This is a genomic window from Neptunomonas sp. (genome assembly GCF_016744175.1).
In the GTDB taxonomy this organism is placed as follows: Bacteria; Pseudomonadota; Gammaproteobacteria; order Pseudomonadales; family Balneatricaceae; genus Neptunomonas.
Map to the genome: position 1 here is coordinate 57,672 of NZ_JADGEV010000012.1, position 44,481 is coordinate 102,152.

At 47.7% G+C, this 44,481-nt stretch carries 51 protein-coding genes and 1 other RNA gene (1 of these 52 cut by a window edge); 4 read left to right on the forward strand and 48 right to left on the reverse strand.

The features are described 5' to 3' along the window. The 28 genes from QZZ55_RS07675 to QZZ55_RS07810 form a co-directional block, all read right to left on the reverse strand. On the reverse strand, positions 1-25 hold the 5' end (the start) of the coding sequence (locus QZZ55_RS07675) for a hypothetical protein (RefSeq protein ID WP_293266736.1). The gene continues 1,697 nt to the left of window position 1, outside the view; the window shows 25 of its 1,722 coding nt (coding positions 1-25); the start codon lies at positions 23-25; its stop codon lies off the left edge, out of view. Continuing rightward, a complete protein-coding gene (locus tag QZZ55_RS07680; protein ID WP_293266737.1) occupies positions 25-516 on the reverse strand; it encodes a hypothetical protein in 492 nt (163 codons plus the stop codon). The genes QZZ55_RS07675 and QZZ55_RS07680 overlap by 1 nt, the downstream gene beginning before the upstream one ends. Further along, a complete protein-coding gene (locus QZZ55_RS07685; RefSeq protein ID WP_293266738.1) occupies positions 516-1,373 on the reverse strand; it encodes a hypothetical protein in 858 nt (285 codons plus the stop codon). The genes QZZ55_RS07680 and QZZ55_RS07685 overlap by 1 nt, the downstream gene beginning before the upstream one ends. Continuing rightward, a complete protein-coding gene (locus tag QZZ55_RS07690; protein WP_293266739.1) occupies positions 1,373-3,013 on the reverse strand; it encodes a hypothetical protein in 1,641 nt (546 codons plus the stop codon). The genes QZZ55_RS07685 and QZZ55_RS07690 overlap by 1 nt, the downstream gene beginning before the upstream one ends. A gap of 30 nt (positions 3,014-3,043) precedes the next feature. Beyond that, entirely contained in the window at positions 3,044-5,269 is a 2,226-nt protein-coding gene (locus QZZ55_RS07695) for a hypothetical protein (RefSeq protein WP_293266740.1), read from the reverse strand. 3 nt (positions 5,270-5,272) lie between these two features. Next, positions 5,273-5,632, reverse strand: a complete 360-nt coding sequence (locus QZZ55_RS07700; RefSeq protein WP_293266741.1) for a hypothetical protein — start codon at positions 5,630-5,632, stop codon at positions 5,273-5,275. Continuing rightward, positions 5,629-8,115: a tape measure protein gene (locus QZZ55_RS07705; RefSeq protein ID WP_293266742.1), complete on the reverse strand. Its 2,487-nt coding sequence runs from the start codon at positions 8,113-8,115 to the stop codon at positions 5,629-5,631. Before QZZ55_RS07705 ends, QZZ55_RS07700 begins: the two co-directional genes overlap by 4 nt. Positions 8,116-8,121: 6 nt before the next feature. Continuing rightward, positions 8,122-8,868 carry a hypothetical protein gene (locus QZZ55_RS07710; RefSeq protein ID WP_293266743.1) on the reverse strand — a complete coding sequence of 249 codons (747 nt, stop codon included), beginning with the start codon at positions 8,866-8,868 and terminating at the stop codon, positions 8,122-8,124. A gap of 24 nt (positions 8,869-8,892) precedes the next feature. Then, entirely contained in the window at positions 8,893-9,303 is a 411-nt protein-coding gene (locus tag QZZ55_RS07715) for a hypothetical protein (protein ID WP_293266744.1), read from the reverse strand. After that, positions 9,303-9,725 carry a phage protein Gp36 family protein gene (locus tag QZZ55_RS07720; RefSeq protein WP_293266745.1) on the reverse strand — a complete coding sequence of 141 codons (423 nt, stop codon included), beginning with the start codon at positions 9,723-9,725 and terminating at the stop codon, positions 9,303-9,305. Before QZZ55_RS07720 ends, QZZ55_RS07715 begins: the two co-directional genes overlap by 1 nt. A gap of 2 nt (positions 9,726-9,727) precedes the next feature. Further along, the gene (locus tag QZZ55_RS07725) at positions 9,728-10,111 is read right to left on the reverse strand and encodes an HI1506-related protein (RefSeq protein WP_293266746.1); all 384 of its coding nucleotides are present in this window, start codon (positions 10,109-10,111) and stop codon (positions 9,728-9,730) included. 64 nt (positions 10,112-10,175) lie between these two features. After that, positions 10,176-11,069 (reverse strand): Mu-like prophage major head subunit gpT family protein, encoded by an 894-nt coding sequence (locus QZZ55_RS07730; RefSeq protein WP_293266747.1) that lies wholly within the window; start codon positions 11,067-11,069, stop codon positions 10,176-10,178. Between the two features lie 41 nt (positions 11,070-11,110). Continuing rightward, positions 11,111-11,506, reverse strand: a complete 396-nt coding sequence (locus QZZ55_RS07735; RefSeq protein WP_293266748.1) for a hypothetical protein — start codon at positions 11,504-11,506, stop codon at positions 11,111-11,113. Beyond that, positions 11,506-12,627 (reverse strand): phage protease, encoded by a 1,122-nt coding sequence (locus tag QZZ55_RS07740; protein ID WP_293266749.1) that lies wholly within the window; start codon positions 12,625-12,627, stop codon positions 11,506-11,508. Before QZZ55_RS07740 ends, QZZ55_RS07735 begins: the two co-directional genes overlap by 1 nt. Positions 12,628-12,681: 54 nt before the next feature. Beyond that, complete coding sequence (locus QZZ55_RS07745) at positions 12,682-13,473, reverse strand: hypothetical protein (protein WP_293266750.1); 792 nt, start codon at positions 13,471-13,473, stop codon at positions 12,682-12,684. 14 nt (positions 13,474-13,487) lie between these two features. After that, on the reverse strand, positions 13,488-13,949 hold the full coding sequence (locus tag QZZ55_RS07750) for a DUF488 domain-containing protein (RefSeq protein ID WP_293266751.1): 462 nt from the start codon (positions 13,947-13,949) through the stop codon (positions 13,488-13,490). Positions 13,950-14,100: 151 nt separating this feature from the next. Continuing rightward, entirely contained in the window at positions 14,101-14,568 is a 468-nt protein-coding gene (locus tag QZZ55_RS07755; protein ID WP_293266752.1) for a phage virion morphogenesis protein, read from the reverse strand. Then, positions 14,568-15,794, reverse strand: a complete 1,227-nt coding sequence (locus QZZ55_RS07760; protein WP_293266753.1) for a PBECR2 nuclease fold domain-containing protein — start codon at positions 15,792-15,794, stop codon at positions 14,568-14,570. Before QZZ55_RS07760 ends, QZZ55_RS07755 begins: the two co-directional genes overlap by 1 nt. Beyond that, positions 15,794-17,386 (reverse strand): DUF935 domain-containing protein, encoded by a 1,593-nt coding sequence (locus QZZ55_RS07765; protein WP_293266754.1) that lies wholly within the window; start codon positions 17,384-17,386, stop codon positions 15,794-15,796. The genes QZZ55_RS07760 and QZZ55_RS07765 overlap by 1 nt, the downstream gene beginning before the upstream one ends. Further along, positions 17,386-18,981 carry a hypothetical protein gene (locus QZZ55_RS07770; protein WP_293266755.1) on the reverse strand — a complete coding sequence of 532 codons (1,596 nt, stop codon included), beginning with the start codon at positions 18,979-18,981 and terminating at the stop codon, positions 17,386-17,388. The genes QZZ55_RS07765 and QZZ55_RS07770 overlap by 1 nt, the downstream gene beginning before the upstream one ends. Before the next feature lie 84 nt (positions 18,982-19,065). Then, positions 19,066-19,638 carry a DUF3486 family protein gene (locus QZZ55_RS07775; RefSeq protein WP_293266756.1) on the reverse strand — a complete coding sequence of 191 codons (573 nt, stop codon included), beginning with the start codon at positions 19,636-19,638 and terminating at the stop codon, positions 19,066-19,068. 1 nt (position 19,639) lies between these two features. Beyond that, the gene (locus QZZ55_RS07780; protein WP_293266757.1) at positions 19,640-19,927 is read right to left on the reverse strand and encodes an ArsR family transcriptional regulator; all 288 of its coding nucleotides are present in this window, start codon (positions 19,925-19,927) and stop codon (positions 19,640-19,642) included. Then, a complete protein-coding gene (locus QZZ55_RS07785; protein WP_293266758.1) occupies positions 19,924-20,232 on the reverse strand; it encodes a DUF2730 family protein in 309 nt (102 codons plus the stop codon). Before QZZ55_RS07785 ends, QZZ55_RS07780 begins: the two co-directional genes overlap by 4 nt. Beyond that, positions 20,207-20,428, reverse strand: coding sequence for a TraR/DksA C4-type zinc finger protein (locus QZZ55_RS07790; RefSeq protein WP_293266759.1), 222 nt, complete (start codon positions 20,426-20,428; stop codon positions 20,207-20,209). Before QZZ55_RS07790 ends, QZZ55_RS07785 begins: the two co-directional genes overlap by 26 nt. Then, positions 20,397-20,963, reverse strand: coding sequence for a demethoxyubiquinone hydroxylase family protein (locus QZZ55_RS07795; protein ID WP_293266760.1), 567 nt, complete (start codon positions 20,961-20,963; stop codon positions 20,397-20,399). Before QZZ55_RS07795 ends, QZZ55_RS07790 begins: the two co-directional genes overlap by 32 nt. Next, positions 20,956-21,588, reverse strand: coding sequence for a transglycosylase SLT domain-containing protein (locus tag QZZ55_RS07800; RefSeq protein ID WP_366512300.1), 633 nt, complete (start codon positions 21,586-21,588; stop codon positions 20,956-20,958). Before QZZ55_RS07800 ends, QZZ55_RS07795 begins: the two co-directional genes overlap by 8 nt. 1 nt (position 21,589) lies before the next feature. Then, the gene (locus QZZ55_RS07805) at positions 21,590-21,865 is read right to left on the reverse strand and encodes a putative holin (protein WP_293266761.1); all 276 of its coding nucleotides are present in this window, start codon (positions 21,863-21,865) and stop codon (positions 21,590-21,592) included. A 115-nt stretch (positions 21,866-21,980) separates the two neighbouring features. After that, positions 21,981-22,424: a Mor transcription activator family protein gene (locus QZZ55_RS07810; RefSeq protein ID WP_293266762.1), complete on the reverse strand. Its 444-nt coding sequence runs from the start codon at positions 22,422-22,424 to the stop codon at positions 21,981-21,983. 369 nt (positions 22,425-22,793) lie between these two features. On the opposite strand from QZZ55_RS07810, the gene QZZ55_RS07815 reads away from it, so the two are divergent. Next, a complete protein-coding gene (locus QZZ55_RS07815) occupies positions 22,794-26,174 on the forward strand; it encodes an autotransporter domain-containing protein (RefSeq protein ID WP_293266763.1) in 3,381 nt (1,126 codons plus the stop codon). Between the two features lie 153 nt (positions 26,175-26,327). Here the strand turns inward: QZZ55_RS07815 and QZZ55_RS07820 are convergent, their stop codons facing one another. From QZZ55_RS07820 to QZZ55_RS07890, 15 genes are all read right to left on the reverse strand, one after another. Beyond that, the gene (locus tag QZZ55_RS07820; RefSeq protein ID WP_293266764.1) at positions 26,328-26,759 is read right to left on the reverse strand and encodes a regulatory protein GemA; all 432 of its coding nucleotides are present in this window, start codon (positions 26,757-26,759) and stop codon (positions 26,328-26,330) included. 125 nt (positions 26,760-26,884) lie between these two features. Then, on the reverse strand, positions 26,885-27,313 hold the full coding sequence (locus tag QZZ55_RS07825) for a hypothetical protein (RefSeq protein ID WP_293266765.1): 429 nt from the start codon (positions 27,311-27,313) through the stop codon (positions 26,885-26,887). Positions 27,314-27,383: 70 nt separating this feature from the next. Continuing rightward, positions 27,384-27,674: an HU family DNA-binding protein gene (locus QZZ55_RS07830; RefSeq protein ID WP_293266766.1), complete on the reverse strand. Its 291-nt coding sequence runs from the start codon at positions 27,672-27,674 to the stop codon at positions 27,384-27,386. Between the two features lie 18 nt (positions 27,675-27,692). Beyond that, positions 27,693-27,767: hammerhead ribozyme type II (locus tag QZZ55_RS07835), an RNA gene on the reverse strand. Then, positions 27,766-27,936 (reverse strand): hypothetical protein, encoded by a 171-nt coding sequence (locus QZZ55_RS07840; protein WP_293266767.1) that lies wholly within the window; start codon positions 27,934-27,936, stop codon positions 27,766-27,768. The genes QZZ55_RS07835 and QZZ55_RS07840 overlap by 2 nt, the downstream gene beginning before the upstream one ends. Beyond that, positions 27,920-28,162 (reverse strand): HU family DNA-binding protein, encoded by a 243-nt coding sequence (locus QZZ55_RS07845; protein ID WP_293266768.1) that lies wholly within the window; start codon positions 28,160-28,162, stop codon positions 27,920-27,922. Before QZZ55_RS07845 ends, QZZ55_RS07840 begins: the two co-directional genes overlap by 17 nt. Positions 28,163-28,170: 8 nt before the next feature. Next, entirely contained in the window at positions 28,171-28,791 is a 621-nt protein-coding gene (locus QZZ55_RS07850; protein WP_293266769.1) for a DUF3164 family protein, read from the reverse strand. Continuing rightward, entirely contained in the window at positions 28,788-29,078 is a 291-nt protein-coding gene (locus tag QZZ55_RS07855; protein ID WP_293266770.1) for a hypothetical protein, read from the reverse strand. Before QZZ55_RS07855 ends, QZZ55_RS07850 begins: the two co-directional genes overlap by 4 nt. Next, complete coding sequence (locus QZZ55_RS07860) at positions 29,075-29,338, reverse strand: hypothetical protein (RefSeq protein ID WP_293266771.1); 264 nt, start codon at positions 29,336-29,338, stop codon at positions 29,075-29,077. The genes QZZ55_RS07855 and QZZ55_RS07860 overlap by 4 nt, the downstream gene beginning before the upstream one ends. Continuing rightward, positions 29,335-29,688 carry a helix-turn-helix transcriptional regulator gene (locus QZZ55_RS07865; protein ID WP_293266772.1) on the reverse strand — a complete coding sequence of 118 codons (354 nt, stop codon included), beginning with the start codon at positions 29,686-29,688 and terminating at the stop codon, positions 29,335-29,337. Before QZZ55_RS07865 ends, QZZ55_RS07860 begins: the two co-directional genes overlap by 4 nt. After that, complete coding sequence (locus QZZ55_RS07870; RefSeq protein WP_293266773.1) at positions 29,685-30,383, reverse strand: hypothetical protein; 699 nt, start codon at positions 30,381-30,383, stop codon at positions 29,685-29,687. Before QZZ55_RS07870 ends, QZZ55_RS07865 begins: the two co-directional genes overlap by 4 nt. Next, positions 30,343-31,077, reverse strand: a complete 735-nt coding sequence (locus QZZ55_RS07875) for an ATP-binding protein (protein WP_293266774.1) — start codon at positions 31,075-31,077, stop codon at positions 30,343-30,345. Before QZZ55_RS07875 ends, QZZ55_RS07870 begins: the two co-directional genes overlap by 41 nt. A gap of 70 nt (positions 31,078-31,147) precedes the next feature. Continuing rightward, positions 31,148-33,178, reverse strand: coding sequence for a Mu transposase C-terminal domain-containing protein (locus tag QZZ55_RS07880; protein ID WP_293266775.1), 2,031 nt, complete (start codon positions 33,176-33,178; stop codon positions 31,148-31,150). Beyond that, positions 33,178-33,654, reverse strand: a complete 477-nt coding sequence (locus QZZ55_RS07885) for a hypothetical protein (protein ID WP_293266776.1) — start codon at positions 33,652-33,654, stop codon at positions 33,178-33,180. Before QZZ55_RS07885 ends, QZZ55_RS07880 begins: the two co-directional genes overlap by 1 nt. Before the next feature lie 114 nt (positions 33,655-33,768). Further along, positions 33,769-34,056, reverse strand: a complete 288-nt coding sequence (locus QZZ55_RS07890; RefSeq protein WP_293266777.1) for a helix-turn-helix domain-containing protein — start codon at positions 34,054-34,056, stop codon at positions 33,769-33,771. 158 nt (positions 34,057-34,214) lie between these two features. On the opposite strand from QZZ55_RS07890, the gene QZZ55_RS07895 reads away from it, so the two are divergent. Then, positions 34,215-34,940, forward strand: a complete 726-nt coding sequence (locus tag QZZ55_RS07895) for a S24 family peptidase (protein ID WP_293266778.1) — start codon at positions 34,215-34,217, stop codon at positions 34,938-34,940. 259 nt (positions 34,941-35,199) lie between these two features. Here the strand turns inward: QZZ55_RS07895 and QZZ55_RS07900 are convergent, their stop codons facing one another. After that, positions 35,200-38,391 (reverse strand): bifunctional diguanylate cyclase/phosphodiesterase, encoded by a 3,192-nt coding sequence (locus QZZ55_RS07900; protein ID WP_293266779.1) that lies wholly within the window; start codon positions 38,389-38,391, stop codon positions 35,200-35,202. A gap of 289 nt (positions 38,392-38,680) precedes the next feature. Between QZZ55_RS07900 and QZZ55_RS07905 the strand changes: the two genes are divergently transcribed. Beyond that, positions 38,681-40,489, forward strand: coding sequence for a diguanylate cyclase (locus tag QZZ55_RS07905; protein ID WP_293266780.1), 1,809 nt, complete (start codon positions 38,681-38,683; stop codon positions 40,487-40,489). Between the two features lie 179 nt (positions 40,490-40,668). Here the strand turns inward: QZZ55_RS07905 and QZZ55_RS07910 are convergent, their stop codons facing one another. Together QZZ55_RS07910 and QZZ55_RS07915 are read right to left on the reverse strand one after the other, a co-directional pair. After that, on the reverse strand, positions 40,669-40,920 hold the full coding sequence (locus QZZ55_RS07910; protein WP_293266781.1) for a hypothetical protein: 252 nt from the start codon (positions 40,918-40,920) through the stop codon (positions 40,669-40,671). After that, positions 40,904-41,536, reverse strand: a complete 633-nt coding sequence (locus tag QZZ55_RS07915) for a hypothetical protein (protein WP_293266782.1) — start codon at positions 41,534-41,536, stop codon at positions 40,904-40,906. Before QZZ55_RS07915 ends, QZZ55_RS07910 begins: the two co-directional genes overlap by 17 nt. A gap of 395 nt (positions 41,537-41,931) precedes the next feature. Between QZZ55_RS07915 and QZZ55_RS07920 the strand changes: the two genes are divergently transcribed. Then, the gene (locus QZZ55_RS07920; RefSeq protein ID WP_293266783.1) at positions 41,932-43,605 is read left to right on the forward strand and encodes a diguanylate cyclase; all 1,674 of its coding nucleotides are present in this window, start codon (positions 41,932-41,934) and stop codon (positions 43,603-43,605) included. A gap of 128 nt (positions 43,606-43,733) precedes the next feature. Here the strand turns inward: QZZ55_RS07920 and QZZ55_RS07925 are convergent, their stop codons facing one another. Together QZZ55_RS07925 and QZZ55_RS19995 are read right to left on the reverse strand one after the other, a co-directional pair. Next, on the reverse strand, positions 43,734-44,225 hold the full coding sequence (locus tag QZZ55_RS07925) for a heme-binding protein (RefSeq protein ID WP_293266784.1): 492 nt from the start codon (positions 44,223-44,225) through the stop codon (positions 43,734-43,736). Between the two features lie 80 nt (positions 44,226-44,305). Beyond that, on the reverse strand, positions 44,306-44,425 hold the full coding sequence (locus tag QZZ55_RS19995; RefSeq protein WP_366512301.1) for a hypothetical protein: 120 nt from the start codon (positions 44,423-44,425) through the stop codon (positions 44,306-44,308). Positions 44,426-44,481: the final 56 nt, after the last annotated feature.

The following is a 44,481-nucleotide window of genomic DNA, read 5'->3' on the forward strand; positions in this document are numbered from 1 at the left end:
CAGCGCCAGCAATAAGCAAAGTCATTATTTAGGCTCGATGGTTGGCTTTAGATACCCACCGGCTAAGGGCTCGAACAATGGCTGGGCTTTAAAAATCACATCGCCCGAAGTTACATTGCCGGTGGTCGGCCAATTAGGTTCTACGCTTCCGCACATACCAGGCGTCAAAGAAACGTAGATATAACGATTCGGTGCAGGAGGATGGATCACTTCCCCTACATTTTGTATGAGCATGCTGGGTAGCCATTCAACGCCGTAATCCATCGTCGCCATCAGCAGCACTTCACCCACATGGGGCGCAATATCAATCTCATATAAGCCGGTTAGTGGGTCGCTTATTGCTTCCCCCAATACCTTTGGGCTCCCTAACGCGGCAAGTGCCGTGACTTTCAGTGCGATAGGTTCATCATACTTGGATATCAAACCACGCACCCACGCATGATAGGTCGGCTCAATTGAAGCATCTAAATTGAATTCAAAATCAACCGCATCACCCACAGGAGGAATATAGCTCATCACGACTCCTTCAGTTTTGGTATAACAGGCCCGTGAACAATAGGCGGGTAATCAGCAGAAAGAGAGGCGAAAACATAGAAGGGTGCGTGATCAGGAGTATCAATCAAATAGTTGCCGTTTACGTCGCTAATGGTCGCCGCATAAAGTTGTCCGGTATCTGCGTGATAGAGCCTGACGTCAGCATTGGCAGGCATGCCGTTTGTAGTGACATTCCCACTGATAAACCACTCAGCAAATGTCCATATTTCAATACGTGATATACGAGCGATTGACCCGTTCCCCGAAACATATTCCCCCTGGTGAATGAGGATATCGCCTGCGTCCAGCAGGGTTGTCGGCCATTCCGCTTGAAATACATCATCGTAATAAACCCGTGCATAACCGGCATCAATCACAAACGTTATTTTGGTTTCATTAAGTAAGGTATTGGGAAAATTAACAGGCTCAAAAGCCTGGCTCGGGGCTCCCTCTATTTTTTCTCGAATATATGCCCCGCTAGCACTGCCCATTGCCTGCGTAGCAAAAATGACTGACGTATCAAGTGACGCATGCCACCACGCCGTTAAGCCTCCTGTATTGGTATCTGTGACAGGGCCAGACCCAATAGAGATATCAAAATACTTACTGTTTGCAGCAGACTCCCCCGTCAGGGTTACCCAAATATCTACTCGGTTAAAAGCCCCTGTACGGCGTACAGCAACATGATTGATGCTGTTTTGCTGCGGTGCCAGTACAAGCTCATCAGTGCTTTGGTCTATGCTGATGCTTCCGCCACCACTGATCACTGATACCCAATCATCTAGTTGAGCGGGATCGCTCCAATCATAGATTGATGAGGGCGATGCACTAAGCGCCATTAGTTAGCATCCCCACGCACTTCTATTTCAATAGCATCTTTCGCTTCTGTGGCAGCGCCTGGTTGTGTAGTACGGATCGCCCACATATTTTGGTTAGCGCCATCGGTATTAAAACGAATCACATTGTTAGTCACCCAACCTGACCCGAATCCTGTAACACGCATAATAAAGTAAGGTGAACCTGTGGCTGGATTAACGGGCGCAATGTCATTACCTGAAACCGAGATCGAGTGGTTATCCAAGACAACCCCTAGCTTTTCACCAATGACTTGAATTAATGATGAGCTAATAAAGCGCACTGTCCAGCGCTCCGACATTGAGCCTTTATTCACTATTTCTATCGGATTATTGATGCTGTCGTATTTGGCTGTTGTGTCGTCACCAATACGAAAATCTGACCAAGTTGGGCTACCTGAATTCCAACTTTCTTGATGGAAAAAATTGAACACTCTCGCCCCCGTATCCCCCCACACCAGCGCGCTGGCCACTTTTGAACCGGCTGGAAAATCACGGTCTGGCGGCGTCGTTACTGCTACGTTACCGGTAATATCAACATTACTCGCTAAACGCATGTTTTCAATACGGTTCACTAATTTATACGGGCCAATAAGCGCGTTAGTTGAAATATCGACCAGTGATAACGGGTCTTCAAATGTCAGCTCGCCCAAGTCACGATCAACGCTGTATTGGTGATAGTCCAGCCGTAAACCCTGAGAGTCGATCACTTCCATTAAGGCCACATCAGCACGCCCACAATTGACCGTTGTACCGGCTGTAGGCACGACGACCTGATCCTCTTCATGAAAAATCACCAGAGTGTCGCCGTTGTTAATCACGGGAACTCTACCGGTGGAAGGTAAGCGCACAGGGTTTAACCCAAGTAATTCAGCACTCATCGGCAAGCGAACTTCAGATACTGCATCGTAGCGGATTGAGTCAGGATCTATAACCCAGCCATTCAAACCAAATAGGGTAACTGAACCGTTAGCTCCATAAAAATCGCCGTCTACTTCCACATCACCAACCAGTCGATTGGTCGCTACATTGACGGTTACCAAAAATGCCGTTTCAGCGACGATATTTTCGCTATTAAAAGGGTCACCATTTTCATCAGTGGTAGCCACGGGCTGTACTTGGTAGCGGCTCCCTCTAATTTGTAACGAACTGGAATTAACATTAGAAATCGACGTTTTAAATGATATATGCCCTGCAGGGCGTTTATTGCTAGAGAACTCATCCACTGTCATGCTGACTATTTTGAACAGCGGTGGCCTGTTAAGGTAGTAGCTGTTAACGACATTACCCATTAGCTTGATAAGACCCTTCACACGATCAAATGTACCGCATGCCACACCTATTCCGGTCAGCAGGTTAAAGCTGATGTACACAACGCCATCCAGCGTTATGTATGCTTGATCTGCAAAATTAAATGATACTTCGCCGACCACATTTTTAGGCACCTGAAAAACAATGCTAGGTTTGTTGGTACTGGTGCTCGATGCAATCACGGTTAAGTTAGCGCCGCTGGGCAGCTGCTCGCCCGCGCCGTGTGATGCCGCAAATGTGAAATCAGCCGCACCGAGGGCAATATTTTTAGCCACCGGTGTCGATACTTGTTTTGTTGTATATGTCACTGCCATGAGATTGCAGACCTTTGCTAAGTAAGTTGACTATGGGCCAGGCGGTGCCGCTCTCCACTGTATTTTTAGTTTCGAGGGCGCTGGGGCTGGTGTAGGTAATCCAGGACCAGGGCTAACAGGATCGACCACAGGTGGGGTTGCTATACCAGGGCCGGAATCATCTTCCGGCGGAACACGCACAACGATATCGGGCTCTGTATAAACAGGAGTGGTGACGGTGGTGGTTTTGATGCCGCTTGATAACCCATCCGTTGGATGAAAAACAACAGTGCCTGCGCCCGTATTAACCACCCAGTTTGAAAGGGTTGGTGTTGGACTACTAAAAACAGAAGCCAGGCTAATATAGGTGCTGCCTTGCGATAGCGAGAATAACTGGCCAACATTATTAACCATAGCGGTAAATGTCGTGCTGGCCCCTAAATAATCCATGACAACGGGGTAGCTGATATAAAAATCACCACTGGCCATTGCTCCAACCAATACAGTGACAACACCGGAGCCATCAGGCACGTTTGTTGTGGTCTGTGGCGTGTACTCACTGCCGGCGCCTGCATCCACATCGTAGTCATATTTAAAATATGTCGGAATGATCACAAGACCGGCGTAAACAAATTCACTGACGATAATCTTGTTGGTCGCGCTATCAAATACTGCGTTGATACCGCCATTCCCCGACACCGTAGTGAATGTCTTTCCGTTCCATACGGCTTTCACCACAGCGTTATACGTAAACTCTAGGCTGATTTTGTTAATGTTCTCAGCTGCAAGGGGAAGCTGTATTTCATACGATTCATGTGGGTCATAGTCGCCTACTAGGCTTTTATATCCCCACGCCGACGCCCATGTATAAATGATTTTAGAGCCTACATCCGGCTCAGCACCCAGCGTGACTGATATCGTTGCCGTGCCGTCGCCGTTATAAGCTACCGCACCTACGCCTATATCGGGATCGCCTCCCAACTGAGTAAGCCCTGTAGACTCAATGCGATACCATTTTCCACCACTGCGAAAATCGATTCGCAATGACGCGGGTGAAGGTGGCGGTGAGATGTTTTTCACAAAAACCAAGCTGTTGTTGAGCGTTGTTATATCAATGAATGACGTAAATTTAGCGGGCACAGTAGCAATCGAGGTTGGTGTAAATGAAACGGCTATCTGGGTACTAACTAGAGACGTTGCTTTTGTGTAAAGAATGCCATTGATATAGTCGATTCGCGCCGAGAATCCATAACTTGTACCTGTCATTACTCCTGAACCATCATCAATAGCACCAAAAATAGGCGCTATTGATCCTGGCTCTATAGGCATACCCGTCGTTAATTCGACTGAGTAATTATTAGCAGGTTTTGGATACCATGCCTGGGAGGGAGTGGCTATTTTGTCGGCATAAGTAGGCAGTAAATTCGAGTACTCATTAAGGTCAGTTGCCGTCAACAGCACATTCAGATCTGGCGTGCCTTGTTTGTTGACCATAGGTGTCTGCTGCAATGTTGAAGGTACTAATTGCTGATGAATTGAATCAATAACTAGCCCTGTTTGCGCTGTGGTGAAATCTTCAGTGAGTGTTTTTGTGCCATAGAACTTTGTCGCGTTTGCAATAGCGGTATGATACGTATTGACGGCGGAAACATTGCCGCCCGGGTTAAATGCAGAGCCCGCAAAATCGTATTCTAATTTTTGTGTAATCGTAACAACGGATAGCTTTCGTTTGTAATCGGTAAAGCCCGATCCTGACGAATGGCTCAAAATTACCTCTTGGTCATCAACCCCTTGCACGCGGACATACTGTGTATTAACACCATCTTTGATCACGTAAACCTCACCAATCTCGGGCGAGTCATTTTCAGGGCGGGACAAAAAAGTCAGTGCCTTCATGCCTTCTACATGGTTGCCGTAAAGGTAAAAAATCGCCTCATAACTCAGCGATAAATACGACTCAACCCGCGATTGTGCTTGTATCCGAGTGTCATGTGGGTCGTTGGTGTGCGCTAACACGACAGACACTCGGTCATCTGCGGGGTTACTTCTAACGATGGCATGTGCGCCGTAGTAAATATCGGTGTTCTCTGTAATGACAGCTGGAAACATCTTGCGCAGGGCGACATCGCCATTAACCGTATCGATACGCGAAATATCAGGAAACAGGTTGTTTATCTCACCATCTACGATTTCAACGCCGGTCATAGATCCGCCGCCGTTATCATTGTCGGTATTGTCCTGGGCTTTGTATAAGCGGATATCGTTGCGGGTAATCATCGGTTAAACCTCGATAAAGCGTAAAGTGGTGTCGTAGTAGTCGTTGGCGTCTGGATCGGCGTAGCCAACCAGCTCGCGGGCAGCAATAGCCCCATCGACATAACGAAAGCGCACGGTGTAAGCCACGCCATTAAAAGTAAGGGTGTGTTCTGCCGGTGTAGCAGCCAGTGTGCGTAGATTTAACAGCGCGCTGCGTGTAACCAATCCGCTCAAATTAATGGGCCGTCCGGCCAGCTTTACGCCGGTTTGAATGATGAGCGAGCCACCTGTGGCGTAGTCGGTGGTTTGTTCTACCGGAAGCCATTCCAGCTCATCCGGCCAGATTAGGTCATCGGGTAAGGTAATCGCATCTAAGGTGTTCATGAGGAAACAAACCTCGCACCTTCAAGTTGTGCCAAAAGTTGCGTTGCACCGTCATTATCAAAGTCGCCGGTGTAGGTGCCACCGGTGGCGTTTTGAAACTCCACGCGTACGGTCTTATTGGGCGTAGTTTTGCTGCTAGGGGCTGGTGTATGGGTGGCGGCTTGCTGCTCAGCCGCTTGTTGCGCTTGTGCCTTATTCCGCTTTATTTGATAGGTCTGCTCTAATAGGCGAAGGGCTGTTCGTGCTTCTGATGATGCATCGCTATTGTTCTGCTTATATGCAAGGTCGGACTGTTCTTGCAGTGCCTCACGCTTTCGCTGATAAGCCCGCTCTTCAATCGCTACTGCATCTCCATTGAGCCGGTCTAATTCATCACGCAAACCATCGACGGTGCTTTCTAACGAGTCAGTCAGGCTGTCCATATCTGATTTGATCGCTGAGATGGCACTACGCAAAGGGGCTAGCTGCTGATCACCGAGTAAATCGAATGAGTTAACGGCTTGCTCTGCCTTCTCAACCATTTCCTCTGTTACAGCATCAGCATCGGTCAGGCTTGATAGATGGCGTTCCAGTGATGTTTGCTGCTGATCATAAGATTTTTGCAAACTGACAGCGGCTTCTTCAGCACGCCAATAGGCATCCGCAAAGTCTTTCACGTAGGAGAACGCCGCACGTGGGAGGCTACCAAACTTGTTAACGGCATTCGCCATACCATCAGCCAGGCGATCATACGCGGCCCCCATTTGCTCGCTGGCCGCGTCCCAGGCTGCACCGGTTTTGCCTGCTAGCGATAGGGCTGCACCACGGTTAGCGCGGACAGATTCGGTATTTTTATCGGTGGCGGCGGTGTTGTTTTCAACGGCACCGGTATCTTTTTTGGTGGCGGTTGCTTTCTTTTCTTGTGACTTAGCAGCCTCATCCAGTGCGGCGAGATGGTCTTTAATACCTTGTGTCGATGTCGTAATACCATTAACGGCACTTTTGGCACTCTCTGCTTTTTCGGTAATGTTATCTAACGCGCCAGATACCAGATCTAACCCTTGAACAATATGATCTGCTGAGACGCGACCCTCGGCACCTAGTTCACTGAAGCGGGCGGCAAGTGCGGTAACGTCTGATTCTGTGTTGATGCCATCAATAAAAGCATTACGGATCTGTTCGCTGCTTGATGTGGCACTGTTGGCAATAGACTCGAAATTGCTAACAATTTTGGTTTTGGTCGTCTCAGAGATCGTTGCTAAGGCAGTGACCGCTTGCTCTGCATCGCTAAAACTTTGGCCGTTGAGCGTATCCCATGCGGCTTTAATGTCCTTTGAATCTTGCTCTAGTTCTTTCTTAAAAGCATCGCTCACCGCTGCCATGGCACCGGCTTTGATACGCAGGTTTGCGGCAGCATCATCCAGCTGTGCGGCTTCAAGGCCGCTGGCTAATGAACTCAGGATGACCGATATTGCAGAAGAAACAGACCCGCCAATGGTTTTAACGCCCGCCGTAAAACCGTTAAATATCAGCGAGAACCCAGCCACTGTTTTTTCAGCACCGCTCACAATGAGATCGAAGTTGGCTACCGCATCATTAACAAAGTCTTTGGTGCGTGTTGCTACTTTCACCAAATAATCAGAGATCTGCTGGGCGTACTCTTTTAAACGACCGTCGGCGGCCATCTTTGCTGCCAGTACGGTTAACTCTTGAAGCTGGTCTTTAGCGAAATCGAAGATACCGGCATCGGCGATCTGACCGACGAAGTTTGTCCAAGAGTCTTTAATATTACTAACTAAGCCGTTCCAGGTACGCATCTGTTCAGCAGCTGCGCCCTGAGAAGATCGGCCCATCTCATCAATGAACAACTTGATCTCTTTGCGACCTAACTTACCTGCAGAGCTAAGCTTTTGTAGTTCGGCTGTGTTCTTACCGGTGGCTTTGGCGAGCAGATCCCACACCGGTACACCACGCTCGATCAGCTGGTTTGCTTCTTCTTGCTGGAGTTTCTGTTTTGTCCATGCCTGGCCCACGGCAAGAATGACGCCTTCCATTTTCTCCTGGGTAAAACCTAGCTTAGAGGTTTGGTCGATAATGGCTTGATAGCTGCCATTCATTGGATCGATCCCTAGAGCTTTCAGCTTAATAAAGCCTTCGGTTACACCGGCAAGATCGGTCGGGGTTTTAGAAGCGAAGTCTTTAATCCAAGCCGTGGCTGCTTCACCGGCTTCAATAGACCCCATCATGGAATTGATCTGCGTTTCGAGTTGCTCGAACCGAGCGCCGGTGCCAATAATGCCGCCAATGGCTTTTTTCAGCGCATTGATGCCCAGGTAGGTTCCAGCGAGGGCGATGACTCTTCGGGTTAACTTCTCAACTTGCTGTCCCGCTGTATCAGACGCTTCGCCGGTACCGTTTATCGCACGCCGAAATCTACCCAGCACATTGCTGGATAGATCACGCGCCCTAATAACAATGGAGAGTGCTGTTTCGCGCAAAGCCATGACGGATTAGTCTTCTTGATCAAGGTAGAAGGGGGCTGTTTCACCGTTACGCAGAAGGACTTTACCGCCGAGCGTGGTGGTGACGTACTCGCTGGCCATCAAATCAACTGCGGCGGTGGGTGCCAGTGAGACTTCGGGAATATCGCACTTAACGGGTAAGCCGGTGGCTAAGTTGATACCGTCCAGAAAGATACGGGCACGAATGGTGGGGCGAATGCCGCCGTTAATACGAGAGCCTGCAATGGCTGCGTGATCGTAGGTGAGTTTGATATCTACGCCTGCTTCTAATACACCTCCGGCCACAGCGCGGACTAAACCAGCGGCATAGTTGATCTCATAAGCCGCCGCACTGACGGGGCTATCATCTGAGGCCAGCTTTGCACTGATGCCTGCTTCGGCCAGATTACTATGCACTAACTTTGTCCAGCGGCCTTTCGCTAATACGCTGACAACCGCATCGGCTACGTTTCCTGCACCCTGATTAATCGCATCAATCTCACCCAGCAACGCCATGGCCAGCATCTCTGCGGGCTGATCATCAAACGCGATGGCTAGTTCGCTCGGCTGAGCAATGGTGACACTGTCTAAGGCTTGGCCGTATGAGAGTTTCTTTTTAGAGGAACGGTCTTTGGATTCAGAGGGGGTGTTGATCTGCAGCTGTGTGGCATTCAACGGCCCGACTAATCCTGTGGCGTTTCCGGTGGCATCAAAGCGATCAAAATACACATCGCCTGCTAAGAGTAGTCCGCTCATGGCGTTCTCCTGTTGATTATTAAATTAACGTTTAACGCGGAAAGTAATTTCATAGGCCATAGGGTAATAACCAAAGCCTCGGGTAAAACTAGGCCGACCAGCGTTTACTCGCTTAAAACTGCCTAACGGCCCATGCGCTCCAGCCATGTGTTTAAGCACTTTGGCTAGCAGCACACCGGCTTCGCCTTTTTTGCGCAGGTTGACAGCGAGCACGATCACCCATGTTTGTTTCGGATGAGATAACGCGCCTCCTTGCGCATTATTTGTCACAGTGTCGCCGTTGTAGATCACATGTAGTGCGGGTGTGTTTTGAGCTTCTTCTTTCATCTCTGCCAGGTCGCAGGAGCAATAAACTTTACGGATACCCTCGATTGATCCGAGCTTTTCGACTAAGTGGCCTTCAGCGGCTAAATAGTCCTCCTGCAGATCAAGCATCAGATAAAGTCCTTGCTGTTCCGGCGACTGAACACACTGCCCGCACTGCTGATTTGTGCGGTGTTATTGCTAGGGCTGGCGTCGCCTTCGTCGGGCATACCTAAACTAATTGAGCCCTTGCCTAGCTTAGTTAAGAAACTCACCGCACCGTCGTAGCGCTCTTTAATGCGATCTGGCGCATGTTCGTCATGCAGTAAGTAGCGGGCAATATCACAGCTAATGCGTGTAAGTACTGCCGGTATCGTTGGTAAGGGCAAGGTATAACGCCCGCCTAAATAACCATCGATCTCGGCACTCGCATCAGCCAAAGCTTGATCCAATACGGCATCATTAATCACACCGGCATCAGCATCGTGATCGGTGAGCAGGATCAGCTCCTCCTCACCAAAGCGCGTGGTCATATCTGCTTTAACGGCGTACATGATTACGCTTCTTCCTTCGCTTTGCGGGATTCTTCAATCGCGGTGATTAATGAGGGTTTATCCATGCTTTTGTAGCCAGGGATATTGCCAGCATCAGCAATCACTTTTAGATCAGGGACAGTCATGTCTTTCAACTTTGCACCCACACTGTCCGGCCCCACGGTCCCTTCCTCGTTGTCTGCCTGATCTGTTTCAGGCGCTTCGACAAACTCCACGACCAGGCGCGGCTCGCTTTGAAGCTGCTCCAGCTGTCCTTTAGAAAAATCAGATACTGGGCGAGTGGTAGGCTCTGCCGGATGCGCAATACCGGCACGGCGGAAACCTTCAACGGCGGCGGTAATGCGGATATGACTAGCGTTATGACGGTTGATAATAGTTTTAGGCATTTCATTATCTCTCCTGAGTAACAGGAGGCGGGGCTAAGCCCCACCTACATAAAGGGTGTGGGGTTTATGCCAACCACGGGCAGACGAGCAGTTCTACTTTTTTGTAGCTGGTGTTGCTGGCACCATTCGCTTTATTCATGGCTTCGAGCAATGTCTCAGCCTTTGACATATTGTCTGGGCCAACCACCATGAGGTCGGGAATAACACCCAGCGGTGAACCAGCATCGTTTTTCAGTTTGGTCATGGCGATACGCGCCGCATTGAAGTTATCTTCATTCAGGTCTGCTTTAGAGCCAAACGCTAACTGCCATAAGCCAAAGCCAGCATTACAACGAGCATCAGTGCCCCAAATAAACTCATTCGTCATAAATACATGATCTGAGTTGTTTGGGTCTTTCTTCATCACCAGGTTGAATGGGCGGCGGGTTTGCCAGATCAGCGGCTTGATAGCGCGCTTAGTGCTGAGTAAGTACCAGCCTTCACCTGCACCGGCTTGCATGTTGGATACGGACTTAACAGCATCACCATTGCCGACAGGGTGATCGGTATCGAAGAAGTTTTGCTTGTCGTAGCACGGCGTAGAGAAGCCCTCTTTCAATAGCGCGAAAACCATTACGTCCGGGAATTCGGCGGCATCTTGGCCCATCTGTGCAAACAGCGGTGTATACACACCAAATTGATCGTCTTCGATGGCATTACGAGCAATGGCTTCGGTCTTCTCAAACTCACGGTTTTTGATGGTGAAGTCGTGATCTTTCAAGCGGTTAATTGCACGTTCGCCCAACCATTCACGGATCTGACTAGAATTACCCAGCCATGCATAGGTGTTGGCTGCACCGGTTGATGGGATCACCGTCGCTACCCGCTGGTATTGTGACTGCGCGCCCGCAAAGGCATTGTTGAATGACGTTCTAACCGCCGTGTTCAGAATGCTGAGGTTGCTAGCATTGATTTCCATGTGTCTCTCCAAAAATTAAAGTAAGGGATGCTCTTGATCGATTACTCGATAAAGACCCACACGCCACCGGATTCAACATCCTCAATACGCCCAACAACAGAGCTACCGGTACTGACGGCTGTCACGGTCTGATCATCTGAGATATAGGCAGTGGAACCGATGTGTGAACGGTCAATATCACCGGCATTAGCCAAGAAGTGCGCACCCACTTTGGTGACAATAGAGCCTGCGCCATCAGCCCCCGCTACGTTGTTACTGGCATGTTCAGCCACACCGCGAATACGTAAGCCAGCGGCTGCCGTGGCCGGTTGAGCAAAGCTCGTTGCGTTAAGCACAATCAAAGCACCGGAATGAATCACTGCACCGGCGGCTACTGGATCAACGTGTGAGCCTTGCGCACGGCGTAGGGTATTGCGGTTAGTAGTGAGGGCTGACATTACGCATCACCTTTCTTAGTTTTAAGGAAGTCTGCTTCAGAGATGCCGGTGGCTAGACACACTTTTTTCTCGTCAGCGCTGAGGGTGGCCAGCGGATCGGGGTTGTCGGCATCCGGTTTTTTGCCATCAGTCTGCATGGCTGCCAATGCTGCAATGGGTTGTGACTTATCCAGGAAGGATTGCAGGACTGCCAGATCTTGCTTACCTAGGTCACGTGCCCAGGCTTCCATCGCCGGAACGAGCCTGCCTTCCTGTTTAGCTTTATCGATAACCTGATCCAGTTGGGTGGATGCGCCTTCAGCTGATAGCACCGCAATCTGTGCATGTAACTGGTGTACCGCCTCGACCGGCACATACTTAGCAGGATCTACAATCGGAAGCGTGTTGCCCGCTTTAAGGGCGACCACTTCGGTGGCTAGCGTGTCAGCTGAGCCTGCTTTCGTTTGCAGCTCACTAAGTGCAGCGAGAACTGCTGCAGCGTCGGGCTCTTTGCCCTCTTCTACTTGGATGCCTAATTGCACCAGCATCTTCTTCAATAATTCATTCATTGAATGCTCCGTCTTTTTAGAGTCAGGATTGGGGGTTTTAGGGTTAAGGGAGAGAGCCGCCAGCGCTTCAACAGCTTGCATGCCATCAATGCCTGGCCGATTAACTAGCGCAGCCGAATGCAACCGCAATAGGCGTCCGGTGGTGGCGTCGTAAGGGAAAACAGCGGAGAGGTATTTGTACTCACCGTTTTTTATGAAGTCAGTTGCACGAGGTGTCCACTGCGGTTTAATCCATAAACCGGAACCTTCGCGCCATTCCATTGTTTTAAACCAACCGGCAGCAGGTGCGGGTTGGCCGTTCTCTTCTGCTTTTAGGGTTTGGTGTTCGTAGTCGATGACAAGGTCATTAGTGCGATCATTAGCCAGCGCGATGAGCTGGTTAGCCACCTCCGCATCGATAAACCAGTGATTACCTGGTACATCAAACGGGCGGCCATCCACGGCACGAAACTGCCCTGCAGGTAATAGCTGCTGCCAGCCATTAGCATCGGCTTTTAAGTCGAGTGAAAGTACCGCAACCGGCTCGGCTGTGGTGGTGAGTATTGCTAGAGGTAAAGGGCTTGATGTCTTCATGCCGCCAGATTAGTGAATCTGGCGGCAAGAGATTAGAGGAAGAGGTTCAGTGGTTTAAAAAAGCCCTTTTTGAGCTTCAATTGCTAACCCATCCCCTTGAAAACGCAGTAAACCAATAATCATAAATTGATGCGGTCTTGAAAGTTGAGTCCCCATAATGAAATGCAAATTGCTTGATGGGATTTCGAGTTGGTATTTCTGGGAAAGCTTATCGAATGCTTCAGAACGGTATAGTTGTTTGAATTTATGGTAAGCGGCTTGAACTTCCCAATCATGAATAGTCATATCATGCTTAGTTTTAGCTGAAGTAAAGCGATACTTAAAAACTGTTTCAGGTGGGGGGATCTTATAGTCATCTCCTTTACTAAATAACAGCTGTTGCTCTCTAATTAAATTGATTGATTCTTTTTCATCATCAGAGCTATTCGAATAATTTTCTTTTCGGAACTTTAAAGAAGCAGGATCGGGTCTCACAATGCCTAAGCTAGTTTTTTGAGTACTATGATTTTCATCCTTTAGATCCTGAAAACTAGGTGACACATATGAAAGCCATAGCTTATGGTGCTCTTTAGAAGCAGCTTTGCTAATAACTTTAATCGAGTCAGGAAAAACCTTATAGCTTTCTGGCCTCCAATCGGTATTGCGGTCCTGCCAAACTTCCGCTTCTATCCAATCAAAGCGTTCAAATTTTTGGTTAGAATTTAATGACATATATGGAATGGGATACAATCTTACGAACTCACCCTCATTCGTTATACCCGCACAACAAACTGTTTGACCATATTTATGACTGGGCTGTGGGTAAGCCTTAACTAAGATGCATATGCTTTTTCGAATCCTTTCCATTTTAAATTTTGTCCTTAATTCACTTTCAGGTGCCTGACCGCTGAGCTAGTTAGCTTGCTTAATTCACGCGCTACTGATTTTCGATGGCAAGTCATTACGTCCTTTTCAAAGCACATGAGAGCAACGTTTCCACTCACTTCAGATGTAACTCTCTCTAAAATTTCATTCTGATCGCTTAGATATAAGTCAAACTCAGTAAAGAAATTTTTATAATTTTTTGATTCATACAATCTTGTTCTAACTGGCTTGGGTGAACCAAGGGACTTTTCGTGCTTATATTCTATTCCAACAACTTCTAAATGAGAACGAAGCTGATTTTTAGAAAAACCTTTTTTCCTAGATATTGGGAACTCTCTCACATCAAGAAGAACATCAATGTGGTTACTTCTTAACGTATCCAAAAAATCAGATATGGTTGTTCCTTCATATCCAATAGTAAATATAGTACCCATATTTTTTCTAAGCTTCTCAGCCAAGCCTCCACTAATAGTTTTGCAATTCAACTTATATGTTTCGAATATTAGCATTAAATAGCCAACAATTCCCCGTTAGACCCGCGTTAGAAATCCTTTTCACATCTTTTCCGTATCAACAGATGCCTTTACTGATCTATGCCCTTAAAACGCCTTACACGCCGTCAGTTAAAAACTGGTTCATGATCTCGATTACCTCGGTTTCATCCTCTGCACCCAACCCTAAAAACGACCTCGCTTCGATATTCCTTTCATCTGCACCAAGCTGCTGAGTGGCGGCATAAGCTTCTGTGCCTGGGCCGGTACTCACACCTGCTTCGTTATTGCCCCAGAACGGGAAGATGGTGTCTCTTAAATGTAGATGTTGGCCGTGGAGGATTTTATCCACCGGTACGCCTTTGCGTTGCTTGGCTTTTAGTGTGGATGCGGCCAATGGTGCCCATGGGGTGCCGTCTGGATCTTGCTGGTTATCGAAGTGGTCACGGGTGCGCTCGTGCAAGTATTCGGCTATCTCCATCATCGCGGGCTGTGTATCACTCACGTTAGCAATGAGCTGATCCAGTACGGCGGTAACGGCTTGGCTGTCGTAGTTGATGCTGATGTTTGATTGAGTGCCCGCCATTATTCACTGTCCTCTAGGCTGCTATAAACCTGTACACCTTGGCGTAGGCTATTGGCCTGCTGGGTGCCTGTTACGATGCTGGTCGCCCATGTGCCGTTCGTTATTTCAAAGATACTGTGGGTCAGTTCTGCTTCACCGGCTATCTGAAACCGGCTTATATAGCGCCGCTTTAGTTTGTATTTGCCTGGGCGTGCTTGGTCGGGTTCTAGCATGTTCCAGATCTCGTCGGGCTGGATTAATGCGCGGGCGAGTAGGCGGGTATAGCGTTTGTCTTTTATGGCTGTTGTTATTCTCTCGCCATTGGCGTTCTTAAATAACAGTTCGTTAATCGCAAGCGCTTCGTTCTTTATATCTTTGAATATGCTTGTATCAGCTAGACCAAACTCATCTAAAAACGCTTTTACATACACCTCATCTGCTAGGCCATCGGCCATCAATACAGATTCTGACACAGCAGTGGGTGCAGGTAGCGGTGGCTTAGCGGCAGGCCCAATGGGTATAGGCTTAACCGTCGGCAGCTCTGCTGGTTTGAGTGTGGCGTGGCGCAACCAACTGGCACCAGGGCGATGTTCAAAGCCTGGATCAATACCTAGCGGGATTTGTATTACTTCGCCGGTACGTTTATCCAGGTACTCTTTAAAGGTATCTTGCGGGGCTTGGTCTGGCAGTGTTTTACCGTTGCGTTGCATCCAACGGCGTGAGCGCGGGAAGGCTTTGCACTTACAGCCATAACCATTAGAGGGGCTGTGTACTTGCCACCAAGGATCGTTTGCTAGTAATAGTAATCTGTCCCATGCTTTATGCTGGGGCCGGTAATGCTCGGCACCTGAATGGCGATACTCTTTATAGGGAAACTGCTTCTGGAATGCCGGATCGGCCATCTGCGCTTCTCGCCCTGCATTGTATGCCTGGCGTATATTGGTTTCGTAAATGAGACGACTACGCCAGTGACGACTCCCGTTGTAATCCCAACCCTCTTTTTGAACGATGGAATCGAACCGCTTGCGAAAGTCTTGCAGTGTCTCGCCACCCTCAATCGCCCCTTGTAGTGCATTAGCAAAGCCCTCGATGATGGATGTTTTATTCGCACCAGCCACCATAAAAGCATGGTCGTGTTGCTGGTCGTATACGTCTTGCCAACCGTTAGTCGGCAGCGGTAGTTTCTGGTTGAAGTAGTCGATCGCTTCTTTAAACGGGCGGCTTCCGTACTCTGCAACGCTGGGCATTACTGCGCATCCTGCAATAATTCATAACGCCCCGCTAAGCTAGCGGCTGACAGTGCTTGATTCATGGCATCGGCTAACTGATCAACCGGCATGTCTAATGCTAGCAAGCCCTCGCGTATCTCCTCTAATGAGGCGGCGTTATCCACTAAGGTTTTGATCTGGTCGATCATCTGGGTGGTGGCTTTGTTGGCCATGCCTTGCAGCTGACTCACATACGCCTCCACTACATCGGCGGTTTCTTGTGCTTTAAGCGCGGCCAGTTTAGCGTCGGGTGCTTCTTTCTTGTCGGCAGCTTTCGCGGCCTTTTTGTCATCTTCCGGTTCTACCTGTTGAGGCATACCTAAGATCGGCTCGTCTTTCTCAGCCTCTGGAATCATTAGCTTTTCATGTGCCCATGCTTGTGGAATACGCATACCCAGCGACACCAAGCCTGGCAAACGTTCGCTGTAAGTGGCGATATCTTCCGGCTCGCTGGTATCAAATCGATATTTAGGATGGCGACGCGGATCACCGGCCGCACGGCCATTGAGCATCCATAGCGGGTAAACGATATCCCGCGTGATGGTGCTGGCCAGTTGGCGAAGATCTGAATCGCGCAGCTCTTGGCGTACTTCGTTATGTACATTGCCCAGTGCGTTGGTGCTGCTTTTGCCATCGGCTTGGCTAGTAAGCGTGCCGCCTAAGATTGCTTTGGATTGCGTACGTTCACACCAGCTCATCATCGCCTCATAGGGAGACGATGCACCTTTAGCGGCTTCTTGGAATTCGATCTCCATGCCTTTGGGGATAATGCCACCGGCGTTATGACCAATACTCATCACCGCCTGCAGCAGAGTATTCTTCTCTTTATCACTGGCACCGCTTGGGTATTTACCCAGACGCAGCGGTAAACCATAGATCTCTAAAAACTCGGCCAGATCACGCACACTGTAGTTTTTAAAGAGAAACGGCCACGCCAATACACGGGTTAAGCCGTTACGCCCTGGGTAGCCCGACTTAGAGCGATGAATATGACGCACCCAACCAAACGCTTGCAGCTCTGCGCCTTCATGACTGTTATCGCGCAGGCGTATCTGGTTACGGTTGTCGGGGTTTAATTGGAACCAGTTCTGAGGGCGGTAGTGAGCCGCATTAATCAACCAGCTGTTATTCCACTGCGTCCATTCCAGCTCGATATTTGAGAAGCCTTTTAAGATCGCATCGGCCATATCGGTGACAACATCTTCAAAGTCGGGGATCTCATCTAATAGCTCTTGTACCAGGGCGGCATCTTTCTTCTCTGACTCGGACGCATTACGGCAGGGTTCGACGCTACCAGTAATGGTGAGCAGGGCCAGCTTACGTTTTTGCAGTTCACTGAATACGTGGCCGTCTTTCTCTTCGATATCTTCGCCCAAATCTGACTGAGCAATGATGTTGCCTTGCTCCGCTTCGCGCATGATTCTGCCCAGGCGTGAAGGGGTGAGGCCCGATGATGGATGCTCGGCAAAGTGTTTCTGCAGATGGCTGAGTTTAGATTCATCAGTCTGAAGCTCATTCTCGCTCGGCCATGCCAGTGCGTTGCCGTTGATGTCTATTAATCGGTTGCTCATTACCATGCACCGCCTTTAAAACTGTTATCTGAATCGTTGTCTTCATCACTATCGGGATCACTGCCAGCGTGGCGCTCAGGCAGTGGGGTAAACTCAATCGTCACACCTTCCATATAACTGGCACGCACCACCATCGCATAAGCCACCGCGCTATCACCGTGACGTTGCTTGCCATCCTCACCGGTACCGCTGCCTTTTTCGACTTGGGGTATGCCACGGTTCACGATGATTGTGCGCAGATCACTGACCACATCTAATGACTTAGGGATCTCAATGTCGTTGTCTTCAAACTTGGCTTTGAGCTTAGGCATCCACTCGCGGTACCAGGGTTGGTTGAGCATCACTTGCTCGATCATTTCAGTGCCGTATTTATCAGCGGCTTTCTCGGCCAGTGATCCACCGTTACCCGTGGCATCAAAGGCGGCACCGGTAAAGCGGGGTAGGTTATCGATTACATAGAACATGATCTGTTCTTGCTGGGAGTAGGGCACATTGCGCAGTTCTAGATGGAACGGTACGCGAATACTGGTATCAGGATTTATTGTGCCCACAGCAAAGATAGAAAGGTCACCTTTGCGGGCAAAATCCTCGCCGAAGACATGGTTATGATCGAGGTTTAACTGTGCCAAAAACGGCGCTACGTGATCTTCTAACCACTCGTTTATTTCGGCTTCACGTTGGATCACCGGCCACTTCTCAAAGTCTTTGGGTGACTCAAAAGCAATGATCTGGTTTTCTGGATGCATGGCGCGTTCGATCAAACCACGCGATATATAAGCACCGCCGCCTTGCTTAGGTGTGCAGTAGTACTCTTCTAGCGCATCTTCTTCGGTGGCGGTATCGCGTAATAGATCAGCTTTCCATTGATCCTCGGCTTCTTGGCTCCACACTTTGCGGGTTATTTGGCATATGCGCTGATACAGTCCCTCGTTACAGGCATCGTCTAACGTGATGGTATGCACCGAGTAACGTTTACGCCCCGCGCGACTGTCTTGAATCAGGGTGTTGAATAGATTATCCACGCCATTATGAGTAGAGATTAGCCGAACACGGCTACCCCACATCGTAAGCGCTAGCGCAGCTTTTAATACTTCGGCTAAGCGATCATGAAAGGCGGCTTCATCTATGGTGACGTTCCCTTGCATGCCTCGTAAGTTAGCAGGGTTAGAACTGAGCGCTTGCACCTTAAAGCCAGAAGCGAAGATCACCACAAAGGTGAGTATCTCTTTGCCGTCTTTACCGGCATCAATAAAGATCTCTTCGTGTATTTCGCCTGCCGCTTTATCAAAAGCCTTGGCCCACATGGCGGCCGCTTCGATAAATTCGCGGGCCATCTCTTTGTTAGAGCCCACATAGAAGTGGTTGCAACCGCCTTCATGTTTGGTGGTGCTGGCGCACAAAGTAGCATCAGCTGCTTCGGCCCAGGTTAAACCGGTACGGCGAGATTTTTCAGCAATCTTGAGAGGTGACTCATCAGCAATCCAACGCTTTTGATAACCGAGTAATAGCTCGGCAGGGTCGAACTGCTGCAAAGAAACAAGCGTATCGGCAACCGCTTGAGCGAGAGGTTTAAGGGGCTGATTAGGAGCGCTCACTTAAAAAACCTCTCACGAATGCAGCTACTACAATGGCACCGCTGAGGAGTTCAGCCGCTTTGACAATGGCTTCGGGTAAGGTCATTACACAATCCCCAGTATCTGTTGCTTGATCGCTTTTACACCGTCACGCGTTAAGCCCTGACTTTTGGCGACTTCTTCAACCATATTGGCGGCTTCTTCAGCAAAGGCGGTGCGGATCTCTTTCTCACGTTTATGGCTGGCCATCGCCGCTTGCTCGACACGTTGAATGGCCAAGGCTAATTGGCTCAGTGCTTTAGGTTCTACCGGATCGCCGGACTCACTCATCGCCATGCCGGTCTCAAACGCCATGGTGCGCACCACTTCTTGAAGCAGCTTGCCGACTTCTGAGGTGGGTTGGTCGCCAAGCTTGGCTGTCCAGACTTCGGCCACTTCACGCGCCTGGCGAATCTTCGCGCCGACTTCTTCCATGCGTGATGCATAGCGATTAAGACCCGAGCGGGAGAGCTTGGCTTTATCTGCTAGCCCTGCCTCTTTGATCTGGGTATTAACAAGGTCGAGAATCTCTTGCTGCTGTAGGCGACCATCACGCAGCATGGTGTTAAGTTCACGCTTAATCTCTTCGGGTAGCAGGTCGATTTTAGAGCGACGACCACGCGTTTTTTTATCTGCCATATCAACGTGCCCGTGGCTTTTTAACACCAGGCACGGTGGCACGGCCTTCGGCTGCATCTTGGCCTCGTGCGGTAAGTGTGCCCACGTAACAACCCGCCACATCGGCGATGGTGATAAGCCCTTGTTCTTGCAGCCAGCTTAAGTGGTTACGTACCGCATCACGGCTTAGGCGATGGGCATATAAGTCGAGGCACTGCTGAATAATGGACTCGTTGGCATCACCCCCGCAGTCGATCAGTCCTCGAAGAATAACCAGACGCTGATCTTCATCTAATAGCTGGCGCATCATGATCTCTCCTTCAATTCGTTTTCAAGTAACAGATCAGCCAAGCGCCTCACCTGTGGCAGTTCAGAATTTAAGGCGAGGATGGCTCCCCTTAACTCACTAATCTCTAGCTGCAGCCGGTGTAATTCTCGCTCACTGGGCAAGTCATCCAAGCGCTGATCTATGCGTTTTATTTCGCTGTGCAAGGTGTCGACTGACTCACGTTTGGCATAGGTCTTGGCGAGTAACGCCATAATCACCATGGCGATGGTGGTGATCGTGGCCCACAGCGGAGCCCAATATTTAGCGATGATTTCCATAACGGTCATTTATCTCCTGACAACTAATACAGTGCTGTACGCCTGGCAATGCATCGCGTCGCCCCTGGGCAATACTGAGCCCACAATCAACACAATGGGTGGCGGATTCGCCATGGGGGAGGCGGGAACAAATATCAGCAACACGCTTATCGGTTGCTGCCTGAAGTTTCTGGTTAGTCCGTTCCAGTAGCTCTTCGTGATTCATTAACTTTCTCTTCGTATTCGATCAGTTGGATTAGCTGCGTTTCGATCTGTTGGCAGCGTCCGCCGTAGTCAATGACATGGCGCAGAATGTCTTGCTGGTTAACATCGCTAACGGTGGCGTTAAGTTCTGCTGATGCTGCGATTGATGGATCAGCGGCGTCGGTGCTGCTGGCTTCTCGATCAGCTCCGGTGGGTAGATCGTCGGTGGGCAGATCTGCACCGATGGCGCGGTTGTACAGCCCGACAAAACCACGAGTGATAGAACAATCAGGGCGCGATACATGGGCAATCCTCTTTTCTAGTTCGTTGGCGGTTTTGGCTAACGTGGCTTTTTGTTGGCGTAACTGAGCAACACTCTCGTTGGCCGTGGTGAGCTGTTGCTGGTAATGCTTACGTAAGGTCTGCTCTACGGCGGCAATGGCTTTAGATTGCTGGGCCTCGTGGGCCTCATTAGCAGTGCTGTAGCCATAAAAATAGCCGCCGACAGAGCAGAGAAAACAAGAAAATAGTGCTGCAAAAATAAGGTTTTTAGTCATGACAAACACCTTGGCCCCATCCGGCCTGTTGATAACGGGGTGTTAATAGACGAAGGATGCGGCGTGGATAGCCACGGTTCTCGCGAAACTGTGATTTCCCGCGCCCCGCGTTGTATTTTTCGACGTTATCCCACCACAGCCAGCGGCTATCACCGGCAGCGTTAGCGGCTTTTTTGTCACGTAACACCCAGCCTAAACCGCCGTTGTAGGCGCTGAGCGTCATGGCCCAACGGTCACAGTAGGTATCGGCTTTTAGTTTTGAATACAGCCAGAAGTCATAGCGGGCCAGTGCTCGCAGCGCCCAGGTAGGGTTGGTCGGTTGAGGATTATTTAAGCGGCTATCAATGGCAGGAATCCAACGTGCCGTGCCTGGCATAAATTGGGCAAGTCCTTTTGCTCCGACGGCACTCACGGCGCTCTTGTTCCAGGCGCTCTCTTGGTGAATTTGTGCCGCCATCACAGCAATAGGTGCGTTGATACCCCATATCAACCGTGCTTGGCGGGTTAGCTCGTTGCGGTAGCGGCTAGATTCATGAGGGATTTGGGCAGCGTTTGCGGGTGTGATGTAGACCACCGATACAACAAACCACAACACTAACACCGTCCCGACTATCAGCCTTGCCATGCTATGCGCCCAGTGCGATGGCGATGATGATGGCCGACACTACAATGGCTCGGCGGATCATCGCGGTGCTTTTACTGCAATCAATTTTTGGGTTGTCAGGTCGAGCGTAGGGAAACAACGAACGATCAACCCAGTAACCTAGCACCGCTGCCAGTACAACCAAGCTAACTTTATAGAGAGTGACAGGGAGTTGGTGTGGTGCAAGTAAGCCGATACCGACAGTTAGCGCTATGGCGATCACAATCCAGATAGTGAGTCGTGGTAGTTTTTCAAACATGCTGACATTCCTTATTGTTTGCGTAAAACGCTAGATCAATAGTGGTGATGTCAGCAGTGTATAAAGCGTGGTGCTAGCGGATTAGAAGAAGGAGTTCAGTGGCTGGTCGAACGACTTAGTTAAATAGATCAGGTGTGGCTGGTTCAATCTGGATCGGCGTCTCTTTCAAAATACGCCACACCCAGCGGTCTGTTAGTTTGTATTTTAAAGCTAGCTCAGTTACGGCAGCGTTCGCCGTTTTTCCATCACGTACCGCCGCCTCAAATGCAGAGCAAATATCGAGGTCACGTAAGCGCCTAACAGCAACGTGGCACTGGGGTATATACAGCGGTTCACCGCCTGCATATAACGCCAGCTTTTGGGTTTCATCATGGCCTATCTGTTGAGACAGAGCATCGAGTGCTGCACGGCCCAAACGGTTAGCACCCAAGCGCATAGGCAATGTAGTGCCTCCAAAGCGTTCAACCAACTTGAGTGTTGCAGGCATACCGATGGCCGCTGCAACCGCATGGATCGAGTCGGGTAATAGGCTTTGTAATTTGGCGATTTGAGTGGTCATCTGAACAGCCTCAAGGGTGATGCTGTTCAGTGTAAGGGGTCGATGCGTTAGAAAAAAATGGTTTTTGTGAGCGGGGCTTTTGGCGCAAAGTTAAGGTTGATAAGTGTTGGTTATTAAGCAATAAACATGCGAATAATAATTTTCCTAGAGTCGGCTATCGACCCACAAGAGACATTAGGCAGGGCTCGCTAGTTAATACAGATTAATTGAAAATTGACACCTGTATTACTTAATAATGTGAGCTATATTTAGATTTGTGGAGATAGGCATCATAGGTTTGATCTGACTCCACATGTTTATGTTTATTCACGAGCCAAATTTGTATTGAATACTTAATGGAGTGAGCATCACATGTACAAAAAAATTCCCGTGTTTGTAATTTTTGCATATTCAACTGCGCTAGCCGCCGACACTTTCGAGCTTTCTCCCACCGTTGTCGCGACTAACCCAAATGCCGTCAACCTGCTTGGTCAAACCGCCGGCCCAGCTCACCTGTCTGATCTAACCGGCACGAGCGATGTTATACTTGAGCATATACTGATAGGCACCAGCGGGAAGTACGACACCATTAAAATATTTCCAAAGCACACACCTGAATTTTCATTGAATAGCGAAGTGGTTGTAGCAACCAATAACAATGACGGCTTTCTATTCATGAAGAACCTAATCGTTGAGGGGGATGGCAGCAACCGCGATGGAGAAGCTTTAACGTTAAGCTCGCGCTCACTTTCGCCAAACACGCCCTACCCTAACCCTGATCCGTATGAGCTTTACTTGAATTCGATTCATGTAAATGATGCTACCTTAGAAATCAAAGACCCCAACAGCAGCGGTGCCACAGCAATCGATAATGGCGTAAGCATAAAATCCATCGAGCATCTTCAACTAGATAATGCAGCCTTTAAAATTAAGACAGGCACTGGTTCTATTCGCTTCAATAACGCTAACGTTGCCACACTTGTCGCAAATTCGGGTCAGAATATTTTTGAAGTCGCTGGGTCGGACCTCAAGGCTGTGAAGTTAGATGTGATCATAGAGAGCAATGCTGGGCTAACCCTACAAAATACCTCAACCATCGATGCGCAAGACGGCTCGCTACAAATGAAATCGGGAAGTTCCCTTACGCTGAACAAGAGCACAGTGATTCTCGACTCTCCCAACCGCAGCTCTAGCTTAGAAGGCGCGACCGTAAAACTGAGCGGAACCTTTGGCACACCACTTGCTAACGGAGTGGGATCTAGTCACCTTGATCTGAACAACCCAAACATCAAAGACAGTACATTTAATCTAGATAATAATACGGCTTTCAGAGCCCGTGGCCGGGTACTTTCGGGCACCAACGACGGTCTGCTTAACCTGAGCGACACCAACGTATTTAATCTTGCGGACGGCGCTTTCGTTACATCGTCGGGCGACAATAGCGACAAATATGGGGGCTCAGTTAATGTGAACGGCGGATCAAGCAGTTTTGTTAGCTCCGTAGCCGGCACACGTGTTAGGCAAAACGGTTTATTTGCAAGACAATGGGATGTTAGCGATGGCGGCACATTGTCTTTGGAACGGATTGACGGTGCTGCGGGCGTGAACTTTATCAGCCTCTCGTCTGGCTCCACCCTCAGACTACACACCTTTGACAACCTAGATAATCTGACGAGTTTGAACGTATCCGATTCGACGATCGAATCAAGCATCAACCGTTTCACTTCGCCTTACATTGAATTGAGAAACGCTACCCTCAAGCCCCAGAAGCTTAACAGCCAAGACCATGTGAGCATTACCTTTAACGGTACATCACCGAGTGCGAACAGCGTTGTTTTACGCGGCACGAATACCATCGAACTTGACATTACACCGCAAGGCCGTGACATAACCCCCTCAATCAAGGTCTACAACGATGAGTTTAATATTTACGACAGCAATGTGACGGGCTTCATTACAGGTCTAAGTGGCTTCAACACTTTGAACTACGAGATAGATACACAAACCACCGGTTTAATTGCGAAAGATTATGCAATAGGTGGCGCAAGCGGTGACGGTCGCTATACCGTATCTAATTTGACAGGCAGCTCCATTGATGGTGACAACCCTAACATCAGCTTAACTCCAACAATGCCCGCGCTCCTACAGGCCAGTTTAGATAGCACACCATCTATCGATAAAGCTGTGGTTATTAAACTGAGCGAGTTACCAACTTCGGCACTGGCTACATTGCCACAAGTGGTTAAATCGCATCAGGCGCAGACTATTACAACTGTTGTTACCGAACCCGATACAGGCAATATAAGCACTATTTCGGTGACTATTGTTCCAGATGTGGCTGTTACTCCAAATGTGAGTACTACTCCGGAATCGACTATTACTACTGTTGTTACCGAACCCATTACAGGCAATGTGAGTACTACTTCGGTGACCGTAATTCCAAATGTGACTGTTACTCCTGATTTGACGGTTACTACTGTTGTTACCGAACCCAATACAGGTAATGTTGTGAGTACTACTTCGGTGACCGTTGTTCCAGATCCGGCTGTCACTCCAGCTATGAGCGGCACTACTACGAAAATGGTTAACACTGTCACCACAGCACCAGATGGAAGCTTGATCAGCAACACAACCAACACTAGCCAACTGGCTCCTGCCACCGGATCCAAAAACACAGAGAATGTGTCAAAACTGTTAGCTAATGCGGCACAAACTAATACCTCAGTGGCCTCGCAGCTGCAACAATTAACGCAACAACAGCTCACCGATCAAATCCCATACATTCATGCAGAGCCATACTCCTCTTACATTACCGTATCCCTAGAGCATTCCGATATGGTTATGAATACTGTGCTAGATCATGCGGCACCAACCACCTTCGTTATCTCCGGTCCCAATGGCCAAGTCGAGGAAATACAGGCCCGTAAACGGCTTTGGATGAAGGCCAGTTATAATGAGGGTGATGTCAACGGCGATAACGATCTCGGTGATTTTGATTATAAACTTTCTAGCCTGACCATCGGCCATGATTTGTTTGCCTCTGATCTACGAACGCTCGGTATGTACTTTTCGATTGGCTCGCAAGAGATGGATGAGCATGACCTGGCCATTCAGAATTTTAGCGGCGATGTTTATCACTTGGGGATGTATCTGAATCAAGCCAATATTGGTGGCTGGGACATACGTGGAGTATTGGGCTATGGCTACGGCGACAACAGCTCAAAACGCCAAGTTATCCTATCCGATACACGCGGATCACCGTCTGCTAACTATGATAGTCATACTGCTTACTTAGGCGTTAAAGGCACAGTGGCTGCTTATCAAAACAACTGGATGACATTGACCCCTGAACTTGGCTTCAATTACATTTACTATAAACAAGAATCGTTTAAAGAGTCTGGAGATCCGAACCTCAGCCTTAAGCTGGATTCTGCAGAGGCGCATGCGGTGATTGCATCTGCAGGTTTGAGCGCACGTTTTGCTAGCATCTCCGATTCATCGAGTATTTATCCTTTAGTATTTGCTCGTTACGAACACGACTTTTATGCCAATTCAAACAGTGAGCATGAGATTGATGCTGCGATAGTTGCACATTCTGGTTACAAACAGAGCTTTGAGGGGCAGAACCGAGGTGAACACGCACTGATTACAGGGCTTGGCTTAGGTAGTGACATAAATAGCTCTATGCAAATCAATGCCAATATTGTTCACACAGAGAACAGCAATGGCAGTGAATGGGGCGCAGGTTTAAATTTTGAGTTTCGTTGGTAAGTGATTCAACGAAACTACATAAGCGGCGAGCCATCGACAACCTTTTGCGTTTATGTAAATGTCTGCTCTTTGCATGCTGGTTCGCCCCCCAGCTCATATCGTTTCTTATGTCCGTTCATAGCACAAAGAAGAACGGTCAATGAGCAAACTTCATTACTCAGCACTTCTTTGTGCGTGCTTCTGTAGTGATGCAACCAACCTCCATAGTTGGTCCCGATCCAACCAGTCCACTTTCTCTACCTTAAACATTCGCTGGGCCATGGCATGCGCATAGTTCCAGTGGAGTTTTCTATCTGCCAGTAATGCTTCAACTTTGCCCATAAGAGCTACTTTATCTTTGGGCGGGTTAGGGCGTTTACCAAACTTTCGCACAGCGGGTTTGTAGCCCAGCGCTTTAAGGTGCTCCATCACGCGATACAAATCGCTTATGTGCATATCTGCACAGCTGCTCTTCTTCGTCACTTGCCGAAGCATAGCTCGGTATGTCTCATCACCCAGGCCTAGCTCTTTTTTTGCGATATGAATACGAGCTGTGATGGCTCTACGGTTATCTTTCTTAGGTGGAGTGTCACGTTTATCTGCCATATATAATTCTCAATTTAGGAATTTTTCCTATTTTATTTATGAAAATATGAACTAAATTTAAGTTGAATCCTGAAGCAACAACCGGCGCATAAGGACATGCTCGGTGGGACAATAAGCCCGCGCCTTTAAGGCGCGGCAATTTCCTCCGATTGAATCAGCGTTAACCCCTCTAGCTTTTTATACTGACGTACCAGCGACTTGGCTGTTGTGAAGTCGGGGCTGTAGTAGACGATGGTTTTATCCAGTTCTAGATAAACCTCTTTAGTAAGCCGTTTCCCTAGATCCTTGATGATTTTTGCTTTCTTTTGCGGTGAATAAATAGCTTTTTTACGAGTGCGCCATACGTCTTTAATAACGGGAAGAAAGCCTTCTTTGTCAGGCATGTACCACGCACCTTTAATGTAACCATCCACGTACACAACTAGGTCATACTTACCCTCACCAACTCTTTCCCTGGAAGCAATTATTTCATGCTCTCCATATTGAAACTTTACGGATGCAAACATACCTGTTAAGTCGTTTTCAATGTCGTCCCACTGCTCTTTAGTTATCATTTTTTGATTCCTATTTTCTTTACACGGCAGTGGCCGCGCTGGGCGGCCACTGGCAATCGCTTTCATGTGGTTAGTTAAGTGCGTCTTTCAGTGCCTTAGCCGGTGTGAACTTGGCTGTTGTGGCTGCTGAAATTTTCAAAGGCTCACCGGTTTGAGGGTTGCGACCCGTACGCGCTGCACGGTGGCCAGTGCTGAACTTGCCTAAGCCTATTAGTACGACTTCATCACCTGTTTGTAGCGCGGCTGCTGTTACTGATGTAAGGCTGTCCAATAGAGCTTCAACATCCGCTTTATTGACGGCACGATCGTGTTCTATTTTCATTTTCTGAGCTACCGCTTCGATCAGTTCAGACTTTTTCATGTGTGTTTCCTTTGGTTTTATTGGCTGCTCATCAGTACCCAGCTGCCACGCTGGGTAGACGCCCGTTGCTTTAAAAACCTGGGCGTTTCGCTTATTGATCGGGTCGTGTTTGGATGTATCCCAAGGCCCACATAAGGGCGTCATAAACGCCGTCTTCGTAGGTGCCATCTTCGTGGTCGGTTGTTTCACCAACGCGGTGCTGTTCTGTCCAGGCGATGACTTCAGCCACATCAGCTTCAGATTGTTTAATTTGAGGGGCCATTGAGATACTCCTTAACCGCTTCATCCTGGCGAAACACAATCCCGTTAACGCCGCCTTTCTGGATTTTTTCAAAGTTTCCGCATTCCAAGTGCAACTCATCACCACGCTTGCACGCTTCAACAATCATATGCTGCATAGCATTGACTGCAGCCGTCGCTTGCCCTTTAGTTAACATCCCTTTACCTGCGACATAGTTGATAACGGACTGTTCGGTATAGATAGTCATGAAGCCTCCTAGAGCTTTGCTAGATCCAATGAAACAGGCTTGAACTGGTCGGTTTCACCGCACCGCTCGTACAATCGTATGTACGACTTACTGCCCGTCACTTGAATGGAATCCGCGATGGCTTCCATGGCTTTGAGCCAGTCTTTATCATCGATTTTGATACGCCGAAGGCCAAGGATACGAGCGGTACTGAGGTTGCCCTGTTTATCGACTTGGAAGGCTTGCTCGACTAACGCTTTGATCTCGGTGCCTGAGTTTTCTGTCCAACGGTGGATGCATTGATCTATCAAGGCTTTGGCCGCTAATAAGCGCTCATCAAAGGTGATGTGTTCAGCAATGGAGCGCTGCACTTTGTATTTACCATCAAAGCTGGTCAGGCTAACGTTGCCTTTCTTACCGCCTACCTTTACGCCGTACTGTTCCAGCGATAACTCCACCATGGCAGCGACATCACCAAAGGCATCAAGCTTGAACTTGAGCATATCTTGCTGCAGCTCTTTGGCCTTGGTGACAAGCGCTAACACGAGTTCATGGCGTTCGAGGTCAATCGCTTCCACGTTTTCAATAGGGACTAAACGGCCCAAGTTGTCTTTTAAGTAACCCGTTGGAATGTTGAGTTGCTGGTTCATATCGCTTGTCTCCGAATAGTGTCGCTGTGGGTGTGGAACAAAGGGCTAAGGTGCAAACTCCTTAGCGGTAAAATAGTGCGGCTATTGTTTTTTACTGCGCTGATTAACATGGCGCGTGCGGTGTGGCCGTTATCAAAGCGCTCTAAGTTTTCATTGATAAAGTCCTCTTCAAACTGGCCTGCGTCTTCTAAATATCGCGTGCGGGTTTTCATGTCTTGGGCCAGAAATACCACAATGCCTTTTTTAATATCGGTGCGTTGTAAGTCGATCACGTAATAAGCACTCATTGGTAGTTCTCCTCCATCCAGCGAACTTCGCAGCCATTTAGCAGTGCTGCCATTTCACATTCACGGCCGCCGCCTTTTCCAGGGCGGATAACTTTCCAGCAGACCTGCATTTTTTTACGCGGCTTTTTCTGCAGGTCGATTCGTGGAACACGGCCTTCAATGCTGATGTTGGTAACGGTCATACCTGCATCAACCAGGCTTGTAACGGCTTCTTGAGTCTCTTGTAGTTTGCTGAGGATGTGAGCGTTTTGTGCGTTCATGCTGTTTCTCCACACTTCTGATTGTTAGGGCAGGTTTGGCAGGCGCGGTAAAGCGCTACACGTTGTGGGTTGCTGGGTGTGAATTTTGCGTTGCGGTGTTTTTGGCACTGTGCAGCGGTGATCTCACCCATCACGGGGCATTGAATAACACCGAGAACATCCATCACGCGGGTTTTCATTTTCCCTACCGAGGGGCTGGTGTATTTGTTGTTCAACAGCAAGCTAACGCTGGTACGTGAAACGCCTAAGCGATGCGCGACTTGAGTGCGGTCGCTCTCTGAGACGGCATTGGCCAGCAGCTGGATGAACTCAGGAGGTTGGGCTCCCCATGCGCTAATATCAGTTTTCATGACATCTCCTCTGGGTCTTCTGCCCACATCACTTTGTTGAGGTTGGGGTCGTAAACGGTTTTCACACGTTGAATTTGTGGTGGCCGTGGGCCGGTGTTCATCTGCGGGCTTAAGCGAAACCGCTCCATCCTGTGTGGCGTACTTCGCATCGTGGTGATGAGATAACCCGCCTTACGTAGTAATGAGATATACGTTTTGGCATAGCTTGGGGCGACATCAATACCGGAAGCCGCTGCATGTGAAACCAACCTAGCCACATCCATTTCGCCCAGCATACGTAACGTGCGCCACATACATTCAGCCCCCTGCCCTTGCTTAACCGGTTCGCCTTTTCGGGTGAGACGCGGTGCTTCGATACCCGTATCTTTTAGCAACCGATAAACACGGCGCTCATATCGTGAGCCACTGACATGCTCTACAAATCCGCCAGCAGTGAGGCATTGCAGATACGTGCGTAATGCATCGTCATCAACATTGGCAGCACGGGCGATGGGATACGTCTCAAACGTGGTAGCGCTGGTTTTGCGCAGCTCTTCCCAGATCCGTTGGCGGGCATTTTTCCCACCGATCAGCTCTAGCTGGGCAGGTTTACGATGGCCTTTGCGCTGCAGCTCCACTGTGTGTGCCTGTTCTGCTTGCATCATCATCCTCATCTCAAATACAGCGCTTAGGCGCTTCGCCTGTGTAAAGTTCACGCTTGCCCCATGTGGCTTTATCGACACTCGACCAGCCGGTGGCATTGGCTTCTTCCTGAATCATTTCCATATTGACGGCGACACGGCGAACGCTGCCTGCTGACAATTCCACTATGTGGTGAAGCAGGTCGTCGGCTATATCAATATGTGGGGCATATAAGGGCGTTAGCTTTTTGGCATCGTCTAACGTGACCGGTTGTGCGGGCACCCAGGCGAGTATTCGTCCATGAAAACGCTCGTACTTTTTCAGCTTGTTCGGCAGTTGCTCTTCTCCGATCAGCAGAATAGCGGCTTGACTTGCTTCATAAAGGTCACGAATTAACTCAACAGCGTTCTTGTCCACTAAGTGATCCATCTCATCGATAATCAGCGGCCTGCCAGACTTAGCCAGCTCTTCGGCGGCTTGATCCAGCATGTCGGGGATCGTTGGCAAGGGACGAATACCCATCTCTTGAAGAATCGCTTTAAGTGTGGCCTTTTTGGTCCAAACGCTTTTGGCTTGCACGTAGTAGGCACGGCGGCGGTTGGCGACGTGGGTTGCAGATACTGACTTCCCAAAACCGGACGGGCCATACATGCAAACCATGCCAGGCAGGTTACTGGTACGTGAAATAGCGCGCTCTAGCGCCACATCACAAAGGCTCAAATTAACAATGTCAGCGATTCCGTTGACCATGGGTTCTTGTGTGTTCATACTTTTAGTGCTCCTTTTACTAGCGTTTGAGTGAGCATCGGGGCGGCGTTGCTGCGCTTAGCCCCGACCCTCAGAATTCTGCGAATCTTTGTGTTAGCGATTTATATTCTTTCGAGCGTGGGTAGGTTGTTACCCAGTGCTGATGCTCATCAGGTACTACGGCACCACCCTCATAAGCTTGGTAAGTTTCTAGGCGCTCATCCGGCGTCATCTGCTCTGGCATCCGTAGACCATTCACTTCTATTTCGATAACCTCGGGCTGTTGCTTAGCTTTGATACGCGTTTGTATATCGTGGACGTTGCCTATGCCTGGTATAAACGTGGGTGTGTTTTGATCAAGGGCATAGCTGCCGCGACGTTCGGCTTCTATCTCGTCGATCTTCACTTCAACGCGTTTTAGGCGTGCATCCGCGCGTTTTTCACGGGCCTGCATGATGTAACTCATCGGCATGTAGTGAGCGGTATTGGCGTTCCACTCGGCTTTACAGATCAAGCGGCCTTGTTCTTGGTCATATACCCAGATGTACTGTGCATCACGAAAATCAAAGGCCACTTGCACGCTGTCTCCATGAAACTCTTCTAGCTCACGGCTGAAGTAACGGTTATTGAGTAGACGGATCTCACCGCGCAGTACTTTGCGGGTAACGCGTGGGCGAAACACATCAGCGGCTTGGTCTTGGGTTAATAGGTGCGCTTCCCAGCCTTTGCTTTGATGCATGGCCCAGTTCTCGTTGGGTGACATATGGCGGCGTTTACCGGCTGAGTCGGTCATCTTGGGCAGTGATGCATGCGGTTTGGTGTTGTAGAAGTCCATGCGGTCTTCACAAAAGTCGATAAAGTTCTCCCAGCCTAAGAGGTGGGTTTTGCCATTCTCTTTAATCGCTTTACGACTGAGCTTGTGTTGCAGCTGGGCGGCTTCGCGGTCCATATCTTTACCGATGTATCCGGCAATAGATTTGGCACCGTCGATCCAAAGGGTTTGATGGACACGCTCGATAACGCCACGTGCTTGTGAGTTGTAAGGCAGTGAGTGGCGAATATCGGTGCCTAAGCGGGCCAGTACGCCAATCGCCTCGTCTTTTAATAAGGCGTTGCAGTAACCGGAACCGTTATCGACATACAGCATGGCGGGCACTGCGTGGGTGCAGCTGTCGATCAGCGCATCCAATACAGCAATGCCGCTCTCGGCTAGATCAACGGAGTAACCAACGGCTTTACGAGAAGCGATATCAATAAAGGTGGTGATCTCAGGGCGAAACGGGCGGCCGTGGCGCGGGTGAGAGACTTCTGCATCAAAGGTGTGACCATCGGCGGTGTAGATATCTGCCGGTACTAGCTGCTCAAAAGTACGACGCACAAAGGGCATGAGGTTCTTAATCTCACGCGCACCCATGCGGCCATGTTCGCGGCTGACGTTACCGACCTTTTTAAGCAAGCGGCGCACGGCGTGGATGCTGGGTGTGCTACCTGTCCATTGCTTTTCAAATTGGCGATATGCATGTTCAACCGTTGGTTTTTCGGGCTGTTGATAACAAGTCATAAAGGTAGCGGCCCATTCTGGTATCACTACATCACGCCTGCCTTTAGGTGCGAGGCTTTTGGTATTTGGCGACAACCAGCGCTTAAGAGTACGAACACTCGGATAAGAACTATCCCCTCGGCCTCGGCTGTCTTTGGCCATACGCAAGGCTTTGTCTAACACGGGGCTTTCATTTTCTAACGCGCCCATCATCGCTTGTGACAATAAAGTCGTCATAGCGGCTTCTTTGCTAATCCCCTGGGCGTTCATGCTCTCGATAGTGCGAACAATCGTAGTGCGTGCGTCGGTGGCTTCGCGCTGGCGCTGGGTCATTGGGCCATCTGTACCAGTAGCGATTTCTTTACATGTAGCAACCCCTGGCAGCAGCGCAGTAATCGCCTGTACTTCTAAGGCTTTGCGAGCATCAGCGGGTAGGTTGCTGATGTGGTATTCAAAGCCTTTACCGAAGGCACGCTTTTGGGATTCCCAACCAAGATTATCCGCCATGCTTCTTACGCGGCGCTCGGTTGACGGCAGCCCTGGCAGCCCTGCAAGCTCTTTAGCTGTTAGCCACTGCTTCATTATTCATCTCCTAGCAGCAGTTCAGGCTGCCGGTGCTTTTCAATATTCCCCCGCTGAAAGGCGAGGTCTTCCATCAATTGACTAAGGCCTGCAATCGCCTCATCGGGGCTTTCATGCGTGTCGTAGAAGTCCATTACCATCCCCAATACTTCATGGGCATAACGGCTCAACTCGTTTACGTCACGGTGTTTAACCTTCCGCCCTTGCGGCATCCTTACCATTAGGTATCCAGCGCTTTGGCCGTTAAATCGCGTTACAAAATCAATCCCGCATGCATGCTCAAAAGGCTTGACGCGTATCGAAGGCATCCGCCCTGACTCCATCCACTTATAAAGCGTGAAATGACTAGCCTCACCCATAAGCTCTGCGATCTGTTCAACACTACGGTTAAGCTCTGTCTTGGCATAGTTAACGCACAACTCCATTGCATGCCTGAGGCTATGTGCTTGCTTGCGGTTCCAGACTGCACGTGTCATTTGGGTGCCTCCCCGTGAGCGTTGACATAATCAAAAACCGGTTGTGCCTCTATGCGACGATGCATTGCCAAGCTAGGCTGGTTACATAAACCAATAAGGGGAAATGACATGACCTTAAGCAACCCGGACATGCGGACGCTCAGCAGGTGAGGTACACTTAGGAACTGAAGACTGATAACGCGAAGGCCAGATCTCTTCGGGGCGACGGCCAAGAAACTCGGCAATGATTTTTTGAGCCGTTGGGGCGTTAGTACGATAGAACACGTGGTACAACTGACGAGTGTTGGTATAACCATTTTCTAGCGCTAATTTTGGGAAGCTGCTACCGCGTGCTTTAACTGCGGCAAGCACCTCAATTTGTGTCCAGTCTTCAACTGGTGAGTGAATCAATGATTTGCTCATTTTTTTGCCCTTTTATGTATTACTTGTAACGGTTAGTTGTGTGGCTAACTTGTAATACAGATTAGATCACATTTATACGCAAATCAATACAAATGTACGCGTCCGATTTTATTTATTCATATTCGTACGCGCTTAATTATAAAAGGCTTTGTATTTCAATGGCTTATGATGACGAAAATCTGACACCAGAGAAACGGACACAGCGTCCTATTCCCAACGATAGAATCGGACGCTTCTCTGAGCGCCTTGAATCTCTTGTTGATGAATGCGGAAGCGTACGTTCGTACGCGATAAAAGCAGGCCTATCTGAAGGCGTTATTCGTAAGTATCTTAAAGGTGGAGCACTTCCTACACTGGATCGCTTAGATCAACTGGCCTATGCCGCGAATGTTAATATTGCTTGGCTAGCAAGAGGCGAAGATCCTAAAATTAGTGAGGCTGCTAGTAGTCATCAAACCACTCCTTCAGAAGAATATGCATATGTAACGCTTTACGATGCGGAATGTAGTGCAGGTAGCGGCTCTTGGAATGATGAGTGCCGGCCTCTTACACAGTTAGCGTTCACTAAATACAGCCTACGCAAAAAGGGGCTGGATGCTAAAACACTATCGGCTATAAGGGTTACAGGGGACTCAATGGAAGGAGATCTGTCAGACGGCGACGCCGTGATGATCGATCACGCTAAAACTGAAGTGAAAGGTGAAGGTATCTATGTGATCCGCTTGGATGGCCACCTATATGCCAAGCGACTGCAGCGCACGTTAGATGGTGTTGAAATCATTAGCACCAATAAAGCATATAAAACGACACATGTTCCAAAAGAAAGATTAAATGAACTAGATGTGATCGGCCAGGTAGTATGGGCTGCTAGCTGGACTATATAAGTGACAAACAACGCGCTACTTCTATGAATATTGCAGATGCAGCGCGCTAAATTCTAACGAGTCTAAATTTTCCTGCTACTCCTCTATATTCGCCTACAGCCCAGTAACCGCGCCCACTTATTTCCGTTTACTCTTAATTGTTCCCGTATTTAAGTAGTGCCAAATCAATCACTAAGTCACACAAATGTGGGGCTTTGTTGTATCTGAAACATACCTAGCAAAGTAATAGTTAATTTAGATAATCCGCACATTAATACATCTAGATACTCTTCAGCTGAAAACCAAGCAGCAAGGAAACTTCTTCAGCGGTTACCGGCTTGCTAAATAGATAACCCTGGCCTATATCGCACTTCAATTTTCGAAGTAACTCTAACTGTTTCTGCGACTCGATCCCTTCAGCAATGATTTTGTACCCTAAGTTATGCCCCATTTCTATCATCGAGCCGACTAAAGTTAATGTTTTTGGATCAAAAGAGATGCCATCAATAAAGCTTTTATCGATCTTTAGAATGTCGACATTCATATGCTGCAAAGATGAAAATGATGAGTAACCAGTTCCGAAATCATCTATGGCCACCGAGATGCCAAGGTCTTTCAGACGCTGAAATGCTGAAAGGTTTTGTATATTGGTTTGTACTGTACTTTCTGTTACTTCTAACTCTAACTTATCGGAAGCAATATCTGTCGCTTCTAACGTCTGCGTTATAAAAGAAACAAGGCCTTCATCTAAAAAATGATCCGGTGAAATATTGACTGCCGTACGGATATCGATAAAGCCTTCACTGCCCCAAGAGACCATTTGATCGCAAACTGTTTGTAAAATCCATTCGGTTAAGGGTTTGATTAAACCGATCTGTTCGGCAATTTTAATAAAATCGACGGGCGGCACTTGTCCTAATTGCGGATGGTGCCAGCGTGACAATGCTTCAACACCGATAATTTTACCCGAGGTAATATCTACCTGGGGCTGATAGACAAGCGTTATCTGCTGCTGCTCAACCGCTTCTCTTAGGTGCTGCTCAGCCTGAAATCGATACTCCGCTTTTTCAGTAAATTCTGATTCATAGAAGGAGTAACGATTTTTACCTAGATTCTTAGCTTCATATAGAGCGGTATCTGCCGCTTTTATTAACGTATTAAGGCTATTACCATCTGTTGGATAGTGCGCGATTCCAATACTACAAGCAGGCACAAGCTTCCTACCTGCTAGTGTAACCGGCTGTGATATGAAGCTTAAACAACGTTCAGCTATCTTTACTGAATGATAATTCTCATTTACATCGTGAATGATAATGCAAAACTCATCACCACCAAGACGCGCTATAAAGTCAGCTTCACGGCAAGCTTCCTTAATTCGTTCAGCGACCTCTTTGAGCAAGAGATCTCCGGTATCATGGCCCAGACTGTCATTCACATTTTTAAAATCATCTAGATCCAAATAGAGCAAACTAAATTGATTATGGTTGCGCTCAGACAGCTTGAGGAGTTCTTCAAGGGTTAAATAGAAATAACCTCGGCTCGATAACCCAGTCAGCGTATCTCTGTAGGCCAACTCTCGTATCTGCCGGTGGTTATGCTCTCTTTCCATAATAATACCCGCGAGCCTTGCCGCAGATGTAAGGGCACCAGACTCCTCATCATTAGGTATTGCGGGATGGTCGTAGTACATGCCGAAAGCACCTAGAACCGTGCCTGAAGAGTTTATTATAGGTTCAGACCAGCAGCAACGCATGCCATGAGGCAACGCAATATCTTTAAGATTAATCCATTTAGGGTCTGTACTAATGTTTTCAACAACTACGCGCTTACCGGTATAAGTCGATGCGCCGCAAGAGCCGACCTGAGGACCATTTTTTAGACCATTCACTGCCTCACAATAAGCCTTGGGCAGACTGGGAGCACCACCATGAAGAAGAGTCCTTCCTTCAAGTTCAAGCATTGAGCAGCGCAACCCGGGATATCGATTTTCATAGAGAAGCGCTATCTCATCATAAATCTCAGATGCCGCATTTCCTTTGGCAATCATTTCAAGGATATGAGTCGTGCGTTTATCAAAAATTTCTGACCTTTTTATATCCGATATATCAACATGAGTTCCGGTTAAACGGACGGCTTGCCCAGTAGATTTAGAAATAACCTTAAATGCGCGAGATCGTATAAATATATAGTGACCACTCTTATGCTGCATGCGCATTTCAACTTCAAACTGATCCTCTTCGTCTGATAAGTAATCCTTTACTTTTTTCAATACGTTATCTTTATCATCCGGGTGAACCATCGTAGCCCATGTAGCAAGGACAGGCTCTAACTCATCCGACTCATACCCGAGCATGCCTTTCCAACGAGGCGAGTAATAAACCCGGTCTGTTAGAACATCCCAGTCCCATAAACCATCGTTGGCACTGCGCATAGCCAGCGTAAAACGTTCTTCGTTTCTATACAGCTCATCTGTGCGTTGTTTTACCGTCTTTTCCAACTGCACATTGATAGAAGAGAGGTCCTGTGTTGCTTCACTAAGATGAAGCTCATATCTTTTTTGTTCATCAATATCTCGTATAACACCGACGACTCTTACTGGTTTACCATCGTCGTCTCGTTCCACCACTTCACCACGGTCAAGTACCCAAAAAATCTCACCATTTGCACGACGCATACGATACTCGTGTTCATAAATAAACTCACCCGTCGCATCTTTCAACATATTTTCAAGCGCTTCTGATACTGCGTGGCGATCACTTTCATGCAACAGCGCAATAAAATCCTTTATCGGGTGCTGCAAACACTTATCATCAAGCCCCATAATTTGGCAGCCACGCTTATTATGGGTTACCGTATTATTTAGGAGATTCCAATCCCAGAGACCTTCCCCGGCAATATCCATTGCATAAGCGTATCGATTTTCTCGCTCTTCCAGCTTTTGATAGGCTAATTTTAGTTCGGTAATATCATTGGCAATAATCAAGACTCCAGGCTCACCTGAAGGCCCAAAGAAGGGCTTTTTGACTGAAAGGTAATGTTTAATATCACCCGTTTCATGATCAGTTGATGATTCTTCGACCCTCTGAACCTCTCCGGACCCGATAACGTCGCGCAAATTCTCGAGGTAGAAATCAACTTGTTCCTGATTGGGATTAAAATATCCGTCATCATGGCCGACAAGCTCTTCTAGTGTAGTGCCATACAGGTTGGCAAGCGCTCTATTACCCAGTATGAATCGTCCATCCCAATCCTTTATAGAAACAATATTAGGCGACTCGTCAATAACAAATTTCGACAAGCTTACTTCTTGACAAAAACTCTTCCATTGCAGTAAAGCCAGCTCTTCTGTACCCGCCGCAGACCCCATCGCCAAACAATTATCACAGCAAACTTGATAGGCGTTATTATCCGTGATTTTGACCTGAGATTTTGAGGTTTGACAGAATGGGCATGCTAAACTGCTATGAGCCATAGAACCTACATTCCTCAATTTATCATGGATATCTTGTTTGAATTACGTTATCAATCATGCCCATGAACAGTTAGTTTTATAAACCTTAGTCTAGCCGTATAGCCCGCAGTTATGGCGTTTTACGATATGCTGCTATACTTATTAACATAATGATTTAATGCTGACAAATACTAGATTCTAGTTTAATTAAGCCTAGATCAACAATCATGAATCAGCCAGTTTTAGCCTGATGATTTGGGATTTTAAAGCACATATATTGCTAAACGTTAGATTACGCGACTGGTGCCCCATGAAAGTCAGTAAATTAGGGCTTGTTATACTCATTTTGGTTATGCAATGTAGCAATATCCTCGCATCGCCCCAAGCGTCATCCTCGACCGAGTTTATTGAAGGCACTATTGACCTTACACCCTACTCAGAAATTTTGGTGGACTCAGATCATAAGCAATCGATTTACTCAATTCAGCAAGATGCCACCGCTCACTTATTCAAACCGACCCAAGAAATCGGAAATAATTTTGGCTTTAGCAACTCAACCTATTGGGTTAAATTCACGATCAAGCAGTCCACTAGACAAAAAGATCCTGTACTGCTTCAGTTCGCCAACTCCTTAATCGATAAAATAACGCTATACCTGCCTGACGGAAGCGGAGGGTTTTCTATCAAGCAAACTGGCGATCACGTTGCATTCTCTCAGCGAGATATAGCGTACCGTAACTTTCTATTTAAACTGCCGATGCATCAGGGAGAAGAGCGCACTTATTATTTACAACTTCAAACGGAAGGATCGATGCAAATTACTCTCTCTCTATGGACCTATAAAGCATTTATAGAATACGTAGAGACCGAGAACCTAATATTAGGCTTTTACTACGGCATCATGTTTCTGTTGATGGTCTCCGCTTTTGCTTTCTACCTCAAAATAAAAGACCGTCTCTTTCTCCACTACTCTCTCTATTTGCTGTCGTACATTATTTTCCAACTGTGCTTAAACGGGCTTAGTTATCACTATTTTTGGCCTGGTCACCCCATCCTGACAAGCCAGTTAACCGCTGTTTCAGTGGGGCTTGTTACCATTGGAGGTATTGCCTTTTCGGGGAGCTTTCTACGAATATGGAATACTAAAAAATCAACATTCTTCTACGTCTTCATGCTTGTCATTGTCCTCACATGTATCGGAATAGCGAGCAGCCTCCTTGGAGGTTATTCGTTTGGTGTTAGGTTACTCGCTTTAACCGGTATATCTTTGCCTCCTATAGTTCTCATCGCTGGAATTAGTTCAGTCATACAAGGGTACCGACCAGCCAAATATTTTTTAGCGGCATGGGTTATATTTCTGTGTGGAATATTCCTCGCCGGCTTGCTGTTCTTAGGCTTTGTTCCACATTCATTTATCACTGTTTACGCAATACAATTAGGCTCAACTATAGAAGTTTCCCTGCTAGGCTATGCTTTGATGGACAGGATTAGCCTCCTGAAGGCTGAAAAACAGATGGCTACTCAACTCGCCACGGCATACCTACAACGCTCAAACAAAGAGCTGGAAAACTTGGTCCTAAAGAGAACCCAGGAGCTAGAAGAGAAAAATAAAAAGCTTAATCATCTGACTCTTATCGACAGCATGACCAGCTTATTAACTCATAATGCGTCAATTGAGTTGTTGAAGAAACAGTTGAGCTTTGCACAACGATATAAAGAAAAACTATCAGTAATCATGCTCGACATTGATAAGTTCAAATCAATCAATGATGTCTACGGACACCCAGCCGGAGACCAAGTCATCATTGGTATTGCTGAAATCCTCAAGCCTAGTTTTCGCGAAGCCGACTATTGCGGTCGATATGGTGGAGAGGAGTTCATTATAATACTTCCTAAGACATCAAGCTCAGCCGCTATAGAGTTGGCAGAACGTATTCGCTCACAAGTACTCGACCTTAGCGTTCAAGAAATTAAAAATACTCGCATAACAGCTAGTTTTGGTGTGTCTTCCTTCAACATTGCCAAGCCCGATGAAGACCTTATTATCACAGCAGACAAAGCACTCTATGATGCGAAAAAAAGTGGACGCAATAACGTAAAATTTCTTTCTAGCCTATAGCAGTGCATCGTCCACATCACACGATTCAGCCTTTTTGAGCTCCGGTGCTAAGTTGAATAATTCATCCGTTATCCAAGGCGCCTGCACCTGTAATCTGGGAATAATATCATTGGCGAGGATCGACTGAATCAACGCTGCTATTTTACCTGGAATAGCGCCCAGCTCTCCCTTACGAGCAATCAGCTGAATAGTTCTAGAGTGACGACTCTTTTAACACCGGCCAGCGTCTCCTCAGATACCAAAACATCGATCTTTCGATTGAAGAAAGTCTCAACCATTCCTGAGGTCAGCCCGCTGCGCAGAGAAAGCCGTTTCGTTTGATGACCAAGCGCACCAATAAATTTGCTGCCAAACACCACTGCACATGAGGTAGTGAACCCCCATAGACATTGCACCAAATCCTTATCTGCCGCTTCACGCACCGTTGGCATTGGTCATTGCAGCATCAGCAAATCGGAGAAAGTCGATCCCCGTCAGCGTATCTATACCATCCGACCCAACGAGATCCGAAACTGTGAGCACACCATCCTGTTCGGTAAAGCTGTAGTTTGCACGAGCGCCCGAATACACTGCCGTATCACTTCCATCGCCACCTTCTATTGTGTCGTCACCACCTCCTCCGATTAAAACATCGTTGCCCGAGTAACCCACAAGCGAGTCTGAGTTATCGCCACCCGATATATCATCATCACCGGACAGTAGAGCAGACCACTCAGATTCAAAGAATAAAACGGTTAAATCAATGCTTGTGTCAGAATAAGAGACACGGTCATATCCTTCCCCAGCACCTAAAGATTCAAGGTATCGAAAATCAAATACTTCACCTGACGCTCCATCGAGCTTACTTAAATCAGCAAAAGAAAAAGATCCACTCAAGGTATAGTAAGTTTTAGAAATGTTGTTTGAGATCGATATCCATCCCGATTCCATTGCAACATCATATGAGGATAAAAAGGAGAGTCGATTGCTCAGCAGAGTACCGAATATCATGCTGTCTACATTATTGAGCCCGAATGTTGCAGAAATGGACTCAGTTATTATTTTCACAGTGCAATCTCGATAAAAATAATGTTACAGCCCCTGTCAAATCTAAAGAAATGTTTGTACATAACGTCACTCTGAGTTTAGGGGATTAATATTATTAGTATAGATGCAACCGCTGCACTGATAAAAATACCCAACTCAGTAATTAGTTTTGAATCCTTTTAGACAAAGAGTGATCTCTGCTTAAAGCCACATATGAAGATTTTATCAGCGTGTTTCATAATTTCATTCATCAGAGATTGCATAAACTGTGGCGCAGTCTACTCTTAGATTATTGCGTAAAGGTTTGAAGGCTACTGCCTATCTCTTTATTAGCAATACAAGGTAGGTTCTATGGCATCGTGTATTAGTAGCATCGGGTTTAAGGTCTTTAAAAGAACCATGCTCAAAGATAAAGCATGAATATCACAACGGGCGAAGGCCAAAGTGCAAACAATGCAACGGTCTTACAGCATCTTAAACACTTTATAATAGCCTTCCTTCTTATAAGCGTAGCCGCTGGTCTGAGGATATGGCCGTTACAAACATTTGAATCGGAAGCAGTCTGGTTGACATTCTACCCTGCGATAATTGTTGCTGCGCTCTATGCTGGATTGAACGCCGCGCTGTTCGCAACAGTGCTTGCTTGCCTCACTATCACATATTTATGGCCGCTTTTTGTTTCTCACCCTTTTATCGACAATCGCTTTGATCTTCTGGATATGGCCATTTTTGCTACCATCTGCGGTTTTATCTCATACCTTATCGAAACACTGAACTGCACTCACAAAAGACTCCTCCAAGCTGAAGCCGCCTTAAAGACCAGTACAAACAGTGAGCAATTCGCCCAATCAATCATTAATAGTATGCCAAGTATGATCGGTTATTGGGATACTGATTTGCGTTGCCGCTATGCTAACAATGCTTATCGTGAGTGGTTCGGAAAGCCACCCGAAGAGATTATCGGCATGACGTTTAAGGACTTGGCAGGCGAGAAACTCTTTGCGATGAATAAACCTCATATTCGCAATGCCCTCGAGGGCAAGCCACAACGCTTTGAGCGAACCCTAAACAAAGCCAACGGGAACGTCGGGTATATCATCGGGCACTACATCCCGGATTTTGGTTCCGACGGCACTGTACAAGGGTTTTCAATTCTGGCCAGCGAGGTCACGGTTCTCAAGGAAACGGAGGCGAAACTCAAACTCGCTGCTTGTGTCTTTGAAAACACCCTTGATGGTGTCCTGATCACAGATGCCAATGGCATTATCTTGTCAGTTAATCCTGCTTTCATCGAGATAACCGGTTATACGGCTGATGAGGCCATCGGACAAACCCCTCGCATTTTGCAATCTAACCGGCACGACCAAGCATTTTATGCATCCATGTGGGAGGCAATTAAAACGAAGGGGCGATGGAATGGCGAGATATGGAACCGTCGTAAAGACGGAGACCTTTATCTTGAACGTATGACCATCAGTATGGTGCGCGATGTTGATGGCGAGCCTGTTCGTTATGTATCAGTGTTCAGCGACATTACGGCGCTTTGGCGTAAAGACGAACATATAAAGCATTTGGCTTTTCACGACGCCTTAACCGACTTACCAAATCGTACCTTAGTGACTGATCGAATTAATCAAAAACTTCTTCATTACAACCGTGATCACTGCAGTCTGGCACTGATGTTTCTTGATCTTGACGGGTTTAAGCTTGTCAACGACCAATTTGGCCACAACGTCGGCGATGACCTTTTAAAAGAAGTAGCAAAAAGACTCCTAGTGCTGGTCCGAAAATCAGATACTGTTGCCCGCGTAGGCGGTGACGAGTTCATGTTCATATTCGACAACCCAAAAGGAAAGGACGAAATTGAGCACGTCGCTAATCGTATAATCAACTCGATTAATGAACCGATAGAGATTCTCGGTGAAGTCCTCCAAGTAGGCGCCTCCGTTGGTATTGCTATGTTCCCTGCTGATGGAAATACATCCAGCGATTTAATCAAGAATGCAGACACGGCAATGTATGTCGCCAAACGCTCAGGAAAGAACAATATTAGTTTTTTCTCGCACAAAAATGATTCCACAACAATGTGAATATCAGTAGATAAAAAAGCAGATCAAACCCTTTCTTTCCACAATATTGAATAATCGTAACTTCATATAGCCACAAGGCTTACATTAGATATAAAAGAGAGAAGCAAAATAGCTTCTCTTTTAGTGCTCTATTTAAACTCACTCGCCAACGCATCAGCTGCACACTTCTCTTCTAATTCTGGAGAAGGAGCACCAGATATGCCTATACCGCCAATAACGGCGCTTTTATTAATGATAGGCAAACCGCCTGTTAATAATAAAATATCGTCACCCATTTTTGCCAATTGAGAAAATTTTGGCATATCAACAAAAGCGGCAAATGTTGATGTTGGCATTTTAAGTGTGGCCGCTGTATAGGCTTTACGAAAGCTGGTTTTAGCAGAATGCGGACCGGCATTTTCGCCACGTTGAAAATACATTAGCGTACCCTGTTGATCAACAATGCTTACGGAAGGCGTAGCTCCTTGCTCAACACAGTTTTTATAGGCGGCTTTCGCTATCTTTTGCGCCAATTCGATTGGCAGCACTTCAACAGTGGGTAAGTCTTTAGCAAATGTCAGGCCCGACAATAATACACAGCCTAGAAACAACACGGCTTTCTTAGTAGTTACTTGCTTCATAAATCTTTGCTCCGTATACAGATTAAAAACCTCATACTAAGCAACTAGCAAGGCAAGCTCTGTAATCAGGATTGCATTTACTAAGAAAAGTTAGCTGATAATAATGCAGGAGCTATTATTTTTATCTTTTTGTACCCTAGCTGGATCGCACCTATTTGTTTTAGCTCATTCAAGTGAACACCTACGGCCTCTCGAGTCACACCCAAAAGAGAGGCTAGATCTGTCTGAGATATGCTCAGTTCTTGTGAGGATTGCC

Excerpts from the sequence above, each read along its gene's own strand:
- QZZ55_RS07795 (WP_293266760.1), bottom strand. The coding sequence starts at position 20,963 with ATGACTAAAAACCTTATTTTTGCAGCACTATTTTCTTGTTTTCTCTGC.
- QZZ55_RS07845 (WP_293266768.1), bottom strand. The coding sequence starts at position 28,162 with ATGACTATCTATACCGAACAGTCCGTTATCAACTATGTCGCAGGTAAA.
- QZZ55_RS07760 (WP_293266753.1), bottom strand. The coding sequence starts at position 15,794 with ATGCCCAGCGTTGCAGAGTACGGAAGCCGCCCGTTTAAAGAAGCGATC.
- QZZ55_RS07775 (WP_293266756.1), bottom strand. The coding sequence starts at position 19,638 with ATGGCAGATAAAAAAACGCGTGGTCGTCGCTCTAAAATCGACCTGCTA.
- QZZ55_RS07695 (WP_293266740.1), bottom strand. The coding sequence starts at position 5,269 with ATGATTACCCGCAACGATATCCGCTTATACAAAGCCCAGGACAATACC.
- QZZ55_RS07790 (WP_293266759.1), bottom strand. The coding sequence starts at position 20,428 with ATGAATCACGAAGAGCTACTGGAACGGACTAACCAGAAACTTCAGGCA.
- QZZ55_RS07785 (WP_293266758.1), bottom strand. The coding sequence starts at position 20,232 with ATGACCGTTATGGAAATCATCGCTAAATATTGGGCTCCGCTGTGGGCC.
- QZZ55_RS07865 (WP_293266772.1), bottom strand. The coding sequence starts at position 29,688 with ATGAAAACTGATATTAGCGCATGGGGAGCCCAACCTCCTGAGTTCATC.
- QZZ55_RS07780 (WP_293266757.1), bottom strand. The coding sequence starts at position 19,927 with ATGATGCGCCAGCTATTAGATGAAGATCAGCGTCTGGTTATTCTTCGA.
- QZZ55_RS07850 (WP_293266769.1), bottom strand. The coding sequence starts at position 28,791 with ATGAACCAGCAACTCAACATTCCAACGGGTTACTTAAAAGACAACTTG.
- QZZ55_RS07690 (WP_293266739.1), bottom strand. The coding sequence starts at position 3,013 with ATGGCAGTGACATATACAACAAAACAAGTATCGACACCGGTGGCTAAA.
- QZZ55_RS07720 (WP_293266745.1), bottom strand. The coding sequence starts at position 9,725 with ATGTACGCCGTTAAAGCAGATATGACCACGCGCTTTGGTGAGGAGGAG.
- QZZ55_RS07755 (WP_293266752.1), bottom strand. The coding sequence starts at position 14,568 with ATGGCGGGCACTCAATCAAACATCAGCATCAACTACGACAGCCAAGCC.
- QZZ55_RS07875 (WP_293266774.1), bottom strand. The coding sequence starts at position 31,077 with ATGAACACACAAGAACCCATGGTCAACGGAATCGCTGACATTGTTAAT.
- QZZ55_RS07680 (WP_293266737.1), bottom strand. The coding sequence starts at position 516 with ATGAGCTATATTCCTCCTGTGGGTGATGCGGTTGATTTTGAATTCAAT.
- QZZ55_RS07925 (WP_293266784.1), bottom strand. The coding sequence starts at position 44,225 with ATGAAGCAAGTAACTACTAAGAAAGCCGTGTTGTTTCTAGGCTGTGTA.
- QZZ55_RS07705 (WP_293266742.1), bottom strand. The coding sequence starts at position 8,115 with ATGGCTTTGCGCGAAACAGCACTCTCCATTGTTATTAGGGCGCGTGAT.
- QZZ55_RS07745 (WP_293266750.1), bottom strand. The coding sequence starts at position 13,473 with ATGGAAAGGATTCGAAAAAGCATATGCATCTTAGTTAAGGCTTACCCA.
- QZZ55_RS07710 (WP_293266743.1), bottom strand. The coding sequence starts at position 8,868 with ATGAGCGGACTACTCTTAGCAGGCGATGTGTATTTTGATCGCTTTGAT.
- QZZ55_RS07740 (WP_293266749.1), bottom strand. The coding sequence starts at position 12,627 with ATGAAGACATCAAGCCCTTTACCTCTAGCAATACTCACCACCACAGCC.
- QZZ55_RS07860 (WP_293266771.1), bottom strand. The coding sequence starts at position 29,338 with ATGAACGCACAAAACGCTCACATCCTCAGCAAACTACAAGAGACTCAA.
- QZZ55_RS07715 (WP_293266744.1), bottom strand. The coding sequence starts at position 9,303 with ATGCTTGATCTGCAGGAGGACTATTTAGCCGCTGAAGGCCACTTAGTC.
- QZZ55_RS07905 (WP_293266780.1), top strand. The coding sequence starts at position 38,681 with ATGAAAGTCAGTAAATTAGGGCTTGTTATACTCATTTTGGTTATGCAA.
- QZZ55_RS07810 (WP_293266762.1), bottom strand. The coding sequence starts at position 22,424 with ATGACCACTCAAATCGCCAAATTACAAAGCCTATTACCCGACTCGATC.
- QZZ55_RS07825 (WP_293266765.1), bottom strand. The coding sequence starts at position 27,313 with ATGATAACTAAAGAGCAGTGGGACGACATTGAAAACGACTTAACAGGT.
- QZZ55_RS07855 (WP_293266770.1), bottom strand. The coding sequence starts at position 29,078 with ATGAGTGCTTATTACGTGATCGACTTACAACGCACCGATATTAAAAAA.
- QZZ55_RS07830 (WP_293266766.1), bottom strand. The coding sequence starts at position 27,674 with ATGAAAAAGTCTGAACTGATCGAAGCGGTAGCTCAGAAAATGAAAATA.
- QZZ55_RS07900 (WP_293266779.1), bottom strand. The coding sequence starts at position 38,391 with ATGGCTCATAGCAGTTTAGCATGCCCATTCTGTCAAACCTCAAAATCT.
- QZZ55_RS07735 (WP_293266748.1), bottom strand. The coding sequence starts at position 11,506 with ATGTCAGCCCTCACTACTAACCGCAATACCCTACGCCGTGCGCAAGGC.
- QZZ55_RS07685 (WP_293266738.1), bottom strand. The coding sequence starts at position 1,373 with ATGGCGCTTAGTGCATCGCCCTCATCAATCTATGATTGGAGCGATCCC.
- QZZ55_RS07920 (WP_293266783.1), top strand. The coding sequence starts at position 41,932 with ATGAATATCACAACGGGCGAAGGCCAAAGTGCAAACAATGCAACGGTC.
- QZZ55_RS07805 (WP_293266761.1), bottom strand. The coding sequence starts at position 21,865 with ATGTTTGAAAAACTACCACGACTCACTATCTGGATTGTGATCGCCATA.
- QZZ55_RS07880 (WP_293266775.1), bottom strand. The coding sequence starts at position 33,178 with ATGAAGCAGTGGCTAACAGCTAAAGAGCTTGCAGGGCTGCCAGGGCTG.
- QZZ55_RS07700 (WP_293266741.1), bottom strand. The coding sequence starts at position 5,632 with ATGAACACCTTAGATGCGATTACCTTACCCGATGACCTAATCTGGCCG.
- QZZ55_RS07730 (WP_293266747.1), bottom strand. The coding sequence starts at position 11,069 with ATGGAAATCAATGCTAGCAACCTCAGCATTCTGAACACGGCGGTTAGA.
- QZZ55_RS07895 (WP_293266778.1), top strand. The coding sequence starts at position 34,215 with ATGGCTTATGATGACGAAAATCTGACACCAGAGAAACGGACACAGCGT.
- QZZ55_RS07800 (WP_366512300.1), bottom strand. The coding sequence starts at position 21,588 with ATGGCAAGGCTGATAGTCGGGACGGTGTTAGTGTTGTGGTTTGTTGTA.
- QZZ55_RS07765 (WP_293266754.1), bottom strand. The coding sequence starts at position 17,386 with ATGAGCAACCGATTAATAGACATCAACGGCAACGCACTGGCATGGCCG.
- QZZ55_RS07820 (WP_293266764.1), bottom strand. The coding sequence starts at position 26,759 with ATGGCAGATAAACGTGACACTCCACCTAAGAAAGATAACCGTAGAGCC.
- QZZ55_RS07840 (WP_293266767.1), bottom strand. The coding sequence starts at position 27,936 with ATGGCCCCTCAAATTAAACAATCTGAAGCTGATGTGGCTGAAGTCATC.
- QZZ55_RS07725 (WP_293266746.1), bottom strand. The coding sequence starts at position 10,111 with ATGCCTAAAACTATTATCAACCGTCATAACGCTAGTCATATCCGCATT.
- QZZ55_RS07910 (WP_293266781.1), bottom strand. The coding sequence starts at position 40,920 with ATGCCAACGGTGCGTGAAGCGGCAGATAAGGATTTGGTGCAATGTCTA.
- QZZ55_RS07890 (WP_293266777.1), bottom strand. The coding sequence starts at position 34,056 with ATGAGCAAATCATTGATTCACTCACCAGTTGAAGACTGGACACAAATT.
- QZZ55_RS07885 (WP_293266776.1), bottom strand. The coding sequence starts at position 33,654 with ATGACACGTGCAGTCTGGAACCGCAAGCAAGCACATAGCCTCAGGCAT.